At 65.4% G+C, this 52,586-nt stretch carries 42 protein-coding genes; 23 read left to right on the forward strand and 19 right to left on the reverse strand.

Going from position 1 to position 52,586, the window contains the following annotated elements; translation table 11 throughout:
• The first annotated feature begins 92 nt into the window (after positions 1-92).
• Positions 93-1,319: an MFS transporter gene (locus BMW54_RS16090; RefSeq protein ID WP_090058070.1), complete on the forward strand. Its 1,227-nt coding sequence runs from the start codon at positions 93-95 to the stop codon at positions 1,317-1,319.
• A gap of 329 nt (positions 1,320-1,648) precedes the next feature.
• Here BMW54_RS16090 and mnmE read toward each other — a convergent pair whose 3' ends face one another.
• The 4 genes from mnmE to rpmH form a co-directional block, all read right to left on the reverse strand.
• The gene (gene mnmE / locus BMW54_RS16095) at positions 1,649-2,989 is read right to left on the reverse strand and encodes a tRNA uridine-5-carboxymethylaminomethyl(34) synthesis GTPase MnmE (protein WP_090058072.1); all 1,341 of its coding nucleotides are present in this window, start codon (positions 2,987-2,989) and stop codon (positions 1,649-1,651) included.
• 51 nt (positions 2,990-3,040) lie between these two features.
• Positions 3,041-4,735: a membrane protein insertase YidC gene (gene yidC, locus BMW54_RS16100; protein ID WP_090058073.1), complete on the reverse strand. Its 1,695-nt coding sequence runs from the start codon at positions 4,733-4,735 to the stop codon at positions 3,041-3,043.
• Between the two features lie 64 nt (positions 4,736-4,799).
• The gene (rnpA, locus tag BMW54_RS16105; RefSeq protein ID WP_254779407.1) at positions 4,800-5,180 is read right to left on the reverse strand and encodes a ribonuclease P protein component; all 381 of its coding nucleotides are present in this window, start codon (positions 5,178-5,180) and stop codon (positions 4,800-4,802) included.
• Positions 5,181-5,194: 14 nt separating this feature from the next.
• Positions 5,195-5,329, reverse strand: a complete 135-nt coding sequence (gene rpmH / locus BMW54_RS16110) for a 50S ribosomal protein L34 (protein WP_045828244.1) — start codon at positions 5,327-5,329, stop codon at positions 5,195-5,197.
• Between the two features lie 192 nt (positions 5,330-5,521).
• Here rpmH and dnaA point away from each other — a divergent pair, with 192 nt between their 5' ends.
• From dnaA to BMW54_RS16155, 9 genes are all read left to right on the forward strand, one after another.
• The gene (gene dnaA / locus BMW54_RS16115) at positions 5,522-6,877 is read left to right on the forward strand and encodes a chromosomal replication initiator protein DnaA (RefSeq protein WP_090058076.1); all 1,356 of its coding nucleotides are present in this window, start codon (positions 5,522-5,524) and stop codon (positions 6,875-6,877) included.
• A 213-nt stretch (positions 6,878-7,090) separates the two neighbouring features.
• Positions 7,091-8,191 (forward strand): DNA polymerase III subunit beta, encoded by a 1,101-nt coding sequence (gene dnaN, locus BMW54_RS16120; protein ID WP_090058078.1) that lies wholly within the window; start codon positions 7,091-7,093, stop codon positions 8,189-8,191.
• Between the two features lie 87 nt (positions 8,192-8,278).
• A complete protein-coding gene (gene recF, locus BMW54_RS16125; RefSeq protein WP_090058079.1) occupies positions 8,279-9,361 on the forward strand; it encodes a DNA replication/repair protein RecF in 1,083 nt (360 codons plus the stop codon).
• 69 nt (positions 9,362-9,430) lie between these two features.
• On the forward strand, positions 9,431-11,872 hold the full coding sequence (gyrB, locus tag BMW54_RS16130; RefSeq protein ID WP_090058081.1) for a DNA topoisomerase (ATP-hydrolyzing) subunit B: 2,442 nt from the start codon (positions 9,431-9,433) through the stop codon (positions 11,870-11,872).
• Between the two features lie 282 nt (positions 11,873-12,154).
• Positions 12,155-13,462, forward strand: coding sequence for a tetratricopeptide repeat protein (locus BMW54_RS16135; protein ID WP_090058082.1), 1,308 nt, complete (start codon positions 12,155-12,157; stop codon positions 13,460-13,462).
• A gap of 198 nt (positions 13,463-13,660) precedes the next feature.
• Positions 13,661-14,323: an energy transducer TonB gene (locus BMW54_RS16140; RefSeq protein ID WP_029213930.1), complete on the forward strand. Its 663-nt coding sequence runs from the start codon at positions 13,661-13,663 to the stop codon at positions 14,321-14,323.
• Positions 14,324-14,373: 50 nt separating this feature from the next.
• Complete coding sequence (locus BMW54_RS16145) at positions 14,374-15,144, forward strand: MotA/TolQ/ExbB proton channel family protein (protein WP_049808741.1); 771 nt, start codon at positions 14,374-14,376, stop codon at positions 15,142-15,144.
• A 13-nt stretch (positions 15,145-15,157) separates the two neighbouring features.
• Positions 15,158-15,571, forward strand: a complete 414-nt coding sequence (locus BMW54_RS16150; RefSeq protein ID WP_090058085.1) for an ExbD/TolR family protein — start codon at positions 15,158-15,160, stop codon at positions 15,569-15,571.
• A 6-nt stretch (positions 15,572-15,577) separates the two neighbouring features.
• The gene (locus BMW54_RS16155) at positions 15,578-15,982 is read left to right on the forward strand and encodes an ExbD/TolR family protein (RefSeq protein ID WP_090058087.1); all 405 of its coding nucleotides are present in this window, start codon (positions 15,578-15,580) and stop codon (positions 15,980-15,982) included.
• A gap of 232 nt (positions 15,983-16,214) precedes the next feature.
• On the opposite strand, the gene BMW54_RS16160 is transcribed toward BMW54_RS16155, so the two are convergent.
• Positions 16,215-16,958 carry a pyridoxine 5'-phosphate synthase gene (locus BMW54_RS16160; RefSeq protein WP_090058089.1) on the reverse strand — a complete coding sequence of 248 codons (744 nt, stop codon included), beginning with the start codon at positions 16,956-16,958 and terminating at the stop codon, positions 16,215-16,217.
• A 144-nt stretch (positions 16,959-17,102) separates the two neighbouring features.
• Positions 17,103-17,822 carry a 4'-phosphopantetheinyl transferase family protein gene (locus BMW54_RS16165; protein WP_139206127.1) on the reverse strand — a complete coding sequence of 240 codons (720 nt, stop codon included), beginning with the start codon at positions 17,820-17,822 and terminating at the stop codon, positions 17,103-17,105.
• Between the two features lie 65 nt (positions 17,823-17,887).
• Here BMW54_RS16165 and BMW54_RS16170 point away from each other — a divergent pair, with 65 nt between their 5' ends.
• Positions 17,888-21,370: a hybrid sensor histidine kinase/response regulator gene (locus BMW54_RS16170; protein ID WP_175472895.1), complete on the forward strand. Its 3,483-nt coding sequence runs from the start codon at positions 17,888-17,890 to the stop codon at positions 21,368-21,370.
• Between the two features lie 12 nt (positions 21,371-21,382).
• Here the strand turns inward: BMW54_RS16170 and BMW54_RS16175 are convergent, their stop codons facing one another.
• Positions 21,383-22,051: a response regulator transcription factor gene (locus tag BMW54_RS16175; protein ID WP_090058092.1), complete on the reverse strand. Its 669-nt coding sequence runs from the start codon at positions 22,049-22,051 to the stop codon at positions 21,383-21,385.
• 3 nt (positions 22,052-22,054) lie between these two features.
• The gene (acs, locus tag BMW54_RS16180; protein ID WP_090058095.1) at positions 22,055-23,995 is read right to left on the reverse strand and encodes an acetate--CoA ligase; all 1,941 of its coding nucleotides are present in this window, start codon (positions 23,993-23,995) and stop codon (positions 22,055-22,057) included.
• 187 nt (positions 23,996-24,182) lie between these two features.
• Here acs and BMW54_RS16185 point away from each other — a divergent pair, with 187 nt between their 5' ends.
• Together BMW54_RS16185 and BMW54_RS16190 are read left to right on the forward strand one after the other, a co-directional pair.
• Positions 24,183-25,661: a hypothetical protein gene (locus tag BMW54_RS16185; RefSeq protein ID WP_343124121.1), complete on the forward strand. Its 1,479-nt coding sequence runs from the start codon at positions 24,183-24,185 to the stop codon at positions 25,659-25,661.
• A gap of 13 nt (positions 25,662-25,674) precedes the next feature.
• Positions 25,675-27,339 carry an MFS transporter gene (locus BMW54_RS16190; protein WP_090058098.1) on the forward strand — a complete coding sequence of 555 codons (1,665 nt, stop codon included), beginning with the start codon at positions 25,675-25,677 and terminating at the stop codon, positions 27,337-27,339.
• An 85-nt stretch (positions 27,340-27,424) separates the two neighbouring features.
• Here BMW54_RS16190 and BMW54_RS16195 read toward each other — a convergent pair whose 3' ends face one another.
• Entirely contained in the window at positions 27,425-28,189 is a 765-nt protein-coding gene (locus BMW54_RS16195; protein ID WP_090058100.1) for an alpha/beta fold hydrolase, read from the reverse strand.
• Between the two features lie 145 nt (positions 28,190-28,334).
• Between BMW54_RS16195 and BMW54_RS16200 the strand changes: the two genes are divergently transcribed.
• The 3 genes from BMW54_RS16200 (at position 28,335) to BMW54_RS18635 (ending at position 31,003) form a co-directional block, all read left to right on the forward strand.
• A complete protein-coding gene (locus tag BMW54_RS16200) occupies positions 28,335-29,417 on the forward strand; it encodes a PA0069 family radical SAM protein (RefSeq protein ID WP_254779409.1) in 1,083 nt (360 codons plus the stop codon).
• A 180-nt stretch (positions 29,418-29,597) separates the two neighbouring features.
• The gene (locus tag BMW54_RS16205) at positions 29,598-29,981 is read left to right on the forward strand and encodes a hypothetical protein (protein WP_090058106.1); all 384 of its coding nucleotides are present in this window, start codon (positions 29,598-29,600) and stop codon (positions 29,979-29,981) included.
• Between the two features lie 104 nt (positions 29,982-30,085).
• Entirely contained in the window at positions 30,086-31,003 is a 918-nt protein-coding gene (locus BMW54_RS18635; RefSeq protein WP_139206128.1) for a hypothetical protein, read from the forward strand.
• Between the two features lie 841 nt (positions 31,004-31,844).
• Here the strand turns inward: BMW54_RS18635 and BMW54_RS16210 are convergent.
• Positions 31,845-33,077 carry a serine hydrolase domain-containing protein gene (locus tag BMW54_RS16210; protein ID WP_090058108.1) on the reverse strand — a complete coding sequence of 411 codons (1,233 nt, stop codon included), beginning with the start codon at positions 33,075-33,077 and terminating at the stop codon, positions 31,845-31,847.
• Between the two features lie 134 nt (positions 33,078-33,211).
• Positions 33,212-34,111 carry a LysR family transcriptional regulator gene (locus tag BMW54_RS16215; RefSeq protein WP_090058111.1) on the reverse strand — a complete coding sequence of 300 codons (900 nt, stop codon included), beginning with the start codon at positions 34,109-34,111 and terminating at the stop codon, positions 33,212-33,214.
• Positions 34,112-34,254: 143 nt separating this feature from the next.
• On the opposite strand from BMW54_RS16215, the gene BMW54_RS16220 reads away from it, so the two are divergent.
• The gene (locus BMW54_RS16220) at positions 34,255-34,905 is read left to right on the forward strand and encodes a hydrolase (protein WP_090058113.1); all 651 of its coding nucleotides are present in this window, start codon (positions 34,255-34,257) and stop codon (positions 34,903-34,905) included.
• Positions 34,906-34,966: 61 nt separating this feature from the next.
• Here the strand turns inward: BMW54_RS16220 and BMW54_RS16225 are convergent, their stop codons facing one another.
• The 3 genes from BMW54_RS16225 to BMW54_RS16235 all read right to left on the reverse strand — a co-directional run bounded on the left by BMW54_RS16225 (position 34,967) and on the right by BMW54_RS16235 (position 38,082).
• The gene (locus tag BMW54_RS16225; protein ID WP_090058115.1) at positions 34,967-35,947 is read right to left on the reverse strand and encodes an NAD(P)H-quinone oxidoreductase; all 981 of its coding nucleotides are present in this window, start codon (positions 35,945-35,947) and stop codon (positions 34,967-34,969) included.
• Between the two features lie 158 nt (positions 35,948-36,105).
• Complete coding sequence (locus BMW54_RS16230; RefSeq protein WP_254779411.1) at positions 36,106-37,092, reverse strand: alpha/beta hydrolase; 987 nt, start codon at positions 37,090-37,092, stop codon at positions 36,106-36,108.
• Positions 37,093-37,188: 96 nt separating this feature from the next.
• The gene (locus BMW54_RS16235; protein ID WP_090058118.1) at positions 37,189-38,082 is read right to left on the reverse strand and encodes a LysR family transcriptional regulator; all 894 of its coding nucleotides are present in this window, start codon (positions 38,080-38,082) and stop codon (positions 37,189-37,191) included.
• A 158-nt stretch (positions 38,083-38,240) separates the two neighbouring features.
• On the opposite strand from BMW54_RS16235, the gene BMW54_RS16240 reads away from it, so the two are divergent.
• From BMW54_RS16240 to BMW54_RS16250, 3 genes are read left to right on the forward strand one after another with little or no spacing between them, the layout of a single operon-like run.
• Positions 38,241-38,453: a tautomerase family protein gene (locus tag BMW54_RS16240; protein WP_090058120.1), complete on the forward strand. Its 213-nt coding sequence runs from the start codon at positions 38,241-38,243 to the stop codon at positions 38,451-38,453.
• 33 nt (positions 38,454-38,486) lie between these two features.
• Positions 38,487-39,227, forward strand: a complete 741-nt coding sequence (locus tag BMW54_RS16245; RefSeq protein WP_090058123.1) for an SDR family oxidoreductase — start codon at positions 38,487-38,489, stop codon at positions 39,225-39,227.
• Positions 39,228-39,239: 12 nt separating this feature from the next.
• Positions 39,240-40,139 (forward strand): SDR family oxidoreductase, encoded by a 900-nt coding sequence (locus BMW54_RS16250; RefSeq protein ID WP_090058125.1) that lies wholly within the window; start codon positions 39,240-39,242, stop codon positions 40,137-40,139.
• Positions 40,140-40,149: 10 nt separating this feature from the next.
• Here BMW54_RS16250 and BMW54_RS16255 read toward each other — a convergent pair whose 3' ends face one another.
• Positions 40,150-41,049 carry a LysR family transcriptional regulator gene (locus BMW54_RS16255; protein WP_090058128.1) on the reverse strand — a complete coding sequence of 300 codons (900 nt, stop codon included), beginning with the start codon at positions 41,047-41,049 and terminating at the stop codon, positions 40,150-40,152.
• 129 nt (positions 41,050-41,178) lie between these two features.
• Here BMW54_RS16255 and BMW54_RS16260 point away from each other — a divergent pair, with 129 nt between their 5' ends.
• Entirely contained in the window at positions 41,179-42,039 is an 861-nt protein-coding gene (locus tag BMW54_RS16260) for an NmrA family NAD(P)-binding protein (RefSeq protein WP_090058130.1), read from the forward strand.
• Positions 42,040-42,121: 82 nt separating this feature from the next.
• Positions 42,122-42,613, forward strand: a complete 492-nt coding sequence (locus BMW54_RS16265) for a hypothetical protein (RefSeq protein ID WP_090058133.1) — start codon at positions 42,122-42,124, stop codon at positions 42,611-42,613.
• Positions 42,614-42,654: 41 nt separating this feature from the next.
• Here the strand turns inward: BMW54_RS16265 and BMW54_RS16270 are convergent, their stop codons facing one another.
• From BMW54_RS16270 to BMW54_RS16285, 4 genes are all read right to left on the reverse strand, one after another.
• Entirely contained in the window at positions 42,655-43,515 is an 861-nt protein-coding gene (locus BMW54_RS16270) for an aldo/keto reductase (protein ID WP_090058135.1), read from the reverse strand.
• A 209-nt stretch (positions 43,516-43,724) separates the two neighbouring features.
• On the reverse strand, positions 43,725-45,581 hold the full coding sequence (locus BMW54_RS16275; RefSeq protein ID WP_217642667.1) for a glycoside hydrolase family 2 protein: 1,857 nt from the start codon (positions 45,579-45,581) through the stop codon (positions 43,725-43,727).
• Positions 45,582-45,583: 2 nt separating this feature from the next.
• Positions 45,584-47,965: a GH92 family glycosyl hydrolase gene (locus BMW54_RS16280; protein WP_090058138.1), complete on the reverse strand. Its 2,382-nt coding sequence runs from the start codon at positions 47,963-47,965 to the stop codon at positions 45,584-45,586.
• A gap of 62 nt (positions 47,966-48,027) precedes the next feature.
• The gene (locus BMW54_RS16285; protein WP_090058139.1) at positions 48,028-51,213 is read right to left on the reverse strand and encodes a TonB-dependent receptor; all 3,186 of its coding nucleotides are present in this window, start codon (positions 51,211-51,213) and stop codon (positions 48,028-48,030) included.
• Positions 51,214-51,884: 671 nt separating this feature from the next.
• Between BMW54_RS16285 and BMW54_RS16290 the strand changes: the two genes are divergently transcribed.
• Positions 51,885-52,337: a cupin domain-containing protein gene (locus tag BMW54_RS16290; protein WP_090058142.1), complete on the forward strand. Its 453-nt coding sequence runs from the start codon at positions 51,885-51,887 to the stop codon at positions 52,335-52,337.
• The last annotated feature ends 249 nt before the right edge of the window (positions 52,338-52,586 follow it).

Consider the following 52,586-nt stretch of genomic DNA (forward strand, 5'->3'; position numbering starts at 1 on the left):
TCCAACAGACGTGGCACGTAAGCCGTGACGGGCGTATCCTGATTCCATGCTGCGCCGCACCACGGCCGCGCCCCACCTTCCCGAGTCCCGCCATGTCAGCACACGCCCCCGCGCCCGCCACGGGTCTGCCGCCTGTTCGCGCCCCCCATGTCGGCCTGGTCATCCTGGCCCTGGCCATCGGCGGCTTCGCCATCGGCACGACCGAATTCGCCTCCATGAGCATGCTGCCCCTGTTCGCGCAGGGCCTCGGCATCGACGCGCCGACCGCGGGTCACGCGATCAGCGCCTATGCACTCGGCGTCGTGGTCGGCGCGCCGATCATGACGGTGCTCGGCGCGCGCGTGCCGCGGCGCCGCCTGCTCATCGTCCTCATGGCGATGTTCACCGTCTTCAACGGTCTGACCGGCCTGTCGCCGAACTACCACTGGATGCTGGTGTTCCGCTTCCTCGCCGGCCTGCCGCACGGCGCGTACTTCGGCGTCGCGGCGCTCGTCGCGTCGTCGCTGGTGCCGCCGAACCGGCGCACGCGCGCGGTCGGCCAGATGTTCCTGGGACTCACGTTCGCCACCGTCGTCGGCGTGCCGCTGGCGAGCTGGCTGGGCCAGGCCGTCGGCTGGCGCTGGGCGTTCGCGCTCGTGGCCGTGCTCGGTGTCGCCACGATGACCGCGGTGGCGATCTACGCGCCGGAAGTGCCGGCGGACAAGGACGCCAGCCCGCTGCGCGAACTCGGCGCGCTGAAGCGTTCGCAGGTCTGGCTCACGCTGGCCATCGGCGCGATCGGCTTCGGCGGGATGTTCGCGGTGTACACGTACCTCGCGGACATCCTGATCGCCGTGACGCACATGCCGCTACACACCGTGCCCTGGGTCATCGGCATCTTCGGTGTCGGCCTCACCGCGGGCAACATGGTCGTGCCGGCGTTCGCCGATCGCGCGCTCATGCCGACCGCCGGCGGACTGCTCCTCTGGAGCATGGTGATGCTCGCGCTGTTTCCCTTCGCCGCGGGCAACGTCTGGACGCTCGGCCTCGATGTCTTCTTCATCGGCATCGGCGGCGCGCTCGGCACGGTGTTGCAGACGCGCCTGATGGACGTGGCCGGCGATGCGCAGGGCCTGGCCGCGTCGCTCAACCATTCCGCGTTCAACACGGCGAACGCACTCGGACCCTTCCTGGGCGGCCTCGCGATCGCGCACGGTTACGGCTGGACGTCGCCCGGCTGGGTCGGCGCGCTGCTCGCCATCGGCGGTCTCGTCATCTGGGCCGCGTCGATGGCGGCCGAGCGGCGCCGTCCGGCGCTGGTCGCTGAAACCTGCGTCTGACGCGGTCCGGCAGAACGCCGCATACGTAGGAGCGCGCCCTGCGCGCGACAGCCTTTCGCGCGGAGCGCCAGGGCCTGTTGCGCATGGTCCCAAAACATGTCGCGCGCAGGGCGCGCTCCTACCGGACTCGAGTCCGTTATTTCCCAATACAGAACGAACTGAAGATCGCGCCGAGCAGGTCGTCCGACGAAGAGGCACCGGTCGGGCACACGGCATACGTAGGAGCGCGCCCTGCGCGCGACAGCCTTTCGCGCGGAGCGCCAGGGCCTGTTGCGCATGGCCCCAAAACATGTCGCGCGCAGGGCGCGCTCCTACCGGATTCGCGTCCGTTATTTACCGATACAGAACGAACTGAAGATCGCGCCGAGCAGGTCGTCCGAAGAATAGGCGCCGGTCACCTCGCCGAGCGCCTGCTGCGCGTGACGCAGCTCTTCGGCGGCGAGTTCGCCGGCATGACTGCCATGCAGCGCGTCCGCCGTGCGTTTCAGATGATCGCGCACCTGTTCGAGCGCCACGACGTGGCGCCGCCGTGCGCTGAAGGCACCATCGCCCGCACCCGCCGTGGCGAGATCGCGCAGGATCGCGCGCAAGGCATCGAGACCGTCGCCCGTTCGCGCCGAAAGCCATAACGTGTCGTGGCCGTCGCGCTGCGCGCGATGCGCCGTGGCCTGCGCGAGATCGATCTTGTTGATCACGACGATGCGGTTCGCCTGCGCGGGCGTGCCTTCGAAGAAGGCGAGATCGTCGCGTGCATGCGCTTCGTCGGTGACGAGCAGCGCGACGTCGCAGCGTTCGAGTTGCGCACGCGCACGACGGATACCTTCCCGTTCGACCACATCATCGGAATCGCGCAGTCCCGCGGTATCCGCGAGTTCGAGCGTCGCGCCGTCGATGGTTACCGTTTCGCGCAGCACGTCGCGCGTGGTGCCGGCGATGTCGGTGACGATCGCGCGCTCCTGACCCGCGAGTGCGTTGAGCAGGCTCGATTTGCCGGCGTTCGGGCGGCCTACGATGGCGACGGCGATGCCGTCGTTCAAGCGAACGCCACGCCGGGTCTCCACGAGCAGCGCGTCGAGGTTCGCGCGCAGCGTGGCGAGGTTCGCACCGATGACGGGGTCGGCGAGGAAGTCGATTTCCTCCTCGGGGAAATCGATGGCGGCTTCGATATGCACGCGCAGGGCGATGAGCTCGGCGAGCAGCTCGTCCACGCGCGCGGAGAACACGCCTTCCATCGAACGCAACGCGGCGCGCGCGCCGGCCTCCGAGGTCGCCGCGACGACATCGGCCACGGCCTCGGCTTGGGCGAGATCGAGCTTGCCGTTGAGGAACGCCCGCTCGGTGAATTCGCCGGGACGCGCGAGGCGCGCGCCGAGGACGATCGCGCGACGGAGCAGGGCGTCGAGTAGCACCGCGCTGCCGTGCCCCTGCAGTTCGAGCACGTGCTCGCCCGTGTACGAATGCGGACCGGGAAAATAGAGAAGGATGCCGCGGTCGATCAGTTCGCCGTCGCCATCGCGGAACGCCGCGAAGTGCGCATGTCGCGGGCTCGGGTCGCGACCGAGGAGCGCCCGCGCGATGTCGCCCGCTTTCGGGCCCGAGATGCGCACGGCCCCGACACCGGCCGCGCCGGCGCCGGTGGCGATGGCCGCGATGGTGTCGTCGTGTGTCATGGGCGAGGTTCCAAAGCGAAGCGGCGCGTCTTTCGACGCGCCGCCCGGTGTTTAAGCCGTCTTGGCCTTGATGTCGGCCCGATCGACGCTGCGGTTGATCCACCACTGCTGGAGCAGGCTGGTGGCACCGTTGACCGTCCAGTAGAGCACCAGGCCCGACGGGAAGAAGGCGAAGAAGACACCGAAGATCAGCGGCATCACCTTCATCATCTTGGCCTGCGTCGGATCCATGCCGGCGGTCGGCATCATGCGCTGCGTGAGCAGCGTGACCAGGAAGTAGAGCACCGGCAGCACGTAGAACGGATCCGGTGCCGAGAGATCGTGGATCCAGCCGAAGAACGGCGCCTGGCGCAGCTCGATCGATTCCGACAGCACGCGGAGCAGGCCGATGAAGATCGGGAAGGTGATCAGGATGGGCAGGCAGCCCGCCATCGGATTGACCTTCTCCTTCTTGTACAGCTCCATCATGGCCTGCTGCATCTTCATGCGATCGTCGCCATAGCGCTCCTTGAGCGCCTGGACGCGAGGCTGAAGCTTGCGCATGCGCGCGCCCGAACGGAACTGGGCGTCGGTGAGCTTGAACAGCGCGGCCTTGATCAGAAGCACGAGCAGGATGATCGCCACGCCCCAGTTGCCGCTGATCGCATGCAGCTGCGAGAGCAACCAGTGCAGCGGCTGCGCGATGATCGTGAGCCAGCCGTAGTTGGCCGTGAGCTCGAGGCCGGGCGCGATGACATCGAGCGTGCCCTGGAGCTTAGGACCGACATAGAGGCGCGCGACGCTGTCGGCGGCCTGGCCGGGCGCGACCGAGATCGACGGACCGAACGCGCGCACGAGGTAGCGCGGCGTCGTGGAATTCGGATCGATGATCGTGCTGCTGTACGTGACGCTCTGGTCCGCCGGCGGAATCCACGCGACGAAGAAGTAATGCTGCTGCATGCTCACCCAGCCGCCGGTGATCTGGCGGTTGACCGGCTTCTTCGCGAAGTCCGTGAACGGGAGCGATTCGAACTTGTTCTCCGGGCTGTACCACGCGGCGCCGAAGAAGCTGTGCTGCGCCGGATCGGTATAGGCCTTGAACCAGTTCACCTTCTCGGCCGGCACGCGCTGCAGCTGCTGGTACGCGTTGCCCGTCCAGGCGACGCTCGAACCGTTCTCGACGCGCTGGTCGAGATCGACGACGTAGTCGGTCCGCTTGAGCGTGTAACGCTTCGTCACCTTCACGCCCGAGGGATCGGTCCAGACCATGTCGAGGCTGACCGACTTCTCGCCATCGGCGAGCACCGCCTCGGTCTTCTCGGCGCGGAAGAGGGCGCGATGGTCGGGCGCGGCGCCCGTATTGCTGACGAGGCCATCCTGCGCGGCGAAGTAGTGCTGCGCGCTGTCGTCGAGCAGCCGCGCCGGCGGCGGCGTCGGGTTTTTCTTGGTCGCCGGTTCGGCCGGGTAGGCGAGGAGCTCCGAGCGGACGATGCTGCCGCCGCGCGTGTCGATCGTCAGGCGAAGGACGTCGTTCGACAGCGTGACCAGCTCGGCCTTGCCTTCGACCGGCGCCGTGCCTTCGTTCGGCACGCTCGCCGGAGCGGCGGCGCCCGGCACGCTGGTATCGGCGTTCGGCTTGGCGGCATCGGTCTGCGCGGCGGGCGTCGGGGCGGCCGGCTGGGGGCCGTAATCCTTCTCCCATTCGGTCCACAGCAGGTACGCCACGAACATGAGCGCGAAGAAGAGAAGCGTGCGCGTTTGATTCATTGCTTAGGCCAGATCCGAATGGCGCCCCGGCGCGGGACCGGGAAAGGCGGGAAGGTCGATGAGGTCAACGCGCGATTGTGCCGTCGGCACCGTCGCGCTTCAACGGCCGGATGCGGCGCAGGAGGGCGTCGAGCTCGGCCAGTAGCGCCGCGCCGGTCTCGTTCACCGCGCTGTCGCGGGCCATGACCAGGATGTCGACCGGCGGCAGGGCGGGGCGGGCACGACGAAATGCCTCACGCGCGAGTCGCTTGATCCGGTTCCGGTCGACGGCACGCTTGGAGCAACGCTTGGAGATCGCCAGGCCGAGCCGGGCGGTATCGCCGTCGTTGTTTCCGAAGCGCAAAAGAAAACAGCGGCCGCCGAGGCGACCGCTGACTGTTCGCAGGGCTGCGAAGTCGGCGGCGCGGCGTATCCGCGCATCGCGCGGCATGGCTGCGGCACGCACGACCGGCGAACCGCTTACGGGATCAGACGCTTGCGGCCCTTGGCGCGGCGGGCGTTGAGGATCTTGCGACCGTCGGCGGTGGCCATGCGGGCACGGAAGCCGTGCGTGCGGGCACGCTTGAGCTTGCTGGGCTGGTAAGTACGCTTCATGGCGCTTACATCCGGGTGAAGATGGAAAAAGGCCCAGAAGTATGCGTGACAATCCCGAGAACTGTCAACCGCTTGGCCAGAGAGGGAAGCGCCGCCCGCGGCGGCGGCGAATCGAAGGGCGGAAGACGGAACGCTGGTAGACTTCGTCGTCCACCCCGCGCGCACGCGCCCCTTCTGTGGCAAGAATACCCGATGAGTGATCTCTGGAGGCGCTGTCTCGAGCGTCTTGAAGGCGAACTGACGTCCGAAGACGTCCATACCTGGCTCATGCCGTTGCAGGCCAGGGAGGATGCGACCGGACTGTTCCTGTACGCGCCGAACCCCTATTCGCTGGACACCGTACGCGAGCAATACCTGGGCAAGATCCAGTCGATCGTCGAGCATCTGACGGGCCGCGCCCTGCCCGTCCGTCTCGAGGTCGGCTCGTCCGGACCGCGTCCCGCCCCCGCGCGCCCGGCGTCGGCCACCGCGCCGAGCCCGGCGCAGGCCGCGCCGCGCGTGGTCGAAGCCGCGCCCGAACCGCCGCATGTGCACAACCTCGATCCGCACTACACGTTCGAGACCTTCGTGGAAGGCAAGTCGAACCAGCTCGGCAAGGCCGCGGCGATGCAGGTCGCGATGAACCCTGGCCGCGCCTACAACCCGCTGTTGCTCTACGGCGGCACGGGCCTCGGCAAGACCCATCTCATGCACGCCGCGGGCAACATGCTGATGCAGAACAATCCGGGCGCCAAGGTGCTGTACCTGCGCTCGGAGCAGTTCGTCAGCGGCATGGTGAAGGCGCTGCAGCAGAAGAACATGGACGACTTCAAGCGGCGCTTCCGCTCGGTCGACGCGCTGCTGATCGACGACATCCAGTTCTTCGCCGGCAAGGACACCACGCAGGAAGAGTTCTTCCACACGTTCAATGCGCTGTTCGAAGCGAAGCAGCAGATCATCCTGACCTGCGACCGTTACCCGAAGGAACTCGACAAGCTCGAGCCGCGACTGAAGTCGCGCCTTGGCTGGGGTCTTTCCGTGGCCATCGAGCCGCCGGACTTCGAGACACGCGCGGCGATCCTTCTGTCGAAGGCGGCGGAGAAGGACATGGAAGTGTCCGAGGACGTGGCGATGCTGCTGGCCAAGCGCATCCGTTCCAACGTGCGCGACCTCGAGGGCGCGCTCAACACGCTCGCGGCCCGGGCCAACTTCTACCGCAAGCCGATCACGACGGATTTCGCCGAAGAGACGCTGCGCGACCTGCTCAACACGCATGCGCAGGCCGTCACGGTGCCCAACATCCAGAAGACGGTGGCCGACTACTACCAGGTGCGCCTGTCCGACCTGCTCTCCAAGCGCCGTGTGCGCTCGCTGGCGCGTCCCCGTCAGGTGGCCATGGCCCTGTCCAAGGAACTCACCGAGCACAGCCTGCCGGAGATCGGAGAGGCCTTCGGGGGCAGGGACCACACGACCGTGCTTCACGCGTGCCGGACGATCCGCGGCTTCTGTGAGAAAGACGTGCGGATGCGCCAGGACTGGGAGCAGCTCATCCGCATATTGACGGGCTGAGAAGCTGTGGATAATAGGTGGATGACCGGAGGATGGTTTCGAGGTCGAAAGTTATCCACAAGGCACCCACACGAAACCGCCTGTTCAAGCCAGTAGATATCAATTCGTAAATCACTGAAATTCAAAGTGAAATACGAGTTTTCAAGATATCCACCGGCCTAACAACAACCACTAAATAAATCTTAAAAACATAAAAGCAGGAGTAGGGGACGCATGCAATTCAGCATCCAGAGGGAAGTACTGCTCAAACCTCTGCAGCAAGTGGTGGGCGTCGTCGAACGCCGCCAGACGCTGCCCGTGTTGGCCAACCTGCTGGTTCGCGCCTCCGGTAGCGAGGTCTCGTTCACCGGTACCGACCTCGAAGTCGAGATGATCGCCACCACCGCCGCCGACGGCGTGCAGGAAGGCGAGATCACGATTCCGGCGCGAAAGCTGTTCGACATCGTCCGCGCGCTGCCGGACGGCGCGAAGATCGACATCAAGTTGAATGGCGAACGCATCGCCCTCAACGCCGGCCGCAGCCGTTTCACGCTGGCGACCCTGCCGTCGAGCGAGTTCCCGACGATCGACGAGATCGAACTCGTGGAGCGCGTGACGCTGCCGGAAGAAGTCCTGCGCGACCTGATGGACCGCACGGCTTTCGCCATGGCCAATCAGGACGTCCGCTACTACCTCAACGGCATGCTGCTCGATCTCCAGGAGCACACGCTGCGCTGCGTCGCCACCGATGGTCATCGCCTGGCGCTGAAGGAAACCAAGCTCGAAAGCTCGGTTTCCGCACGCCGCCAAATCATCATTCCGCGCAAGGGCGTGAACGAGCTGATCGGTCTGTTCGAATCGGGCGAGGGCTCGGTGGAACTGGAGTTCGGCCGGAATCACCTGCGCGTTCGCCGCGGAGGCGTGGTGTTCACGTCCAAGCTGATCGACGGTCGGTTCCCGGACTACGAGGCGGTGATTCCGCTCGGCGCCGACAAGTCGGCCACCATCGAGCGAGATGTCCTGCGCAGCGCCCTGCAGCGCGCCGCGATTCTCTCGAACGAGAAGTATCGCGGCGTGAAGCTGGAACTGAGCCCGGGTCGCATCAAGATCGTCGCCCACAATCCGGAACAGGAAGAAGCCCAGGAAGAAGTCGAAGCCGAGACCGTGGTCGACGATCTCGCCGTCGGTTTCAACGTCGGCTACCTGCTGGACGCCCTCGGTGCGCTGCGCGGCGACAAGGTGCGTATCAATCTCCGCGATGCCCAGTCGAGCTGCCTCCTGCAGGAAGAGGGCAACGACGAGGCCCGTCACGTGGTGATGCCGCTTCGCCTCTGACGCATGGCACGTTAAAGTTCGGCCACGACGCCGGGGATGTCTTCGACACCCCGGCGTCTTTCGTTTGGGAACGGGAAAAACGGCGGGATGAAGTTCGAATCGTTGCGGATAAGCGGATTACGTTGCCTGGACGGCGTGTCGTTGACGCCGGCGCCGGGGATCAATGTGTTCGTCGGGCCCAACGGCGCCGGTAAGACCAGCGTGCTCGAGGCTGCCTACCTGCTTTCCCATGGCCGCTCGTTCCGCGCGGGATCGCGGGACGTACTCCTGAAGCGGGGCGCGACGACGCTTTCCGTGTTCGCCGAGGTCCGTACCGCTGATGAACGGGTTCGTCGGCTCGGCCTGGGGCGCGAGGGCGGGCGATGGCAGGCGCGTGTGGACGGCGATTCCGCGGCGTCGCTCGGAGCCTTGGTGCAGGAATGCGCGGTGGTCTGTTTCGAGCCGGGATCCCACGACCTTATCGCCGGCCCTTCGGACGAGCGCCGCCGGTACCTCGATTGGGGTTTGTTCCACGTGGAACATGCCTTCGTGAACCAGTGGCGCCGGTATCAACGGGCGCTGAAACAGCGTAACGCCGCCCTACGGCAAGGTGGGAACGTCGACCCGGCGGTCCTGGCGCCCTGGGAAGCGGAACTGGCTCAGGCGGGCGAGGGGATCACCGTGTTTCGTCGCGGGTACCTCGAGCGTCTCATGCCCCATGTCCAGGGCTTCATGCGGAACGTCCTTCCGGAGCTCGGCGAGTTTTCGATCCGCTACAAGGCCGGGTGGGACGAGGCCAACGATCTAGCCACCACGCTTGCCGACCGGCGGCTGCGCGATATTGGACGAGGGCACACCACGGTCGGCCCGCACCGGGCGGACTTCTCCGTGGCTTTCGAACAGGCGCCGCTGAGGGAGCACCTCTCCCGCGGACAGGAAAAGCTATGCGCGCTCGCCTGCCTGCTCGGGCAGGCGTCGCTGCATGCCGAAATCCGCGGGGAATGGCCCGTGGTCTGCCTGGACGACCTTGCATCCGAGCTCGATCGGACCCATCAAGAGTGGGTAGTCGCGCAACTTCTTGGCCGCGACGTCCAGGTCTTCGTGACGGGCACGGAGATCCCTTCCGCCCTTGTCGACCAGCCAGTGACTGTGTTCCACGTGGAACAAGGTCAGGTCAGGGGTTTGCTATAATCGACCGACTGTCCCGAAGCCATCCGCGCCGCATCGGGGCCGCATTCTGGCGCCATCACCAGGCATCGCATGAACGAACCTCTCGATCCGACCAACTCGAACGCCTACGACTCCGGCAGCATCAAGGTCCTCAAGGGCCTGGAAGCCGTTCGCAAGCGCCCCGGCATGTACATCGGCGACACCGACGACGGTACGGGCCTGCACCACATGGTGTTCGAGGTGGTCGATAACGCCATCGACGAAGCCCTGGCCGGTTATTGCGACTACGTCACCGTGACCATCCATCAGGACGGTTCGGCCAGCGTCGCCGACAATGGCCGCGGCATTCCCGTCGATACGCACCCGGAAGAGGGCAGGTCCACGGCGGAAGTCGTGATGACCGTGCTCCACGCGGGCGGCAAGTTCGATGCGAACTCCTACAAGGTTTCCGGCGGTCTGCACGGCGTCGGCGTGTCGGTGGTAAACGCCCTCAGCGAGAAGCTCTGGCTGACCATCTGGCGCGACGGCAAGGAATACCGTCAGGAATACGCCCACGGTGAGCCGGTGGCCCCGATCGCCGTCGCCGCCGACACGAACCGTCGCGGCACCATGGTGCGTTTCTCGCCCAGCCCGGCCACGTTCACCAACAACATCGAGTTCCACTACGACATCCTGGCGAAGCGCCTTCGCGAGCTGGCGTTCCTCAACTCCGGCGTCACCATCGAGCTGGTCGACGAGCGCAACGATCGCAAGGACATCTTCGCGTACGAAGGCGGCATCAAGTCGTTCGTGCAGCACCTTGCCCAGCTAAAGACCGCGCTGCACCCGACCGTCATCAGCTTCAGCTCGCAGACCGACGGCATCACCGTCGAGCTGGCGATGCAGTGGACGGACGCCTATCAGGAAACGATGTTCTGCTTCACGAACAACATTCCGCAGCGCGATGGCGGCACGCATCTCACGGGCTTCCGCGCCGCGCTGACGCGCACGCTGCAGAGCTACATCGAGAAGGAAGGCCTGGCGAAGAACGCCAAGGTGGGCCTGTCCGGCGACGACATGCGCGAAGGCATGATCGCCGTGCTCTCGGTGAAGGTGCCCGACCCGAAGTTCTCGTCGCAGACCAAGGACAAGCTCGTTTCCAGCGAGGTGAAGACGGCTGTCGAGCAGGTCGTCAACGACCGGCTGGCCGACTTCCTCCTGGAGCATCCGGCCGAAGCCAAGGCCATCGCCTCGAAGGCGGTCGACGCCGCGCGCGCCCGCGAGGCCGCCCGCAAGGCCCGCGAGATGACCCGCCGCAAGGGCGCCCTGGACATCGCGGGCCTGCCCGGCAAGCTCGCCGACTGCCAGGAGAAGGATCCCGCGCTTTCCGAACTGTTCCTGGTCGAGGGTGATTCCGCAGGCGGCTCCGCGAAGCAGGGGCGCAACCGTCGCACGCAGGCCGTGCTCCCGTTGAAGGGCAAGATCCTCAACGTGGAAAAGGCCCGCTTCGACAAGATGATCTCTTCCGCCGAAGTCGGCACGCTGATCACCGCGCTCGGCACGGGCATCGGCAAGGAGGAGTACAACCCCGACAAGCTGCGTTACCACCGCATCATCATCATGACCGACGCGGACGTGGACGGCTCGCACATCCGCACGCTGCTGCTCACGTTCTTCTACCGTCAGATGCCGGAGCTGATCGAGCGCGGTCACGTCTACATCGGCCTGCCGCCGCTGTACAAGGTGAAGCAGGGCAAGCAGGAGATGTACATCAAGGACGACGCCGTCCTGAACGAGTACCTGATCTCCAGCGCGGTCGACAATGCGACGCTCGCGCCGGAGGAGGGTGCGCCTTCCATCGACGGCGTCGCGCTCGAGAAGCTGCTTCGCGACTACCAGGGTGCTCTGGACCAGATCGCCCGCCTGAGCCATCGCTTCGATGTCGCGGCCCTCACGGCCATGATCGAGCACGCGCCGCTGGCGGATGCCCTGTGGACCGACGCGACGGGCATGCAGGCCTGGCTCGACGGCATCGCCACGCGTCTGAGTGCCAGCGGTCTCGGCAAGCCGACGTACGCGCTTCGCTTCCGCCCGGCGCAGAACGAGCAGGGCGCGGCGATCGAGGTCGAGCGCATGCAGCATGGCCTCAGCCACACGTGGATCATGCCGCAGGCGTTCTTCACGGGCCTGGAGTTCCGCGCCATCCTGTCGATCTCGCAGCAGCTCGGCGAGCTCGGCCTGCAGCCGGGTGCCGTGGTTCGCCGCGGCAACGCCTCGCGCGGCGTGCTGAGCTTCGCCGACGTGCGCAACTGGCTGCTCGACGAAGCCAAGAAGGGCCGCACGATCCAGCGCTTCAAGGGCCTCGGCGAAATGAACCCGGAGCAGCTGTGGGAAACCACGGTCAATCCGGAGACGCGCCGCATGCTCCAGGTGGGCGTCGAAGACGCGGTCGCCGCGGACCAGATGTTCTCGATGCTGATGGGCGAGGCGGTCGAGCCCCGTCGCGATTTCATCGAGTCGAACGCCCTCAAGGTGGCGAATCTCGACATCTGATCGATACGCCTGCGTATGGTGGTTGCACACGATGCCCGGTCGGCGACGACCGGGCATTTTTTGTAGGGGATTACCCACACAGCGCACGTGGACGAAAACGGCGTTTTCAAGCCAACCTTCGGCCCATAAAACCGTCAGTGCCAACATTCTTCTAACAAGTCATTGTTTTGACGGTACTTTTTTCTTGCGCTGCGACTTGTTCTTAGGAATCGAATCGGGTTAACCTCTGTAGTCCCCCGGAGAGCCACTGTGTGTGCCGACTCCTACAACCGAGGTCTGTCAATGAAACAGCGTTCCTTCTCGAAGTTCGCGCTCGCTACCGCCATCGCGCTTTCCCTCGTCAGTGGCGTTGCGTCCGCACGCGATACGAAGTCCGCCGATAAGGACAAGAAGGAAGCGCTGTACCCGAACGCCACGCGTTCCGAGCCGAAGCTCGACCTCAAGAGCGAGAAGGACCAGAAGGCCATCCAGGAAGGCCTGGATGCCGCGAACAACGGTGAGAAGGACAAGGCCGTGCAGCTGCTCACGCCGCTCGCCGACGGCTCGGGCACGAGCAGCAAGTACGCTCAGGCCCTCGCGCTCCAGGGTCTCGCCAACCTCAAGTACAACGACGGCGACGTGAAGGGCGCCATCGTCGAACTGAAGAAGGCGCTCGACATCGGCGTGATGCCGAACGACACCTACTTCCAGCTGAAGTACATGTACACGCAGTTCCTCGTCGCCGACGAGCAGTACGCCGCCGCGCTGCAGTCGCTGCAGGAATGGCGCGCCGAAGGCAAGAAGGAAACGGCCGACTCGTACGGCCTCGAAGGCAACATCGATTACCGCCTCGAGAAGTACCCGGAAGCGATCGCCGCGATCGAGAAGGCGAAGTCGATGCCGGACGCGAAGCCGCAGGGTTCGTGGGATCAGATCCTCGCCGCCAGCTACTCGGAGACGGGACAGGGCGACAAGGCCGCGGTGCTCGCCACCGAGGCGCTCGCCAAGAACCCGAACGACGCGACCACGCTGAACAACGCAGCCTCGTCGCTGATCCAGGCGCAGAAGTATCCGGAAGCGATCGCGCTGCTCGAGAAGGCGCGCAGCGCCGGTGCGTTCAAGGACGAGAAGCAGTACGTCAACCTCGCCAAGGTCTACCTGATCGACGGCCAGGAGCACACCGATCGCCAGGCTGCGAACGCGGGCAAGGCCGCCGCGGTGCTCAAGGAAGGCTTCGACAAGGGCGTCGTGCAGAAGTCGGCCGAGAACTACAACCTGCTGGGCGACTCGTACGTCACCGGCGACAACATGTCCAGCGCGCTCACCGCCTACCAGCAGGCCGCCGCGGTCGCCACGAACGGCGAGCCGGCGCTGAAGGTCGCGCGTGTGCAGCTACAGGAAAATCAGTACTCCGCGGCCAAGAAGTCCGCGACGGATGCCATCAGCAAGGGTGTGCAACATAAGGGTCAAGCCTACATGGTGCTCGCGGAAGCCGAGCGTGGTCTGAAGAACAAGCCGGGTGCCATCGACGCCATGAAGAAGGCGGCGCAGGATCCGGAAACGTCTGCCAAGGCCAACGCCTGGTTGAAAACCGCAGGTACCGGCAAGTAAGCGCTTGTAAAGCCCCGAAAGTTAGGTTTGTGCGACGCCATAAATCTTCCCTTCAGGTGCTATACAAACGCTATATGCTGGTGTAACTTGCTTATCTTTCCGCTTGCAGAAACCTGCGTTTTCGGCATTGTCAACCCGCCGAGCGCCGGAAGAGCAGTGCGGGCTCACTTCCGCTTGATTAGCTCTTGATAGTGACTGATGGCCTCAAGTAACGAATCAACCGGCCAAGCGCCGTTCAGTTGGGGGCGCACAAGTGCGTTGGCAGTAGCCATCGCGCTGCACTCGTTCGCCTTCCTGCTGCTGGTCGCGCCCATGGCGCCGCCCAAGACGCAGGAAAAGCAGAAAGAGAAGGTGGTGCAGGTCGACTTCATCGAACCGCCGCCGCCGCCCCCGCCTCCTCCGCCGCCGCCGCCGGAACCCCCGAAGCAGCCGCCGCCGAAAATCATTCAGCAGGTGAAGCCGCCGCCGACACCGCCGCCGCCGGCTCCGCCGCCGCCGGCTGTCGAAGAGGCGAGCACGAATGCCGTTCCGGCACCGCCGCCGGCGCCTCCCGCGCCGCCAGCACCGCCGGCCGACATCGCGCCCAGCGAGAATCTGTCGTACCGTCAGCGTAATCCGCCAAAGTATCCGCCGCAGGCGGTTCGCCAGCGGCATGAAGGTACGGTGGTACTTCTGGTCCTCGTGGGTGTCGACGGTTCGCCGAAGGACATCCAGGTCGACCAGTCGAGCGGTTTCCGCGAACTGGACAAGGCAGCGCAGGATGCGGCCAGGAACTGGCGATTCAACCCGGGCAAGCGAGGCGGTCAGGCCGTCGAAGGCTATGCACGTGTCCCCGTTACGTTCAACCTAAACCAGCTGTAAGTCCTCTCACTTACATCTCTGTTCACGCTTGACTTCCCAAGGGTAGCGTTATGTTGCAAGACACCTCCGCTCAGCCTGCTAATCCAGGTCAGAACTCGAATGCCGACGCCCTGAAGCAGATGGGCTTCGACCACCTCATCCACAACTTCGACTTCCTCGGTTGGATTGTGTTCGTGGTGCTGGTCGCGATGTCCGTGCTCTCGTGGTACTTCATCGTCGCCAACTTCATCCGTAACAGCCTCGTGCGTTCGCGCGCCGACAAGGTCATCCAGGGCTTCTGGAACACCTCGTCGACGCAGGAAGCCATTCGCATGCTCGAAGAGCAGCCGAAGGGCGAACCGTTCTCGAAGATCGCTCTCGATGCCGCTTCGGCCGTCGCTCACCACCAGCAGGCTGCTGGCGGTCGCCTCGCCGAGACGCTGTCGCGTTCGGAATTCATCGACCGCGCCCTGCGCCAGGCCGTCGCTCGCGAGAGCCTGCGTCTGGAAGGCGGCCTGACCCTGCTCGCCACGGTCGGTTCGTCGGCTCCGTTCATCGGTCTTCTCGGTACGGTGTGGGGTATCTACCACGCACTTATCGGTATCGCCGCTTCGGGTTCCGCGTCGATGGACAAGGTTGCCGGTCCCGTCGGTGAAGCTCTGATCATGACCGCGTTCGGTCTGTTCACCGCTATCCCGGCCGTGCTCGCGTACAACTTCTTCATGCGCTCGAACCGCCTGACCTACGCCCAGTTCGACGAATTCGCGCACGACCTGCACGACTTCTTCGCCACCGGCGCCCGCGTCGAAGGCACCGCTCCGGTCGCCGTCGTCAAGAAGTAAGAGGAACTGACCCATGGCTATGAGCAGCGGGGGCAACTCCGGTGGTCCGATGTCGGAAATCAACGTCACGCCGCTCGTCGACGTGATGCTGGTTCTGCTGATCATCTTCATGATCACGGCGCCGCTGATGTCCCACAAGGTCCAGATCGATCTGCCGAAGGCTAATCCGAACGTTAAGGATGACACCCCGGTCGAACCGATGGATCTCGCGGTCAAGCCGGACGGTACGTACTTCCTCAATGACGGTGAAGTCAGCGAGGCTGAACTGAAGGCTCAGTTCGCGGTTGCGGCGGCGAAGTCGCCGCAGCCGGAACTCCAGATCCGTGCCGATCGCACCACCGAATACCGCGTGGTGAAGAAGATCCTTGGCGATGCCAAGGACGCCGGTATGGTCCACGTCGGCTTCATGTCGACCGGCAAGGAGTAAAGAACCATGGCATTCAGCTCAGGCAATTCCGGTGGCCCGATGTCGGACATCAACGTCACGCCGCTCGTCGACGTGATGCTGGTGCTCCTGATCATCTTCATGATCACGGCTCCGATGCTGTCGCATAAGATCAAGATCGATCTGCCGCAGCCGAACCCGAACATCGTCAACCCGGAAAATCCGCCGGATCCCGTCCGCCTGCAGATTCGCCAGGATGGCTCGCTGTACTGGAACGACACACCGGTCGACGAACTGGGCCTCAAGGCTCAGATCGCGGTGATCGCCCAGCAGTCGAACCAGCCGGAACTGCAGATCGACGCGGATGACGCGGTTCAGTACGAGGCAGTGGCTCGCGTGCTTTCCGACGCGAAGGGCCAGGGCCTGACCAAGATCGGTTTCGTCAACAACTGATCGCCCGGTCGTCCGGTAAAACCAAAAGCCCCGCCTCACGGCGGGGTTTTTTTATGGGCGTTTACGAATGACAGGGTCTGGTGGGAGCCGATCGTATCGGCGATCCCGCGTCAGCGGGCCAAATGCCGCCGACGCGGAACGCAACACCGGAAGCCACCGGACTTTCCGCGCCTCGCTCCGCAGGGATCGCCGATACGATCGGCTCCCACGCGTCGGTAGCTGCCCAGGTTCGCTACTTCAGGATGTCGAGGTAGGCGCGTACCGTGTTTGCGAGGCCCTGATAGAGCGCCTCGCCGATCAACGCGTGCCCGATCGACACTTCCGCAAGGCCTGGGATCGCCGCCTTGAACGTTCCGAGGTTCGCCTGGCTCAGGTCGTGCCCCGCGTTCACGGCGAGCCCCGCCTGCTGCGCACGCTGCGCGGTCTCCGCGAACGACGCCAGTTCCTTGCGCGCATCCCCGCCGTGGAACGCTTCGGCATACGGCCCGGTGTAGAGCTCGATGCGCTGCACGCCGATCGCCTTCGCTTGCTCGAAGCCTTCGCCGCCGGCATCGACGAACACGCTGACGCGGCAACCGATCTCGCGGAAGGCTTCGACGACGGGCTTCAGCGTCTCGATGTCTTTCGTGAGGTCGAAGCCGTGATCGGAAGTGATCTGTCCGTCGCCGTCGGGAACCAGCGTGACCTGCGACGGACGTACTTCGCGGCAGAGCTCGAGCAGGCCGGGATACGCCCCGCGCGCGGGCGCGAACGGGTTGCCTTCGATGTTGTACTCGACGCGCCCGCGCAGCAGGCCGGCGAGCGTCCGGACGTCCGTCGGCGTGACGTGCCGCATGTCGGGTCGCGGGTGCACGGTGAGGCCGCCGCAACCGGCGTCGATGCAGGTGTTCGCGGCTGTCGCGATATCCGGTTCGTTACCGCCGCGCGAGTTGCGCAGCACTGCGATCTTGTTGAGGTTGACGCTGAGTAGGGTCATCGACTGTCCATAAAAAAACGCACGCCACCATCGCGACGTGCGTAATGACTGTCGTCCCAGCATAACGCGCCACGTCCCTGTGGCGCAGCACTCCACGGCTCACTCCACACACGTCAACTTCGACCCGTCGCGCGGCGAAAAGGTTCAAACCGGAAATGTGAAGACGCGGACGCGACGTGGCTCACCACGCCATGCGACGGCGGACACCAGGTCGTCACCGAGGTGGAGTGGCTGGACCTGCCACGCGGATGCCGGCGCGATGTCGCCGTCGAACGCGGCCGGTGCGACCTCCGACCCCTCGACGCTGAACGAAACGCGATGCAGACCGTAGGAAAGCCCGCCGCCGTGCGCCTTCAACACAGCCTCCTTGGCCGTCCACAAGGTGAGGAACCTCGCGAGGCGGGCGGAATCCGGCAACGCCTCGAGCTCGGCCGTCTCAGCGCTGGCGAAGAATCGGCGTGCGAGTTCCACGGCGCGGGGTCGCGGCCGGACCGTCTCGACGTCGACGCCCACCTCGAAACCGGCGGGCCCTCGCCCGACGGCCAGCAGCGCGACGTCGCCGCTGTGGGACCAGTTGAAACCGAGCGTGTCGAACGGAGCCGGAAAACGCGGCTTGCCGTGCTCCCCACGCTCGATGACAGGCGCGCCGTCGCCGGCGTACGCGGCCAGAAGCCGAGCGAACGCCGCCTCGCCCGCGCCGCCGGACCAGGTGGTGCGCCAGACGTGGATGTCGTTCTCGGTGAGGGGCGGGAGCGTCGGGAGCGGATGTGCCATCCGGTCGATGCTGAGGCCAAACCGGGGGCCGTGCAATCGTCTTCTCCGTGGAAAACCGGGCTCACCATCGCCGATGCGATCGGCTCCCACCCTTCGGTAGGCCGGGTGTCCGTACGCCAGTAGAATGGACCCGAGGCCGAGGGGGGAACCGATTCGTGATCGCAGGCTGGCTCTTGCTGCTGGTGTCGCTGCTCTACGTGGGCATGCTGTTCGCGATCGCGTATTTCGGCGACCGCCGCCCGCTCTACCCTCGCCAGCCCAGGCTCCGACCCGTGGTCTACAGCCTCGCGCTCGCCGTCTACTGTTCCTCGTGGACCTTCTACGGCGCCGTCGGTACCGCCGCGGTGTCCGGCCTGTCGTACCTGCCGATCTACCTCGGCCCACTGCTGCTTTTCGTGCTCGGCTTCGGCCTCATCGAGCGACTGGTACTCGTCGCGCGCGAACGCAACATCACGTCGATCGCCGACTTCATCGCCGCGCGTTTCGGCAAGTCGCACGGACTCGCCGCGCTCGTCGCGCTGATCGCCGTGATCGCGATCATTCCGTACATTGCGTTGCAGTTCAAAGCCGTCGCGATGTCGTTCAACGTGCTGGGCGCGGGGAACACGGCCTGGTGGTTCGGCGACACCGCGCTGTGGTGCGCCGGCCTGCTCGCCGTCTTCGCCATCCTCTTCGGCACGCGCACGATCGATGCCACCGAGCACCACCACGGCATGATGCTCGCGGTCGCCGTCGAATCGCTGGTGAAGCTGCTCGCCTTCGTCGCCATCGGCGTCTACGCCTACCTGCACGGACCGGGCATCGCGGAGACGATACGCGCGCCGATGCTGCAGGTGGAGAAAGGCAGCATGCCGCCCGGCTTCGTCGCGCAGACGTTGCTGGCGTTCTGCGCGATGTTCTGCCTGCCGCGCCAGTTCCAGATCGGCGTCGTCGAATGCGAGGATCCGCGCGATCTTCGTCGCGCGCGCTGGTTCTTTCCCGTCTACATGATGCTGATCTCGCTTGCGGTCCTGCCCATCGTCAGCGCGGGGATGGGCATTCCCGCCGTCGCGCGCGGGCACGTCGACGCGTGGGTGCTCAATCTTCCCGTCGCGCTCGGCGACAACGGCATCGCCCTGCTCGCCTTCGTCGGCGGCTTCTCGGCGGCCACCGGCATGGTGATCGTGGCGGCCGTGGCGCTGGCGACGATGATCAGCAACGACCTCGTGATGCCGATGTTGCTTCGCCTGAAAGGTCTCGACCTGGAGCGTCGCGGCGACCTGTCGAACATCGTGCTGCTCGTGCGTCGCATCGCCATCGTCGTGCTCGCCGGTCTCGCGTACATCTACTACCGGATCATCGCCGACGCCGAGAACCTCGCCGCCACCGGCCTGCTCTCCTTCGCGGCCGTCGCGCAGTTCGCGCCCGCCATCGTGTCCGCGCTCTACTGGCGCGGTGCGAGTCGCGTCGGCGTCTACGTGGGCCTGCTCGCCGGCTTCCTGGTCTGGGGCTACACGTTGCTGCTTCCGGCGATGACGCGCGCCGGATGGCTGCATACGCGCTGGATCGACGAAGGTCCGTTCGGACTGGGCTGGCTCAAACCCACGGAGTTGTTCCACCTCACCGGCTGGGAGCCCGTGACGCACGGAACCTTCTGGTCGCTGCTGGCCAACGTCGGTTGCCTCGTGTTCCTCTCCCTGCGTTTCCGCCCGAGCGTCGCGGAGCGCCTGCATGCCGCACTGTTCGTCGACCCGTTCATGCGCAGCGCCACCGGCGCCGGCGACTGGCGCGGGCGCGTCACGGTCCGTGATCTGGGAACGATCGCAGGTCGCATCGTCGGCGATCGCGTGACGATGCGCGCGTTCAACGAATACGGACAGCGCCACGGCGTGACGCTCTCCCCCACCGACGCTGCGGACCGCCCGCTGATCCAGTTCACCGAACGCCTGCTCGCCAGTGCCGTGGGCGCGGCGAGCGCGCGACGCATCCTCATGGGCGCGCTATCGGGCACGGGGCTCGACATCGCCGAGGCGATGGCGCTGATGGACGAAGCCTCGCAGGAGCTTCGCTTCAACCGCGAGCTGCTGTCGACGACGCTCGAAAACGTCTCGCAGGGCATCAGCGTCGTGGACGGCGACATGCGCCTCGTCGCGTGGAACCGGCGTTACCTCGAACTCTTCGATTACCCCGAAGGCATGGTGTACGTCGGGCTGCCGGTGGCCGATCTCATCCGCTGGAACGCCGAGCATGGCGAATGCGGACCTGGCGAAGTCGACGACCACGTCGCCAAGCGCATCCGCTACATGCGCGCCGGATCGCCGCACGTGTTCCAGCGCGTGCGTCCCGACGGCACCGTGATCGAGATGCGCGGCCGCGCACTTCCTGGTGGCGGCTTCGTCACCACGTTCACCGACGTCACCGCGTACAAGTCGGTGGAGCAGGCGTTGATCGACGCGAACGAAACGCTCGAGCAGCGCGTCGAGGATCGCACCGCCGAACTGTCGGAGGCGCTCGATGCCACGGCGACGGCGCGTCGCGAAGCCGAGGCGGCGAACGCGTCGAAGACGCGTTTCCTCGCCGCCGCGAGCCACGATCTCCTGCAACCGCTCAACGCGGCACGCCTGTTCACGTCGGCGCTACGCCAGCATCCCGGACTGGACAGCGAAGCGGCGCAGCTGGCCGAGCGCATCGACGCCTCGTTCCGGGCCGCGGAAGACTTGCTCGACGCCCTGCTCGACGTTTCCCGTCTCGATGCCGGCAGCTACCGTCCGGAGATCGCACCGTTCGCACTCGCCGATCTGTTCGATTCGCTGCGTCAGCAGTTCGCCGTCGTCGCCGAGCAACGCGGCCTTACGCTGCACGTCGTGCCGTCGTCGCTGTCCGTGCGATCGGATGCGCAGCTGCTCCGGCGCATCGTCGCGAACTTCCTCTCCAACGCGTTGCGCTATACGCGTTCCGGTGGCGTGGTGCTCGGCGTGCGTCGCCACGGCGCGCAGGTGCGTATCGAAGTGTGGGACAGCGGCCCCGGCATCGCGGACGAGCAGCAGGCTCGCATCTTCGGCGAGTTCCAGCGGCTGGAACGTCCGTCGCCGTGGGGTGAGAAAGGCCTGGGCCTCGGGCTGTCGATCTGCGACCGCCTCGCCGGCATCCTGGGCCATCCGCTCGCGCTACGCTCGCGCGTCGGTCGCGGCAGCGGCTTCAGTATCACGGTGCCACGTGCCGAGGCCGTGTCGCGCAAGCGTGCACCTGCAGTCGTCCGCCCGGGCGGCGAACAGCTGCCGCTGACTGTGCTCTGCCTCGACAACGACGAGACGATCCTCGAGGGCATGCGCGCGCTGCTCGGACGCTGGGGCGTCGACTGCCGCGTGGCGATCGACGTCGAGGCGGCACTGGTGATCCTCTCCTCGACGCACGTCGACATGATCCTGGCCGACTATCACCTGGGCGACAGCATCGACGGTCTCGAGGCACTGCAGTACCTGGCGGACAAGGTTCCCGCGATGCCGCCGGCGGCGATGGTCACGGCCGACGGCAGCACGGAACTGAAGCAACGCGCGCGCGCGTTGGGTTATCCGTTGCTGCACAAGCCCGTGCGTCCCGCCGCCCTGCGCGCGCTGCTGGTGGCGCTCGCCAAGCGCAGCGGCACGCACGCCGCCTGAGCGGCACCACCCTCAACCCTCCTGCGACATCCCGGGAAACGCTTCCTTCTCCACATCGAGATGGCTCGCCGCGAGCGCGACCTGCGTGCGGTTCGACACGCCCAGCTTGCGCATGATGGCCGTCATGTGCGCCTTCACCGTGGCTTCGGACACGCCGAGGTCGTAGGCGATCTGCTTGTTGAGCAGACCTTCGGCGATCATGTTCAGCACGCGGAACTGTTGCGGCGTGAGCGACGCGACACGCGCCGCGACCTGCGCTTCGTCTTCCTTCAGCTCCACGCTTCCGCCGACCAGCTGGTGCGGCAGCCACACGTCGCCATCGAGCACCGTGCGCACGGCCTCGACGATCTGCTCCACCGCGGCGGACTTCGGGATGTACGCCGATGCGCCATGCGCGAGGGCGCGCCGCGCGACGTGTCCTTCCTCGTGACCCGAGACGACGATGGTCGGCAACCCGGGATACTGGCCACGAATGTGCGCGAGCGCCGAGTAGCCCCGCGCGCCCGGCATGTGCAGGTCCATGAGCAGCAGATCGGCGTCGGGCAGAGACTCGATCAGGGCGAACAGCGCGGGCACGCTGTCCGCCGTATGCACGGTGGCACCCGGCACCGCCGCCAGCACCGCGCGCTGGAGCGCGTCGCGGAACAGCGGATGGTCATCGGCGATCAGGACGTCGGACATGGCTTATTTGATCAACCGCTCTTCCACGAGGTTCTTCACCACGCCCGGATCCGCCAGCGTCGACACGTCGCCGAGCTGGTCCGGCTGGTTCTCCGCGATCTTGCGCAGGATGCGGCGCATGATCTTTCCCGAACGCGTCTTCGGCAGGCCCGGCGCCCACTGCAGGTGATCCGGCGCCGCGATCGGGCCGATCTCCTTGCGCACGCCGGCGACGAGTTCCTTGCGCAGCTCGTCGCTGCCGGTCTCCCCCGCGTTCAGCGTCACGAACGCGTAGATACCCTGGCCCTTGATGTCGTGCGCGCAGCCGACCACCGCCGCCTCGGCGACCTTCGGATGCGCGACCAGCGCGCTCTCCACCTCGGCCGTGCCGATGCGGTGGCCCGACACGTTGATGACGTCGTCGACGCGGCCGGTGATCCAGTAGTAGCCATCCTCGTCGCGGCGCGCGCCGTCACCCGTGAAGTAGTTGCCCGGGTAGGTCTTGAAGTACGTGTCGATGAAGCGCTGGTGATCGCCGTAGACCGTGCGCATCTGGCCCGGCCACGAATCGGTGATGACGAGGTTGCCGCTCGCCGCGCCTTCCTGCGCCTTGCCGTTGGCGTCCACGATCGCGGGCACGATGCCGAAGAACGGCAGCGTCGCGGAACCGGGCTTGAGGTCCGTGGCGCCGGGCAACGGCGTGATGAGGAAGCCGCCGGTCTCCGTCTGCCACCACGTGTCGACGATCGGGCAACGCTCCTCGCCCACGACGCGGTAATACCAGTTCCAGGCCTCCGGATTGATGGGCTCGCCGACCGTGCCCAGCACACGGAGGGACTGGCGCGAGGTCTTCTTCACCGGCGCGTCGCCCTCGCGCATCAGCGCGCGGATGGCCGTGGGCGCCGTGTAGAACAGCGTGACCTTGTGCTTGTCGACCACCTGCCAGAAGCGGCTGAAATCCGGATAGTTCGGCACGCCGTCGAACATGACGACCGTCGCGCCGTTCGCCAGCGGGCCGTACACGACGTAGCTGTGGCCGGTGATCCAGCCCACATCGGCCGTGCACCAGTAAATGTCGTCCTCGCGCAGGTCGAAGGTGAGCTCGTGCGTCAGGCTCGTATAGACGAGGTAACCGCCGCTGGTATGCAGCACGCCCTTCGGCTGGCCGGTGGAGCCCGAGGTGTAGAGCGTGAACAGCGGATCCTCCGCGTTCATCGGCTCGGCGGCGCACGCCTCCGATTGCCCCTCCATCAGCGTGTGGTACCAGCGGTCGCGCGGCGACTGGAAGTGGATGGCGCCGCCGGTGCGGCGCACGACGATCACCGTCTCCACGCTGTTCGTGCCGGGGCGCGAGAGCGACTCGTCGACATTGGCCTTGAGCGGGATCTTCTTGCCGCCACGGCAGCCCTCGTCGGCGGTGACGATGAGCTTGGCTTTCGAGTCGCCGATGCGGCTGGCGAGCGAATCCGGCGAGAACCCGCCGAACACGACGGAATGGATGGCGCCGATGCGCGCGCAGGCGAGCATCGCGACGGCGGCCTCGGGGATCATGGGCAGGTAGATCACCACGCGGTCGCCCTTCGTCACGCCGAGGTTCTTCAGCGTGTTGGCGAATTTGCAGACCTCCGTGTGCAGCTGGCGATACGTCAGCGTGCGCGATTCGCCCGGATCGTCGCCCTCGAAGATGATCGCGGTCTTGTCGCCCCGCTTCTCCAGGTGACGGTCGAGGCAGTTGGCGGCCACGTTGAGCTTGCCGTCCTCGTACCAGCGGATGTGCAGGTTCTCCGGGTCGAACGAGACGTCCTTGATCCGCGTCGGCGGCTCGATCCAGTCCACCCGTTCGCTCATCTCTTTCCAGAACCCCTCCGGGTCCTTGATCGAGCGGGCGTACATCGTCTGGTAGTCGTCCTTGCCGATGCGCGCCCTGGCGGCGAAGGCGGGATCGACCGGGTGTAGATCGGACATGCTGGCTCCTGCGTTGCGTGTGTTTCGGCGTGGCCGAAAGAATGCGTCTGGCTATGGCTGGAGTTTAGCGTCGCGACGCAACATAAGGCTGTGCCGGTGGTACGACTTTGGTCGAGGTTAGACCTTTGGCGAATGGCAGCCCCAACGCCCCTGTCACATGCTCGGCTTGCCAATGGTTGGGGAGACCATGATGAAGACGATCCGTTCCGGTGGCCGCAAGGCCATCGCCCTGAGTGTCGCCTGTGCCCTGATGCTGCCGATGGCGGCGTTGCCGGACCTTGCCCACGCGCAATCGAAGTCGAAGAAATCCTCGAGCCGCGAGGCCGAGCTCGAATCCCGGGTCAACCAGCTCGAGCAGCAGCTCGCCGAGCTGAAGGCGATGATCCAGGAGCAGAAGGCCGCCACCACGCAGGCCACCGAGACCGCGCAGGCCGCGCAGACGCAGGTGCAGCAGACCGACGAGAAGGTCGCCCGGGTCGAGAAGACCGTGGCCGCCGTGCCGGCGAAGCCGACCTTCACCTCGGCGCCGGGCGTGTCCGTCGCGCTGCACGGCTTCATCAACGCGAACGCCTTCACGCAGAGCAAGGGTTACACGTACGGCAACGGCGCCAATGCGGAATACCCGATTCCCGGCCAGGGCGGACGCGTCAACGATTCGCTCAGCGGCGTTGACGTGCGCAACACGCGCTTCTGGCTCGACTTCACCGGCGCGAAGTTCACCGAGGCCTGGGCCGGAAGCGGCCGCATCGAGATGGACTTCTTCGGCGGCTTCAACGGCACGGGTCCGTACAGCCAGCAGCAGCCCACGCCCCGCCTCCGCCAGGCGTACATGGACCTGACCAACGCCGCGACCGGCACCACGTTCCGCGTCGGCCAGATGTGGGACCTCATCTTCCCGCTCGAATACCTGCCGCAATCGCTCTCGCACATCGCTTTCCCGCTCGGCTACGGCACCGGCGTCATCGGCTGGCGCTATCCCGGCGTGATCTGGATGCAGGATCTCAACCACGGTTCCGACGGCCCCGTGAAGTGGCGCTTCGACCTCGGCGCGTTCGAGGGCAGCTGGAACGGACCTGGCCTGACGACCAACTACCTCACGGCCGGCAACGCCGGATTCAAGCCACAGGTGGAAGCGCGCCTCACGGCCAAGGGCAAGACCTGGCAGGCGTTCGCCGTCGCGCACTACAGCAAGGTGGACCTGCACGGTGTGGACGGCGCGACCATCACGCCGATCAAGAGCAACATCAAGAGCACGGCGTACGAAGTGGGCGGCATGTGGATGCAGGGCAACTTCATCTTCAAGAGCGCGGTCTACACGGGCAACGCCATCGGCCAGCTGTTCGGCGACCTCTCGCAGTTCGGCGACATCAAGGACAAGGGCGGCTACCTGCAGGTGGGCTACAAGTTCACGCCGAACTGGAGCGCCTACGGCACTTTCGCCGCGAGCAATCCCGACGATCGCGACGTCCTTCGCTGGCGTGCGCCGAACACGGCGGGCCTGCTGAAGAACCGTCAGCAGGCGCTGAGCCTGCAGTACACCGCCGGTGCGTACGACTTCAGCGTGGAGTGGATCCACTCGAACCTCAACTCCTCCACGACCAACGGTCTGGGCAGGGAGAAGACGTCTGCCAACGAGTTCACGCTCAACGGCAACTATCGTTTCTGATCGGAGAGCTTTCATGGCAACGACCGTAGACGGCCTCCGCGCCGACGGTAATATCGGCACCAGCCACAAGCGCGTGATCTTCGCGTCTAGCCTGGGCACGGTGTTCGAGTGGTACGACTTCTATCTGTACGGCTCGCTCGCCGCGATCATCGGCAAGCAGTTCTTCACCGGCCTCAACGAGACCAGCCAGTTCATCTTCGCGCTCCTCGCGTTCGCCGCCGGCTTCGCCGTGCGACCGTTCGGCGCGATCGTGTTCGGGCGCGTCGGCGATCTGATCGGGCGCAAGTACACGTTCCTCGTCACCATCGTGATCATGGGTACCTCGACGTTCCTCGTCGGTGTGCTACCCGGTTATTCGACGATGGGCGTGGCGGCGCCAGTACTGTTGATCCTGTTGCGCCTGTTGCAGGGTCTCGCGCTGGGCGGTGAATACGGTGGCGCCGCGACCTACGTCGCGGAGCATGCGCCGCAGGGCAAGCGCGGCCTCTACACCAGCTTCATCCAGATCACCGCCACCTTCGGCCTGTTCCTGTCGTTGCTCGTCATCCTCGGCACGCGCCTGGGCCTCGGCACCGAGAGCTTCGAAGCGTGGGGCTGGCGCATTCCGTTCCTCATCTCCGCCGTGCTCGTCGGCGTGTCGGTCTACATCCGCATGCAGCTGCAGGAGTCGCCGGTCTTCAAGCAGATGAAGGCCGAAGGCAAGCAGTCGAAGGCGCCGCTGACCGAGGCGTTCGGCCAGTGGAAGAACCTCAAGCTCGTGATCCTGGCGCTGCTGGGCGCCACGGCGGGTCAGGCGGTCGTCTGGTACACGGGCCAGTTCTACTCGCTGTACTTCCTGACGCAGAGCCTGAAGATCGACGGCACTACCGCCAACCTGCTGATCGCCGCCGCGCTGCTCATCGGTACGCCGTTCTTCGTGTTCTTCGGCTGGCTGTCCGACCGCATCGGCCGCAAAACGGTGGTGCTCTCGGGCTGCCTGATCGCCGCGCTGACGATGTTCCCGATCTTCAAGGGCCTCACCCACTTCGGCAATCCGGCGGTCGAAGCCGCCGCGGCGTCGGCACCGGTCGTCGTCACGGCCGATCCGGATGCGTGTTCCTTCCAGTTCGATCCGGTCGGCAAGAAGACCTTCACCAGCTCGTGTGATGTCGCCAAGAGCGTGCTGGCGAAGAAGGGCATCCCGTACACCAACGCCGCGGCTCCCGCCGGCGCGCTGGCGACGGTGAAGGTGGGCGACGAGGTGATCGAGTCGTTCGAAGGCGGCAAGCTGGACAAGGCGGCATTCACCGCGGCGAACAAGGACTTCACGGCGAAGGTCGCCGCGCAGGTGAAGGCGGCGGGTTATCCCGAAAAAGCCGATCCGGCGCAGTCCAACTACCCGATGCTCGTCGTGCTGCTCGCGATCCTCGTGCTCTACGTCACGATGGTCTACGGCCCGATCGCCGCCTGGCTCGTGGAGATGTTCCCGACGCGCATTCGCTACACGTCGATGAGCCTCCCCTACCACATCGGCAACGGCTGGTTCGGCGGCTTCGTCCCGACGATCGGCTTCATGCTCGTGGCATGGAAGGGCGACATCTACTACGGCCTCTGGTACCCGGTCATCGTCGCGCTGATGACCTTCATCGTCGGCCTGTTCTTCGTCCGCGAAACCAAGGACATTCCGATCCAGGACTGATCGTACGTCACCGTCACCCCGGCAAACGCCGGGGTGACGGCCCCGGTCGTCGAAGCCCTCGGGGCTTCGGCGACCAAGTGCGGAATTACTTCGCCGCGTCTTCGATGATCTTCGCGACCTTGTCCGGATGCGAGATCATCACGACGTGCGAGGCGCCCTCGACCACCACGGTCTCCTTCGACTTCGCACGCTCGGCCATGAACTTCATCGACGCCGGCGGAATGTTCTTGTCCTTCGAACCATAGATGTGCCACGACGGAATGTGCTTCCACGCCGCCGCCGTCTCGGCCTCGTTCAACGCTTCCTCGGTGATCGGACGCTGTTCCGCGGCCATGATCGTCGCCTGCTTCTTCGGCACGTCGGCAGCGAACTGCTCCGGGAACTTGTCCTGGATCACGTAGAGATCCTTGCCACCACCCGTCAGCGGCACCGGCGTCAGCACCGAACCCAGCGTGCTGCCCGGGAACTTGCCGGAGAGTCCGGCGGCCGACTCGCCGACATCGGGCGAGAACGCGGCGACATAGACCAGCGACTTCACATTCGACTGGCCTTCGGCCGCCTCGGTGATGACCGAGCCGCCGTACGAATGACCGACGAGCACGACCGGACCCTTGACGCTCTTGACCACGTCGGCGATCGACGCGGCGTCGGTCTTCACGCTACGCAGCGGGTTCGCCGCGGCGATCACGGTGTACCCGTCCTTGTGGAGCTGTTCGATCACGCCGCTCCAGCTCGAGGCATCCGCGAGCGCGCCGTGCACGAGCACGACGGTCGGCTTATCGGCGGCGAAAGCGGCCGGGCTGACGGCAAGGGCGGCCACCATGGCGGCGCGCAGCAGGGAACGGGTCATCGTCTGTCTCCTTGTGGGGGGGTAGCGGATTGGACCATCCGGTCCATATCCCTGCCTTGTCCGTTTTGGCGGTTGGCTTGCGGAATCCACCGCGGCCGTGACGCATATCGCGCAAATTGAGACGGCGATAACGTACATTTGTACGATGTCCCAGCCCATCCCTATGACCCGTCTGCACAAGGGCCGAGGCGCCGCCTCCAACCCGGAGGGCCGCTTCGAATTCACGCGCCATCAGGCCGAGGACGACGGCTGGCACCGCGAAGACGACGATCGCCGACCCGCGACGGAGGTGCGCGAGGAACTGGCCCGGAGCGTCATCACCCGGAACGATTCGCCCGACGTCGGCTTCGACCACGCGACGAACCCATACCGCGGCTGCGAGCACGGCTGCATCTACTGCTACGCCCGCCCTTCGCACGCTTACCTCAACCTCTCGCCCGGCCTCGACTTCGAAACGAAGCTGTTCGCGAAGACCAACCTGGAGTCGATCCTTCGCGACGAACTCTCGAAGCGCAGCTACGTCTGCAAGCCGATCAACATCGGCAGCAACACCGACCCGTACCAGCCGATCGAAAAGACCTGGCGGCTCACGCGCGCCGCGCTGGCGCTGCTCAACGAGTGCAACCATCCGTGCACCATCGTTACCAAGAACGCGCTGGTCGAACGCGACCTCGACATCCTGGTGCCGATGGCCGAGCGCAACCTCGTGCAGGTGTTCGTCTCGATCAATTCGCTGGACAACCGGCTCGCCTCGAAACTCGAACCGCGCGCGAGCGCGCCCCACCGTCGCATGAAAGCCGTCGAGACGCTCGCCCAAGCCGGCGTGCCCGTCGGTGTGCTCGTCGCACCCATCATCCCGGCGCTGAACGAGAAGGACCTCGAAGCGATCATCGAGCAAGCCGGAGCCAACGGCGCCAGATCGATCGGCTACACCTGCATCCGCCTGCCGCACGAACTCAAGCAGCTGTTCCGCGAATGGCTCGACCTCCACTATCCCGACCGCGCCACGCACATCATGAGCCTCATCCAGCAGATGAACGGCGGAAAGGACTACGACAGCAACTTCGCCACGCGCATGCGCGGACAGGGCGTCTTCGCGGACATCATCCGCAAGCGCGTGCAGGTCGCGGCCCGCAAGGCCGGGCTGCATCGAGCGTGGGATACGGTGCTGGATACGTCGAAATTTGTGGCGCCGCGGGTGGTTTCGCCGCAGGGTGAGTTGTTCTAGCTCAGGCATGACGTCCCGGCAGTGAAGCTGCACGTTGGAAGATTGAAGCGTTCGGATGGGGGGCGCCTCCGCGTCTCAGCCACTTTCGTTACGCTTAGCGGAAGCCGTGATGTGTGGTCTCGCGCTTACCGTTTTAGCGTTACTCGCTTTCGGTAGCTAACCAAGTCATACGAACTCCGAGTGACCGTCATCGGCCGTACCGTTCACGCAGCGAAAATTACGAAACGTGACGGAGGCCACTTCGTGGACGCGCGCATGTTCATCGAGAGTCTGCAGACGTCCGTCGAGATAGCACATATCGACGCAGCATTAGAGTCGGCACTTCTCGCGCTTATGGAACAAGCGGGCCTTACATATGGGTGCCTAGACCTGGTCGTCGACAGGTTCGGAGTGATCCATTTCCTTGAGGTGAATTCTTCGGGCCAGTTTCTATATATCGAGCAGCTGGTTCCGGAACTCCGTACACTCGCATCCTTCGCTAGCTTGCTTGCAAATGGGCAGGAAAAGATCATCGCAAGATTACTCGGACGATATATCAACGAAGGCCTTCGAGGCATCGTCTGACTTCCAGTCGATGAACGAAGCAATCGCGAAGGGTCACGCGTCATTCTCTGCCCACAATCCCTTCTACACCGAGCTTGCTTGAACTGCTACTTTGGAGGACGACGATGATCCGCGCGATACGCAACGCCGCAATGACTCTGAGTCTCAGCGCCTCGCTCGTTTCACCAGTGTGTGCGACGAGTTTGGCTGAAGTGAGCGGGAGCTGGGCCCTACATATCGAGGGCAAGGCGATGATTGTGCTCCACCTGGGCGGCGATCCAGCTACGCCGGCGGGGGAGCTGATACAGCCTAAAGGCATGAGCGTGACAAACGGTCTCTTTTCAGTGGCCAGCAGTATTCCGGAAGTCCACCCGCTGTCCCGATTTGAGGACAAAGGAGAGTATGCGTTAGTAACCTTTCGCGATGCCGCTGGGAAAACGACCGAGCTAGAACTGAGGAAGAAATCGGCGGCAATGGAAGTGGCGATTGCTGGGGTTCCGCCTGAGGTCGGTCTCGGTCCGTGGCTATTCGATCGCTCAAGCGCAAAAGAAGAGGTAGCAGGTGACTGGCAACCCGGCCGTTCCTACGTGGTAGGAGACACGGATAAGTCGAATGCAGAGATAGAGCGGCTATATCGTCAAGACCAAGAAATTCGACAGAAGCCTCCGGCCGACTGGTCCGAAGTATCGCGAAGCGATGAAGCACGACGGAAGCGGACACGTGAACTGATCGCGAGTGGCTCACTCCACACCGGAGAAGACTTCAAGGAAGCCGCTTTCATTATGCAGCATGGCACGACGTCAGACGACTACTTACTAGCACATTCGTTGGCATTGGCAGCGATGGCCAAAGGCGAGTCATCTGCCGCCTGGATCGCGGCCGCGACGCTAGATCGCTTTCTGTGGTCGAAGAACCTCCCTCAAATCTATGGCACTCAGTCAAAAGATGACGGGAAGGGTGGTGAGACCTCGCAACCGTACAACGATAATTTAGTCAACGACTACCTGAAGCGGCAGCTAGGTGCAAATGGTGTGCGTAAATAGCGAAGTCAAGGCGGAGCGCAGCGGAATCAATGTTTGAATGCAAACGGTTCTTCAGTCCGAGCCTGCGGAATGCGGTTTGGCCTGAATCGCAATGATGTCATCGGGCTTTGGGCACGACTTGACGTGCACGCGATGCGAAGGCGCTTTCCGTCATCACTCAAGGGAGTGAAGCTCGGTGTGCTCATGGACGTCGCCCACCGCCTTGGAATGCGTGCGCGCGCGATACGGGCTGAGCTCACTGAACTGCGGAAGGTCTATCGGCGGCGCCGGCGGCATGTCGATACGTCACGTGATAGGGGCGGTGATGCAAGAAGATCAACTACTCGCGGGGACTATTGCCCAGAACATCGGCTTCTTCGACCCTGAATTTGATATGGCTCGTGTAGAAACGCTGCTAAAGTAGCGGCCATCCCCGACGAGATTGTGGTCATGCCCATGGGATATGAGAGCCCCATCGGCGTATCGCTGACGTCGAAGTTCCTTTCAAATGTCGTACTGAGACGCGAACGCCTGCACCTGCACGAGGTTCATTAGGTAGACGCAGTTAACCGCGATTCGTTCGGTCACGATGAGATTTACGCCAGGTTCCACGCGAGCACCGGAGGTATCGTGGCCTCACAGTTCGATCAAGGATTCGTGGAAGCTATCGACGCCCTGCGTGCCCTGTTCCTGGAATCGAACGATGGGCGGATGTTTCTCCAGCGGCTCCATTTGTCGAAGCGAGCCTAATACTCTGGCAGCGGAGAGTAGCATTAGGGCTTGGCTGATCCGTCGGAGAATCCGAAAGCTTCAGACGAACAAAGACAACGCGATCATTCGCTCGCTGTGGTAACGCCTGCCCTCAGAGCGATGGAATGGGTGGCAACCGTCCCTCGGCTTGGGCAATCGCCACCACTCTCTCTACAAAATCCTCGTAGGCCTCCCCAGCCGATTCCCGGTCTACGTCCGAATCGATCTGGCGCACCGCGACAATGCCTGCCGCTGGCACGACAACGACGAACTGCCCACCATCGCCATTTGCGTTGAAGGCTACATAGGGCCCCGAGGTTGCGTGAAACAGCCGATAAGGGCCGATGCCGCGGCTGATCAGCTGCTGGTCGAGAATGGCCTGCGCCTTCGGGCCGAGTACCGCCTGCAAGCCTGCGAACATGGCCTGCACCGAACCGAACCGCTTGTCGCGCAGGCCACGTTCGAGCGTGTCGGCCGTTTCCTCCGGCACACCGTGTTGCCTCAGGTAGGCGAACGCCGCCGGATCGGGTTCAAAATGCTGCCATTGAGCCAGCCTCCACCAGAGCAGGCCGACCGGGCTGTCGTCACGTTTGTCGGTACCCAGCATCGTATCGACGTACGCTGCCGGCACTAGCTGGCGCCCTTGCCAGCGTCCGCGGTTCATCACCAGCGTGCCCAGCTTTCCGAGGTCGGCCGCCGTGAGCGGCAGGCCGGACATGGCATAGGGCCGCCCGCCACTGTCTGCCTCCCAGGTGCCGAAACGAATGTCCATGTCATGGAAAAGTCCGTCCCGGAAAAAGCGGTCCATGCGTTCGCCGGAAGCCTTTTCTATGACACCGCTGAGCAAGTTGACCGCCTTGTTGTTGTACTCGAGCACCTGGCCCGGCGGGGTCGTAAGCTCGGCGGCCAGGGCGAGCTGGACAGCGTCGGGTGCCGGGTAGATCTCCTCATCCGCCCGCCGGACGTTCTGCAAGCCAGACGTGTGGTTCATCAGCATGCGCAAGGTGATGTCCTTCTTGCGACCCTGGCGCCACTCGGGATAGAAGTCCGCGACGGGCTGATCGACGGACTTCAGCTTACCGCTTGCGATGAGCTGCCCTATGCCCAGCGCGACGACCGACTTAGTCACCGACATCAACTCAATCGGGCCAGGTGCACGGCCATTCTTGTAGTAATGGCCAACTTCCAGCCCGTCCTGCCAAACCACCACGGCATCGCTATGCGTGGCGCGAGCGCGGTCGAGCAGGGTTGCCAGCGCCTTGTCACCGGCGACAGACATCGCGAACGTTCCGGCAGGTAGCGCTGCACAAAAAATCAGCAGGAAAAGAGGCGTCAGTGGACGCATGCCATTACTCCGTCAACGGCGCGCGCCGGAGAGCCCGGATGCGCATGAGCCTGTAGTCTGGCACACCCATGGTGCCGTGTTTCAGAACACTTATCTCGCCGTGGACGTACACGCGCTAAGGACGCCGCTCCTACTTAAGCCGGTGGCGGCGAGTCGTCGCTCGCATCATGCGCATCGAAACACTCGATGAGCATGTCCGTCAGCGCGCGTACCGTGCGAGGTGCCTGAGGTCCGGGCGGGCGAACGACGAACACGCCGGCGACGGGTAGCGGGAATCGCGTCATGATCGGTACGAGGTCGCCCGACGCCACGTGCGCGTTGGTGATGCCATCGGGCAGATAGGCGATGCCGAGGCCGGCCAGCGCCGCGGCGACGAGTGCAGTGCCGTTGTCGCTCTTGAACTTGCCTCGCGGCCTCACGGTGATCGCGCGATCGCCGTCCATGAAGGTCCAGCTTTCCGTTCCCTGCATCAACGCCTCGTGCTCGACGATGTCGTCGGGCGTTTCCGGCGCGCCGTGCGCGCGGATATAGGCCGGACTCGCCACCAGCTTTCCGAAGATGGGTCCGACCCTTCGCGCGACGAGATTCGAGTCGGGCATGTAACCGAATCGGATGGCGCAGTCGAAGCCTTCGGAGAGAAGATCGACGAATCTGTCGCTGTAGGACGTATGGATGTGCAGCCGTGGATGGCGTGTCGCCATGCTCGCCAGCACGGGTGCCAGATGCGTCGGCCCGAACGTCAGTGGCGCGGCGATGCGAAGTCGGCCTCGCAACTCGCCTTCGGGTGCGATGCTCTCCAGCGCCGTGTCGATCTCGCGGCAGATCCTGGCCGCGTATTCGCGGAAGATCGCTCCGGCTGCGGTAACAACCGCGCCGCGCGTGCTACGTGAGAGCAGCTGCACACCCAGCTCGGTTTCGAGCCGGACGATCTGTCGGCTGACGACGGACTTGGTGACGCCGAGCCGCCTCGCCGCCGCCGACACGCCTCCCGCTTCCGTCACCTCAACGAACGTTCTCAGATCATCGGTTTCCATAGGTGTTCCCCATTAGGCGACGTCACGTCGCGTTCTGCGGTGCTACCTCGCCTGGGATGGCGATGGCACTGTCTACGAGGGGTTCGCCACGGCGATGGCCAACCTTCGCAGAGCATCTCATCTAACGACACCAGAGGACTACCATGGCATTCCGCAACGGACTCGATTCGCTTCTCCGACCGGAGGACTCGGTTCTCGTGCTCATCGACCACCAGGCCTACCAGCTCGCAGGTGTCGGTAGCCACGACCCGCAAGCCATCGTCAACAACGTCACGGCGTTGGCCAAGCTGGCGAAGGCCTTCAGGGTGCCGACGATCCTGACGAGTGTGCTTGCCGCCCGCGGTGGTTATCTCTTCAAGAGCATCACGGACGTGTTCCCCGATCAGGAAGTGATCGACCGCACGTGGGTGAACACGTGGGAAGACAAGAACGTCGTCGACGCGGTCAAGGCCACGGGCCGCAAACAGTTGATCATCGCCGGGCTGTGGACGGAGGTGTGCGTCGCGATGCCCGTCATTCATGCGCTGGGCGACGGTTGGGATGTCTCCGTCATCACCGACGCCTCGGGCGGCATCTCGAAGGAATCGCACGAAGTGGCCATCCAGCGAATGATCGCCGCTGGCGCCAACGTCATGACCTGGATGGCGCTGGCCGGCGACTGGCAGCGCGACTGGGCCCGTACGGAACACGTGCAGGAACTCACCGAGATCTTCATCGCCCATCTCGGCGGAAGCGGCATCGCATACCAGTGGGAGCAGCAACTGCTGAACACGCCTCCCGGCTCCGCAGGCTGAGCGAAGCTAAGACCGGCTCGGTGGAAACGGACCGTCGGCCTCTCCACCGAGCACGCAACCGTCACATGCGCAGGATGATCTTTCCGATGCTCTCGTTCGTCTCCATGCGGCGGTGCGCTGCCGCGGCCTCGGCGAGCGGGTACACCCGATCGATCAGCGGCGACAGCGTGCCGTCCGCGAAGCGTGCGAGCCACGCTTCGCGAAAGCGCGCCACCATCGCCTGTTTGACCGCCTGCGGCCGCGTCTTCATCACCGTGCCGAGGATCTGCAGGTGGCGGTAGAGCAGGCGCTCCATGTCGAGCGTCGCGCCCGCGCCGCCACCCAACAGGCCCACCTGCACGAGGCGGCCGCCGTGACGCAGCGAGCGAAGGTTCCGATCGAGGTACGGCGCGCCGATGAAGTCGATGACCACGTCGACACCGTCACCACCGGTTTCCCTTTCCACCGCCGCGACGAAGTCGTCCGATTTGTAGTCGATGACGATGTCGGCACCCAGTGCCAGCACTCGGTCGCGCTTCGCCGCCTGCGTGGTGGCGAACACGCGTGCTCCGGCGGCATGGGCGAGTTGCACGGCGGCGGATCCGACGCCACCCGCCGCGGCGTGCACGAGCACCGCCTCGGAAGGCTGCAGCTTCCCCAGATGGAACAGCGCTTCGTGCGCCGTCACGAACACCTCGGGAATCGCCGCCGCGTGCACGTCGTCGATGCCGTCCGGCACGGGCATGGCCATGCGATAGTCCAGGCGGGCGAGTTCGGCATAGGCACCGCCGCCGGTGATACCCATCACGCGATCACCCACCTCGTAGCCCACGACGTCGGGTCCCTTGGCGACGACCTCGCCGGCAATCTCCAGGCCGATCAGGTGCGAATCGCCGAAGTCGGGCCGGCCGTAATGTCCCGTTCGCAGGAGTAGGTCCGCACGGTTCACGCCGGCCGCGCGAACGCGCACCAACAGGTCGCTGGCGCGAAGCACCGGCTCCGGAACGTCCACCAGCCTGAGGACCTCGGGCTCCCCGAAATCCGCGAAGTCGATGGCTTTCATGCACCGGCTCTCGTGGTTCGCGTCGTTCCGTCGTGGTCTTCGCGTAGTTTCATCAGTCGTCCATCTTTCAATCGGAAGGCCCCGCTAACCTGCACCTGCGAGCGCTGATCGGGCGTGAAGAAAGGCTGGGTAGTCGGCTCGACCCTGGTGCAAGTTCGTCAGCGTGAGACTGCAGGCAGAACGCCGATGGTCCGCATCCAGACCTCGGCCAGTTCCGGCCAGCGCGTCACGGGATCCTCCGTGCGCCGCAACCCGAACGCATGCCCGCCCTTCGCGTAGAGGTGCATCTCCACCGGGATCTTTGCTTTCTGCAACGCGAGGTAGTACGTCAGCGATTCGCGGATGTCGTCGGTCGGATCGTCTTCCGCCTGCACGATGAACGTCGGTGGTGCGTGCGGGTCGATCGTCACGTCGGGATCCAGCGTGAGGCCCGGCTCGGTCCACAGGTGACCGGGATACAGGGCGATGGCGAAATCGGGACGCACGCTCACCTTATCGGCCTCATCCACGGCGCGGTAGCTGCGCATGGCGTGATGGCTGACGTCGGCGACCATCCTTCCCCCGGCGGAAAAGCCGAGCACGCCGATGCGGTGCGGATCGATGTCGAGCGAGGTGGCACGCGTTCGCAGCAGGCTGATAGCGCGTTGCGCGTCCTGCAGGGCCATCGGCTCGTGCGGATCGCGGCGGCAGTTGCACTCGTCGTTCCAGTACGGGCCTGAGCCCGGCACGCGGTATTTCAGGACGACGCACGTGATCCCTTTGGTGGTGAGCCAGTCGCACACCTCCGTGCCTTCCAGATCGATGGCGAGCACGCGATAGCCTCCGCCCGGAAACACGACGACCGCCGCGCCCGTGTTGAATCCCTTTGGCCGGAAGATGCTCATCGTCGGCGTCGACACGTGCTGGACGAACGTCACCGGTTCTCCGGCGATGTCCTTCGGGCCCAGCCCGTATACCTCGTCGCCCGGCGTCGCCGGCGGAGCGATCGCATGGCCCTTCGGCCAAAGCGTGACGGACTCAGCGGGTGCCGGCGGTTGCCACGGGCGCTGCTGGCGATCGCGTAGCGGCTCGGATCCTGTGGTCGCCGAAGCCGCGGACGACATCAAAGCGATGACGAGCACGGCGAGTGCGCGTAGCCAGTTCATTCCAACCCCCTGCAGGTATGACGCGATGGTCGAAGCCCAAGCGTGCAGGGCAGGCAGGGCGAAACGATGGCAGGGCGGGGGTGATTCCGCGAGGCCTTACGGGTTGGCGGCCTCGAAGACTCCCGCGAGCCAGTCGATGAACACCCGCACGCGCGGCGAGAGGTGCCTGTTCTGCGGATACAGCACCGACACGGGCATCCGCTCCGGCGGGAAGGCCTCGAGGATCGGCACGAGTGTCCCCGTCGCGATCTGTTCCGCCACGCGATACCGCGGTACCTGGATCAGCCCCAGACCCGCCACGCCCGCCGCCGTGTAGATTTCCGCGCCACGCACGACGACGTCGAAGGGCAGGGGAATCTCGCGCAGCTGCCCGTTCACCGTGAAGTCCATCGGATAAGGCTTGCCGGTGGCGGACGTGCTGTACGCGACCATGCGATGGCCGTCGAGGTCGTCCGGTGTCGCGGGCGTGCCGTACCGCGCGAGATAGGCGGGGCTCGCCAGCGTCACCTGCTCGAAGACGGTGACGCGCCGCCCCATGAGCGACGAATCGGGCAGGTCGCCCGCACGCACGACGCAGTCGAAGCCTTCGGTGATGAGATCGACCATGCGGTCGGACTCGCTCAGGTTGAGCGCGATCCCCGGATAGCGCGCCATGAATCCCGGCAAAGCGGGAAGGATGAAGAAACGCGCGATCGTGCCCTGCATGTCGACGCGCAAGGGTCCTCTGGGCTCCGGATTGCGGAACACGCTTTCCATCTCGTCGAGGTCGGCCAGCAGGCGGACGCAGCGCTCGTGGTAGAGCGCGCCGTCGAGTGTCGGCCGGACGCTGCGCGTGGTGCGCTCCAGGAGGCGGACGCCGAGGTCGGCTTCGAGGTGCTGGATGGCGTGCGTAGCGGTGGGGCGAGGTATCACGAGATCCCGGGCCGCCTGCGCGAAGCTCCCGCGCTCCACGATCCTCACGAACAGCCGCATGACCTCGATCCGATCCACGATCCGTGCCCCGATTGTTAGGCTTGGTGAAACAGTGATGTTTGGATCGGCATTCTAGCGCCATTTTCGATAACGCCTAACTTAGTGGGTGCCGGGCATCTCCCAGAAGGATGAGGCCCGCCACATCCCTCTGACACAGCGAATCCGGAGACACGACCATGCCTTTTGCCAACTTCAAGCTCCCCGAGGCCGCCCTCACCCGCGCCCAGAAGGAAGAGCTCGTCCATCGCACCACCGCGATGCTCGTGGACTATTTCTCGGAGGCCGCCCGGCCGCACACGATGGTCCTGATCGAAGAGATCAAAGACGGCGGCTACGCCCGTGCCGACGAGGTCTTCACCATCCCCGACGCCTATCGCGTGAAGGACTGATCCGCCCTTTCCATCCTTACAGGAGCCATCGACATGACTACTTCGAACGACAAGGTCGCGATCGTCACCGGCGCATCGCGTGGCATCGGCGCCGCCATCGCCGCGCGTCTCGCGCGCGACGGCTTCACCGTCGTCGTGAACTATGCGAACAACGCGAAGCCGGCCGCCGAGCTGGTCGAGACGATCGAGAAGGCGGGCGGCCGCGCGATTTCCTGCCAGGCGGACGTCGGCGATCCGCAAGCCATCAAGCGCATGTTCGACGCGGCGGAGACGCGCTACGGCGGTGTCGACGTCCTGGTGAACAACGCCGGCATCATGAAGCTGGCGCCTGTCGCCCAGACCGATGACGCGACGTTCGACGAGACCATCGCGATCAACCTCAAGGGCACGTTCAACGGCGTGCGCGAAGCCGCCCGGCGCCTTCGCGAAGGCGGCCGGATCGTCAACTTCTCGACCAGCGTGGTCGGACTCTACCAGCCGACGTATGGCGTCTATGCCGCGACCAAGGCGGCGGTGGAAGCGCTGACGCACATCGTGGCGAAGGAACTCGGCGCGCGGAAGATCACCGTGAACGCCGTCGCCCCAGGCCCCGTCGCCACCGACCTGTTCCTGGAAGGCAAGGATCAGGCTACGCTCGATCGCATCCGCCAGATGATCCCGCTCGGCCGACTCGGCGAGGTCGACGACATCGCGCGCGTCGTGTCCATGCTCGTCGGCCCCGACGGCGGCTGGATCAACGGCCAGGTGCTCCGCGTCAACGGCGGCGTCGTCTGAGGAGGTGTGCGCATGAAGCAGACCATTCTCGTCACGGGTGCATCGAGCGGCTTCGGCCGCCTGATGGCCAACGCCCTCGCCGCATCGGGGCACACGGTGTACGCCTCGATGCGCGATCTCGCCGGCAAGAACGCGAGCCAGATCGCGGACGTGGCCGCCTACGCGAAAGCGCATGACGTCGATCTACGAACCATCGAGCTCGACGTCCAGTCCGAGGCCTCGGCGCAGTCGGCGATCGACGCCATCGTCGCCGAACACGGCAGGCTCGACGTGTTGATCCACAACGCCGGGCATATGGTGTGGGGTCCGAGCGAAGCGTTCTCGCCCGACGACCTCGCCCACCTCTACGACGTCAACGTCCTCGGCGCGCAACGTGTCAACCGCGCGGCGCTGCCGTCGATGCGAAGAGAGGGCAAGGGCCTCGTCGTATGGATCGGCAGCAGCAGCGCCGCGGGCGGCGTCCCACCGATGCTCGGGCCCTACTTCGCCGCGAAGGCCGGCATGGATGCCCTGGCCGTCTGCTATGCGCGCGAGCTCGCGCCATGGGGTATCGAGACGTCCATCGTCGTGCCGGGCGCATTCACCAAGGGCACGAATCACTTCGCCCACGCGGGCTCGCCATCGGACAAGGCGCGCGCGGCGGAGTACGACGCCGCGCTTCCTGCCGGCTTCGCCGACGACATGCTCGCGGCGCTGGCGAAGACGGTGCCCGACGACGCCGATCCGGCGTCGGTCGCCGATGCCGTCGTAAACGTCGTGAACGCGCCCTTCGGCAAGCGCCCGTTCCGCGTGGTGGTCGACCCCGCCAGCGACGGCGCCGCCGTGTCGTACGCGGTGATCGATCGGGTGCGTTCGGAGTTCCTGCATCGCATCGGGTTCGCGGGACTGAAGCATCCGCGGGTGTCGAGCTGACGTCGTCGCTTCAGCCGGCCAGCTCCACGCAGAAGTCGACGAACGCGCGCACCTTTGGCGGCGCGTTCCGGCGCGAGGGATAGAACGCGTAGAGCGGAAACGTCTCGTCGGGCCAGTCGGGAAACAATTCGACCAGACGTCCATCCGCGACGGCATCGCGCACGCTGACGGCGAGCAGTTGCGCGATGCCGACTCCGGCGAGGCATACCGCGGTCATCGTGCCGGAATCGTTGACGAGCAACGGCCCATCGGTCTCCACCGTCACCACCTTGCCGCGTCGGTGGAACTCCCACTCGAAGGGCCGGCGCGTCACCGGGTCGCGAAACTGCAGGCAGCGATGGCGGGCGAGGTCTGTCGGCGTTTTCGGCGTGCCGTGCGCCACGAGATAGGCGGGTGTGGCGACGGTGATCACGCGGGTGTCGAGCAGCTTGCGCGCCACCAGCGACGACGTTGGCGGCTCGCCGAAGCGCACGGAGACGTCGATGCCCTCGCTGATGAGATCGCCGAGCTCGTCGCGGGCGACGATCTCGATCTCCAGTTCCGGGTACCGACGCAGGAAGTCGTCCAGACGTGGCGCGACGACCTGCCACGAAAACATCGGATCGAGACTCACGCGAAGGCGCCCCCGCACGGCGTGCGCGTCGCCAGCCGCCGACAACGCGGCATCCTCCAGACCGGACAACAGCGGGCCGACCTTCGCATACAGCCGCTCGCCCTCGTCCGTCAGCGTCACCGATCGCGTCGTCCGATGCAGGAGGCGCACGCCGAGCCGCGTCTCGAGCCTCGACACGGCGCGACTCACGCCGGACGGCGACAGACCGAGCGCCTCGGCCGCACGCGCGAAGTTGCCGGTCTCCACCACGGATACCAGCACGGAAAGATTCCCCAGCAAGCGGCCATCGGTGGGCATGCGGTACTCCTGGCTCCGGGTGCTTCAATTAGTGATCGCAAGTCACCAAAGAACTGATGAATCGGCTATTCAGTCACGGCTGGCGCCATCCTATCTTCTTCCTCGTCCCCACGAAAACGAGGAAACCCCATGTACGCCATCACAGGTATCACCGGTCAGGTCGGCGGCGCGCTTGCCGACGCGCTCTTTGCAGCCGGCAAGCCCGTCCGGGCCGTCGTGCGCGACAGCGGCCGCGCGCAGGCCCTCGCCGCGCGAGGCGCCGAGGTTGCCACGGCGGCCATCGACGACGCGGCGTCGCTCGCCCGCGCCTTCGCTGGCGCCGAAGCCGTGTTCATCCTCCTGCCGCCCGAATTCGATCCGGCGCCGGACTTCCTGACCGCGCCCGACCCCGTCATCGCGTCGATCCACGAGGCCCTTCTCGCCGCGCGCCCCGATCGGGTGGTGGCGCTGTCGACCATCGGCGCGGACGCGGCCGAGGCGAACCTGCTCTCCCGGCTGGGGCGGATGGAGCGGGTGCTCGCCACGCTTCCGATGCCGGTCACCTTCCTGCGCGCCGGCTGGTTCATCGAAAACGTACAGTGGGACCTCGCGTCCGCCCGCGGGCGCGGCAGCATCGACAGCTACCTCGCGCCTCTCGACCGGAAGATCGCGATGGTCGCGACGAAGGACATCGGCGGTCTCGCCGCGAAGCTGCTGATGGAGCCGGGCAAGGGCGTGCGTGTCGTCGAACTGGAAGGCCCGGAGCGCGTCAGCCCGAACGACCTCGCGGATGCCCTGTCCCGATCGCTGGGCAAACCGGTGAAGGCGAGCGTGGTGCCGCGGGATACCTGGCAGGCGCGGTTCGTCGCGGAAGGCATGACGAATCCCGAACCGCGCATGCGCATGATCGACGGCTTCAACGAAGGATGGATCGACTTCGGCGCGACGGCGCTGAAGGGCACGACCCGGATCGACGAGGTGATCGCCGGGTTGGTAGAGCGGTCCGCCTGACCGGCGAGGGGAGGTGCGGACGCGGACCGGGCCGTCCATACTCGATGACGCTGCGCCTCCCCCTCCCCGGAAAGGATCGGACATGAAGCCTCTTTGCACAGCCTTTGTCGTGGCATGCCTCGCCGTGCCGGCGCCCTACGCCCTGAGCGCGGACACGCATCCGCCATCCGCGCCGCTCATCGGCACCTGGTCGCTCGATACGTCGCAACTACCCATGCCGCCCGATCAGCGCCCCAAGAGCGTGACGTTCCGATTCGCCGAGGCGGGCCTCGACAGACTCACGACGCAGGTCGACATCGTCTACGCACCGGGGCAGGAGGTCCACTCCACCTCGACCACGCCGCTCGACGGCACGTACGTCGTGATCGAGAACAGTCCCGAGGCCGATCACGTGGCGCTGCGGAAGCCCACGCCGAACGTCCTCGTCATGGCGCTGCAGAAGGACGGCGTGCTTGTGTCCACGCGCACCTACGCGGTCACGCCGGATGGCAGGAACCTCGTCGAGACCGTGGTCTATCCCGGTAACGAGAGGGATCGCGCGATGCGGGCGAATTACTTCACCCGGGTTCGCTGATACCGCGCCCCGCCCCGCGATGCGCGGGGCGGGGCGCTTCTTCAACGAACCGCGTGCTCGAGCGCTTCGTAGTCTTCCTTCGACAGATGCAGGCTCGCGCCCTTCACGTTCTCGCGGAGATGCTCGGCATCGCCGGTACCCGGAATGGGCAGCATCACCTTCGAGCGCTGCAGCAGCCACGCGAGTGCGACCTGGCCGTTGCTGGCGCCGTGCTGCTTCGCGATCGTGGAAAGCACCGATCCCTCCCTGGCGAGCTCGCCCGCGGCGAGCGGGAACCAGGGGATGAAGCCGATATCGTGTGCCTCGCAGTAATCCAGGACCGACTCGCTCTGGCGATTGCCGAGGTTGTAGAGGTTCTGGACGGTGACGACCTTGAAGTACTTCTGCGCGGCTTCGATCTGCTCGACCGAAACCTCGGACAGGCCGGCGTGGCGGATGAGGCCTTCCTTCTGCATCTGCTTGATGACGTCGAACTGTTCGTCGGCCGGAACCTTCTCGTCGACGCGGTGGAGCTGCCACAGGTCGATGCGCTCGACGCCGAGGCGGCGCAGGCTCATCAGCACGCACTGGCGCAGGTACTCGGGACGGCCCACGGGTGCCCACTTGTCCGGTCCGTGGCGGGTCAGGCCGCCCTTGGTGGCGATGACCAGGCCCTTGTACGGATGCAGCACTTCGCGAATCAGGTCTTCGCTGACGTACGGACCGTAGCTGTCCGCGGTGTCGATGAAGTTGATGCCGGTCTCCGGCAGGGCCTTGAGCACCGCCTTCGCTTTCGCGGGATCTTCCGGGTTGCCCCAGATGCCCTTGCCGGTGATGCGCATGGCGCCGAAGCCGAGGCGGTTGACCTCGAGATCGCCGCCGATCCGGAACGTGCCACTCGCAGAGGCGTTTGCCTGTGTCATGTCGTGTCTCCAGCCGTGTTTGGGTAAGAACGCTCGTTATCGTACGTTCGATCCCGGCTGGCGCGCGTGACGAAAAGACGTGTATTTGCGTCGTTTTGCTCTGTTGGAGCGGACCTGGCCGCGACAGCTTTTCGCGAGGAGCATCAGGTCCTGCTGCCCTGGCGCGAAGAGCTGTCGCGGCCAGGGCCGCTCCTACAAACGCGGTGCGGTTACCTCGCGAACGCCTTGATCGTGGCTTCGTTGATCGCCTTCACGCGCTTCTCGTCCACCTTCTCGACCTTTCGGTCGTACGTGTAGAGGCCGTTGTGCTCGCCTTCCACGTCGGTGATCTGCGTGTACACCGAGCCGGACATGCCGACGCCGGGACCCTTGTCGCGGAGCACCGCGGTGTTGGCGACGTAGCCGTCGTTGAGGGCCGCGACGTCCTTCACCGCGCCGTAGGGATTGATGGCGGTGTTCGGCCACAGATGGCCGTCGACGTTGAGCGTGAGACCGCCGTGCTCGCCGTCCATGGAAGCGCGGGTGGCATCCGGCTCCGGCAGGCCCGGGCCCTGGTAGTCGTGGACGTCGATGATGTCGCCGGCGTGCACGTCGCCCTTCGTGTCGCAGCAGTTGTAGCCGCTGCGCGCGTTGACGATGCGGGTGGGATCCAGCTTCTTGATCTGCGCCGCCAGTTCGCCCGCGGCGCCGATGCTCCACTGACCCCAGCCTTCGTTGAACGGGATCCAGCCGATGATCGACGTCTCGCCCTTGAGCTGCTCGACGATGCTGGTCACGTCCTTGCGGAAGCCGGCCTTGGCGGCCTCGGAGAGCTTCTCGTTGTGGCCGTTCGGCAGCGAGGGCATGTCCTGCCACACCATCAGGCCGATGCGATCGGTCCAGTAGTACCAGCGTGCCGGTTCCACCTTGATGTGCTTGCGGATCGTGTTGAAGCCGAAGTCCTTCGTCTTCTGCACGTCGAATTTCAGCGCCGCGTCTGTCGGGGCGGTGTGCAGGCCGTCCGGCCAGTAGCCCTGGTCGAGCGTGGCGAGCAGGAACGTGGGCTTGCCGTTGAGGACGATGCGGTTACGCCCGTCCACCTTTTCGACGGCGATGGTGCGCAGGCCGGCGTAGCTGGTGACTTCGTCGCGCTGCTCGCCCTGGCCGAGCGTGGCCTTGAACGTGTAGAGGAACGGATCGTCCGGGCTCCACGTGCGCGGGTTCGCGATCGCGATGCGCAGCGGCTTGCCAGCGGGGCCGGTCGCCTCGCCCACGGCCTTGCCGTCGGAATACGCGGTGACGTGCAACGGCGCATCCTTGCCGACGCCCTGCACGGTCGCATCGACCGTGAACGCATCGAGCGTCTTCGCCGGGGTGAAGCGCAGCTTCGCGAGGCTGACGGCCGGCACCGGCTCGATCCACACCGATTGCCAGATGCCCGAGGCGGCCGTGTAGAAGATGCCTTCCGGCTTCAGGCGCTGCTTGCCGACCATGACGTCCGCGCCGTCGACCGGCGCATGCACCGCGACCACGATTTCCTGCTGACCGCCGGGACGCAGCGCGCTCGTGATGTCCGCGCCGAACGAGGTGTAGCCGCCGGTGTGGCGCACGACCTCCTTGCCGTTGACGTACACCGTGGCGTCCTGCGCGACGGCGCCGAAGTTCAGGCGCACGTGCTGGCCCTTCGCGGTGAAATCCGCGGGCACGTCGACGAGGCGGCGGTAGACCATGTCGTCGGAATGCTTCTGCACACCCGACAGCACCGACTCGATCGGGTAGGGCACGAGCACCTTGTCCTTGAGCGACTGGCCGAAGGCCGGCTTCGCCGCGCCGGTCGTGGCCGCGAACTCCCACAGGCCGTTCAGGCTCATCCAGCGCGGTGACTCGAGCGACGGACGCGCGAGCTGCGGGCGCGGGTACTCGGGCAGGGCGTTGGTGGGAGAAACCTCCGCCGTCCACGGCGTCGCCAGGGGCGGCGTCTTGCCGCTCCACGACGTCGCCGCCTGGTCCGCCATGGCCATGGGTGCGAAGCCCAGAGCGAGCGCGATGCACGCGCCGAGGCCACTTGCCTTGATCTTGCTCGTCATCCTCAGTCCTTCTTCACGTTGCCGGCGGCCGACAGGGAGGGCGGCGCGTCGTTCGGGTCGGTGCCCCAGGTCTTGCCTGGCGTGGGGCCCATCGTCAGTTCCAGCGTCGCGCCGTTCACGATGTCGGCGTGGCTGAACCACGGTTTCGTCCACGGCTTGCCGTTGAGCGTCGCGGACTGGACGTACATGTTCTTCGCGGAGTTGTTGCGCGCGACGATCTCGAACACCTTGCCGTTGCCGAGGCGCAGGCGCACGTGATCGAAGATCGGGCTGCCGATGATGTAGTCGGGCGTGGCGGGATCCACCGGGTAGAAGCCCATCGCGGAGAGCACGTACCACGACGAGGTGGAACCCTGGTCGTCCATGCCCGGATAGCCGTAGCCGGTCGCGTCGCTGCCATACATGTCCTCGAGCACGCGGCGCGTCAGTGCCGCGGTCTTCCACGGCTGGCCGCTCCACGCGTAGAGGTACGGCGCCTGCTGGTCCGGCTGGTTGCCCTGCACGAACTGGCCGATCAGACCGGTGCAATCGCGGCAGATGCCCTTGGCGGTGTACGGCGTGGTGAAGAACCGATCGAGCTTCGCATTGAAGGCGTCGCGCCCGCCGAGCGCTTTCATGAGGCCCTGCACGTCGTGAGGCACCAGCCAGAGCGTGGACCAGCCCGAGGCCTCCTTCATCATGAAGTTGTAGTACGGCTCGCCCGGATCGAACGGCGAGATCCATTTGCCGTCTTCCGTGCGGCCGCGAACGAAGCCGACCGACGGATCGAACACGTTGCGCCAGTTCCCCGCGCGGCGCTCGAACATCGCGGCGTCGTCGTTCTTGCCGAGGCGTCGGGCGAAGTCGGCGAGGGCGTGATCGTCCCACGCGTATTCGAGCGTGGTGGCCGCGCCCGCCTTGCCGCCCGCGTACGGCGGGCTCGGATTGTTCGGCGGCACGATATCGGAGATCCAGCCGTTCTTGTCGTACTCGGCGAGGTAGCCACGCGGGCCCTTGGGATCGGTGGCGTTCTTGCGCAGGTACTCGTAGGCCGCGGCGTAGTCGAAATCGATGCCGCGAGTCCACGCGCCGTTGTAGAGGAACACCGCATGGTCGCCGTGGAACGAGGTGTTCATGTAGCCACGCTCGCGCGCGCGGTCGAGCTCGGAGCGCATGATGTCCTGCACCACCGTGGGCTGCAGCAGCATGAGCAGGGCGATCTGGTTGCGCCCCGTATCCCAGAACGGCACGGGGCCGTAATGGTCGTAGTCGGCGATGCGGTCCTTCCCGTCGGCGTCGATGTAGCCCTCGCCCTTGCGCGCGATCATGCGCGGGCTGGCGAACGAGTGATAGAGCGTGGAATAGAAGAGCATGCGTTGCTTCGGCGTGCCGCCGGTCACCTGCACGCGATCGAACAGCTCGGCCCAGCGTGCACGTGCCTTCGCATGCACGCGGTCGAAGTCGGCATCGCTGTCCTGCGCGCGCAGCCGCTGTTCGGCTTCCGCCGCGCTATGCCCGTGCGCGATGCGCACGACCACCTGGTCGCCAGCCTTCGTATCGAAGGTCACATAGGCGCCGGCATAGCCGCCGGACGCCGCGCGGCGATCGGTCTGCACGTCGGTGCGGCCGAGGCCTTCGCCCTTGTTGGTCACGTCGGCGGTGAACGTGCCGAACTGCCGGAAGGGACGCGAGAACTCGGCCACGAAGTACGGACCGTCCGAATCGCGGTCGCGGCGGCCTGCCGTCGCCGTGCCACGGATGATGCGATCGCCGACGACCTCGACGTCACCGCCCGAGCGACGCAGGTTGAGCACGACGTGCGAGCGATGGCTCTCGGGAAAGGTGAACCGCATCAGGCTGGTCCACTGCGTCGCGGTCAGCTCCACCTTCGTGTGGAACGTCGCGAGATCGACGGCGTAATAACCCGGCGACGCCTTCTCGGTCGCCTTGTCGTACGTCGACGTCATGTAATCGGGTGGCACCGTCCAGTCGCCGACCACGGGCATGACCATGGGCGCGCCGCGCGCACCGTAGGTCGAACCGCCGCCGGTGAAACCGATCATGGCGGGTCGACGGTAATCGTAGGCGACCGGCACGCCGGTCGCGAAGCCGAGATCGGCGTTGATGTTGACGGGCGCGGCTTCGGTCGCGCTCTCCGGCAGGCTGGCGCCCGGTGTCGTCATACCGGTGTAGAGCGGCTCGCCCTCGGGTGGCGCGTTGCCGATGAGGTCCTGGCGGTCCAGCGGCGCGGTGCCGACGAGCGGGTTGGCGAGGTCGACGTTGGCGGTGGAGGCCGGGGCGGCCTTGCTGGCGGCCGCGTGCCCGGTATCGATGGTGCCCAGCGCAATGATCGCCAGTGCCAAGGCGAGCGGCGCGCGGTGGGGAAGACGCGCGAATGGTGTCATCGGGTTTCCTTCGCTCAAAAAGGAAGCGGGGCCGGGCTCATCGCCCGGCCCCGCTCGTTTTGTCACTTGTCGCTTTCACCGCCGAACTTGTAGGTCACACCCACGTAGTACTGGCGTCCCGGATACAGCAGGTTCACCAGACGGGCGCGGGTATCGCCACCCAGGTAGGTGTGCGGCGTGCCCTTGTTGAAGTTGATGATCGACGCCGTGACCATGAAGTGCTTGTTGAATTCATAGTCGCCGTTGAGGTCGATCTGGTGGTACGGCTGCGAGTAGATCGGCAGACCGGCCGCGAGGCCGTTCATGCGGCGGCCCGTCCAGTTGTCGCTGGCACGGAGCAGCAGGCCGTTCTTTTCGTAGAACAGCGACACGTTCGCGGCGTACTTCGCGCTACCGATCAGCTCCGCCTTGCCCACCTGCGTGTCGCCGAGTGCGACCGCGGTTTCGTTGGTGTGGTTGAGCGTGTAGTTGGCGATGTAGCCGAAGCCGTTGTCCCAGGTGTGCTGCGCGTACACCTCGATGCCCTTCGACGTGCCGGAGCGGCCGTTGGCGTTCGTGCTGTACTGGCGGAAGTTCGTCGGGGTACCGCCGACATCGACATCGATGTTGTTGACGGTGACCGGGACGACGAAGTTCTTCACCTTCTTCTGGAACAGATCGATACCGACCACGCCGTGCGTCGCGTAGTACCACTCACCGGCCAGGTCGAACTGCGTGGCCGTGAACGGCTTCAGGTCGGCGTTGGCACCCGAGCCGTACCAGCCCGGCAGCGGAGCGCCGAACTGCTTGCGGTCGTTGTAGTACTCCTGCGTGTTGTTGGTCAGCTGACCCAGCTGCGCGAGATCGGTGTAGTTCGCGCGGGCGAGGGCCTGCGAACCGGCCGCACGCAACACGAAGTCGTCGGCGATGGTCCAGGCGATGTTGAAGCTCGGCAGGAACTTGTTGTAGCGCTTGTTCGTCGTCGAGTTGGTGAAGCCTTCCACCACCGCGATTTCGCGCGGCAGGTACTGGAAGTCGCCCGGAGCGCAAGGGCCGCCACCCGCGTTCACGCCCGAAGCCGGGCAGATCAGGATGTTGCCGCCGGCGTCGTGGTAGTACGTCGCGTTGTTGGTGGTGACCTGGTTGGCGACCGTGAGGTCCTGCTTCGTGGTGACGAAGCGCACGCCGACGTTACCGCGGATGGTGCCGGTGTCGAAGTTGGCCTGCACGTAAGCCGCGGCCACCTTCTCGCCGATCGACGACTTGTTCTGCGGCTTGTTGTAGATGACGCGGTCGTAGGTCGAGTTGAGGTGGTTGTAGTAGGCCGGGAAGTTGATCGCCGGGAAGATGTCGTCCCCGTACGCGTGGTTCACGCCGTCGAGGTAGTTCGGCAGCAGGAAGCCCGGGGGCAGCTGGCCGGCGTTTGGATCGCAGGTCTGGAACTGCAGCGTGGTGCCCTTGCAGTACCAGCGCACTTCGTTGCTCTGCTGCTCGGCGTTGGCGTCGGTGTACTTGCCGCCGAACTGGATCGACTGCAGCCAGCTGGAGTCGAGCGACCAGGTGAAGTCGGCCTGCGCGAAGTTCTGCGAGTTCGTGGTGTTCACCATGTTCGAACCGGTCGAACCGAGGTCGACCTGGCCCGCGCCGGCGAGCATGTTCTGCAGCACGTCCGGTGCGGCGCTGATGCCCGGCTTGCCGCTGAGGTCCCACGAGGCGCCGTTGCTGCCGTTCACCCACGCGCCGTTGACGAAGTTACGCGGCTTGGCGGCCATGCCCAGCTCGACCGACGGACCACCGCTGGCCCAGGTGCGGCCGACGTTGAAGCTGCCGCTCAGGGCGCCGCCGGTGTCCCATTCGCCTTCGATGTTGACGGTCTGCGACTTGGCCTTCTCGATCGAGTAGTTGCCGTTGAGCCAAGGAATTTCCGTGTTGCAGACGTCGACGGCCTGGCGGGTGGCACCCGTGACCGGGTTCACCGTCGAATTACAGCCGACGCCGGCCGGCGGCAGCACGTAGTTCGCGCCGGTGACGATGGTGCCGGACTTGTCGAACGTCAGGCCGTTCGGAGCGAGCAGGCGGCCGTTCTGGTCGGCGAAGTTCGTGTTGTTCGGCAGGCCCCACTCGGGAATCTCGAGCGTGTTGGTGATCTGCTTCTGGGTGCGCTCGAAGCGGAAGTAGTTACCGGTCAACAGCAGGTGGTCGCTCGGCTTGAACTGCATCGTCGCCTGAGCACCCTTGGTCTTGAGGTTCAGGTCGTTGCGGCTGGTGGCGAACTGCTGCGGCATCCAGAAACCGTTGGAGATGTTGCCGGCCTGGTCGACGACGCCGTTGCCCCAGAGGTCGATGTTGTTGTCGACCGCGGCGCCATACGGCTTGCCGTGCACGTTCACCGGCGGCTGAGTACAGGTCGTGTGGTCACGGCAATCGTCGGACCACCAGTGCCAGCTGGTCGCGTCCGCGGAGTACGTGGTGGCCTGGCGCTTCTGGTACGCGCCGGCGACGAGGACGCCGAACGTCTCGTCCTTGTTCTTCCACGACCACAGCGCGGAGCCCTGCGGTTCCGTCTTGGCGCTGGTATCGGAGCTCGCGGCCGTGCCGGTCACGAAGCCTTCGTTGACGCCCATCTCGAGCGGACGACGCGTGCGCAGGTCGACGTTGCCGCCGATGCCGCCCTCGTCCAGACGCGCCTCGAGGCTCTTGTAGAGCTTGATGTCCGAGAACATGTTGGCGGGGAACAGCGTGTAGTTGAACGAACGCGTCAGGCCGGCCGAGGTGTCGGCCGAGGCGACGTAGTTGCCGTTCAACTGGGTGTACGTGAGTTCCGGCGCGAGGCCGCGGATGCTGACGGTCTTGCCTTCGCCGGATTCGCGGCTGATGACCACGCCCGGGACGTGCGCCAGCGCGTCCGCGATGTTCTTCGCCGGGAACTGCGCGATGTTCTGCGCGTTGATCACTTCGACGATGGAGTTCGCGTCACGCTTCTCGATGACGCTCTGTTCGACCGACTGGCGATAGCTGGTGACCACGACGGTGTCGAGGTTCGTCGGACCGACCTTCTTCTTGTCGGCCTCCTTGTCCTTCTCGTCCTGCGGCGTGGCGGCACCGGCGGGCGCCTGGGCCTGCGCGGGTGCGACGGCGGCGGCCGTGGCGGGCGCGGCGGTCTGCGCGAACGCGGACGCGGGCACTCCCATGTAACCGACAAGCGACAGGGTAGCCGCGGCGAGCGCGGCAGACAGCGGCTTGCGCTTGAGCATGTGTTGGTACGTCATTTCTTTTTATTTCCCTCGAAGAAGCGCCCTGGTGTTTCCGGCGCGTTGGTCCCCCGCTACATCACAGCTGCAGATGCCCGTTCTATGGCTCCACAAACCCTCCTGACCTCAATTGGATCGATCCAAAATGACGGGTGCCGACGGACCCCGTTTCCATCGGCACGGTGCTTTCAACGGAATGTCGGGTGGTCGCGCTCCTCGCGCGGGAGGGCATCGTCGAGGTGGCGGGCAACGGCCTTCGTCGGCGCCGGCATCGCTCGGGCACCCGTGGCTCGTTTCATGAAATGGTCGGCACGATGTGTCTGCATGTCCCGCTTCCCATACCCCTCGCGAATCCGGCGGAAAGCAGGCAGCCTTCGGCCGACGCTCCACGCGCCTGCCCTGACGGCTCTGGCTCACCCCGATTTAAATCTCGCAGATCCGCCGCTTCCGCGACGTGACCTGATTCACTTTGACTTGGATCGATCTAAGTCCCCGGTGCGAATTAAGACCTCGAAGTCGCAGGCTGTCACGCTGCGCTGCAAAAACTTTCTGGGCCGATCGATCGGCGGCGTGGAACTTTGCGCGATGGCCGTCACAAAACGCGCATCGATCAGGGCTTTCGATCAAGAGGTCGAGGCGGCGGCGGGGTAGGTTCCGTCGTCCTCGCGCGCGAAAAACGAAGGTTGCTCATGAAGTCGGTCACGATGATCCTCGCCGCCATGCTCGCCACATGGCTTCCGTCCCTGGCGGTGGCGGCCGACGCGAAGCCGAAAGCGGAGACGGTGCTGAAGAGCGATAGCAGCTGGACCGGTGCGCCGTACACCGCGTATCCGAAGGGCCGGCCCGAGCTGACCGTGCTGCGGATCGTCATCCCGGCTCACTCCGCGTTGCCCTGGCACACGCATGTGGTGCCGAACGCGGCCTATGTGATCTCGGGCCACCTGACCGTGGAGGAGAAGGCCACGGGCAGGAAGAAGGTGATCCGGGCGGGAGAGGCCTTGCCCGAATCGGTAGGCGTCGTGCACCGAGGCGTGAGCGACGACGAGGAGGTCGTGCTCGTCGTCATGTACGCGGGCACGAAGGACACACCGCTCTCGGTGCCGCTCGCCGAGGACAAACCCGAGTTCGCCACACCGCCGTAGGAGCGGCCCTGGCCGCGGCAGCGCTTCGCGTCAGTGGTGAAGCTGGCGCGCCAGGTTGGGGACCGGGTCGAGAAGCTGTCGCGGCCGGGTCCGCTCCCACAGCGCGTTGTAGGAGCGGCCCTGGCTGCGGCAGCTGTCCGCGTCAGTGGTGAAGCTGGCGCGCCAGGTCGGGGACCGGGTCGAGAAGCCGTCGCGGCCGGGTCCGCTCCCACAGCGCGTCGTAGGAGCGGCCCTGGCCGCGACAGCTGT

It is taken from the genome of Luteibacter sp. 329MFSha (assembly GCF_900111665.1).
Taxonomy (GTDB): domain Bacteria; phylum Pseudomonadota; class Gammaproteobacteria; order Xanthomonadales; family Rhodanobacteraceae; genus Luteibacter.

What these genes read in the sequence shown, in the direction of transcription:
- mnmE (WP_090058072.1), bottom strand. Translation starts at nt 2,989, where the DNA reads ATGACACACGACGACACCATCGCGGCCATCGCCACCGGCGCCGGCGCG.
- BMW54_RS16245 (WP_090058123.1), top strand. Translation starts at nt 38,487, where the DNA reads ATGACTACTTCGAACGACAAGGTCGCGATCGTCACCGGCGCATCGCGT.
- BMW54_RS16140 (WP_029213930.1), top strand. Translation starts at nt 13,661, where the DNA reads ATGGCCTCAAGTAACGAATCAACCGGCCAAGCGCCGTTCAGTTGGGGG.
- BMW54_RS16220 (WP_090058113.1), top strand. Translation starts at nt 34,255, where the DNA reads ATGGCATTCCGCAACGGACTCGATTCGCTTCTCCGACCGGAGGACTCG.
- BMW54_RS16240 (WP_090058120.1), top strand. Translation starts at nt 38,241, where the DNA reads ATGCCTTTTGCCAACTTCAAGCTCCCCGAGGCCGCCCTCACCCGCGCC.
- BMW54_RS16255 (WP_090058128.1), bottom strand. Translation starts at nt 41,049, where the DNA reads ATGCCCACCGATGGCCGCTTGCTGGGGAATCTTTCCGTGCTGGTATCC.
- BMW54_RS16250 (WP_090058125.1), top strand. Translation starts at nt 39,240, where the DNA reads ATGAAGCAGACCATTCTCGTCACGGGTGCATCGAGCGGCTTCGGCCGC.
- BMW54_RS16215 (WP_090058111.1), bottom strand. Translation starts at nt 34,111, where the DNA reads ATGGAAACCGATGATCTGAGAACGTTCGTTGAGGTGACGGAAGCGGGA.
- BMW54_RS16195 (WP_090058100.1), bottom strand. Translation starts at nt 28,189, where the DNA reads ATGACCCGTTCCCTGCTGCGCGCCGCCATGGTGGCCGCCCTTGCCGTC.
- BMW54_RS16090 (WP_090058070.1), top strand. Translation starts at nt 93, where the DNA reads ATGTCAGCACACGCCCCCGCGCCCGCCACGGGTCTGCCGCCTGTTCGC.
- BMW54_RS16290 (WP_090058142.1), top strand. Translation starts at nt 51,885, where the DNA reads ATGAAGTCGGTCACGATGATCCTCGCCGCCATGCTCGCCACATGGCTT.
- BMW54_RS16190 (WP_090058098.1), top strand. Translation starts at nt 25,675, where the DNA reads ATGGCAACGACCGTAGACGGCCTCCGCGCCGACGGTAATATCGGCACC.
- rpmH (WP_045828244.1), bottom strand. Translation starts at nt 5,329, where the DNA reads ATGAAGCGTACTTACCAGCCCAGCAAGCTCAAGCGTGCCCGCACGCAC.
- recF (WP_090058079.1), top strand. Translation starts at nt 8,279, where the DNA reads ATGAAGTTCGAATCGTTGCGGATAAGCGGATTACGTTGCCTGGACGGC.
- dnaA (WP_090058076.1), top strand. Translation starts at nt 5,522, where the DNA reads ATGAGTGATCTCTGGAGGCGCTGTCTCGAGCGTCTTGAAGGCGAACTG.
- BMW54_RS16145 (WP_049808741.1), top strand. Translation starts at nt 14,374, where the DNA reads ATGTTGCAAGACACCTCCGCTCAGCCTGCTAATCCAGGTCAGAACTCG.
- BMW54_RS16175 (WP_090058092.1), bottom strand. Translation starts at nt 22,051, where the DNA reads ATGTCCGACGTCCTGATCGCCGATGACCATCCGCTGTTCCGCGACGCG.
- BMW54_RS16275 (WP_217642667.1), bottom strand. Translation starts at nt 45,581, where the DNA reads ATGACGAGCAAGATCAAGGCAAGTGGCCTCGGCGCGTGCATCGCGCTC.
- BMW54_RS16210 (WP_090058108.1), bottom strand. Translation starts at nt 33,077, where the DNA reads ATGCGTCCACTGACGCCTCTTTTCCTGCTGATTTTTTGTGCAGCGCTA.
- BMW54_RS16285 (WP_090058139.1), bottom strand. Translation starts at nt 51,213, where the DNA reads ATGACGTACCAACACATGCTCAAGCGCAAGCCGCTGTCTGCCGCGCTC.
- yidC (WP_090058073.1), bottom strand. Translation starts at nt 4,735, where the DNA reads ATGAATCAAACGCGCACGCTTCTCTTCTTCGCGCTCATGTTCGTGGCG.
- BMW54_RS16265 (WP_090058133.1), top strand. Translation starts at nt 42,122, where the DNA reads ATGAAGCCTCTTTGCACAGCCTTTGTCGTGGCATGCCTCGCCGTGCCG.
- BMW54_RS16200 (WP_254779409.1), top strand. Translation starts at nt 28,335, where the DNA reads ATGTCCCAGCCCATCCCTATGACCCGTCTGCACAAGGGCCGAGGCGCC.
- acs (WP_090058095.1), bottom strand. Translation starts at nt 23,995, where the DNA reads ATGTCCGATCTACACCCGGTCGATCCCGCCTTCGCCGCCAGGGCGCGC.
- BMW54_RS16225 (WP_090058115.1), bottom strand. Translation starts at nt 35,947, where the DNA reads ATGAAAGCCATCGACTTCGCGGATTTCGGGGAGCCCGAGGTCCTCAGG.
- BMW54_RS16280 (WP_090058138.1), bottom strand. Translation starts at nt 47,965, where the DNA reads ATGACACCATTCGCGCGTCTTCCCCACCGCGCGCCGCTCGCCTTGGCA.
- BMW54_RS16155 (WP_090058087.1), top strand. Translation starts at nt 15,578, where the DNA reads ATGGCATTCAGCTCAGGCAATTCCGGTGGCCCGATGTCGGACATCAAC.
- BMW54_RS16260 (WP_090058130.1), top strand. Translation starts at nt 41,179, where the DNA reads ATGTACGCCATCACAGGTATCACCGGTCAGGTCGGCGGCGCGCTTGCC.
- BMW54_RS16270 (WP_090058135.1), bottom strand. Translation starts at nt 43,515, where the DNA reads ATGACACAGGCAAACGCCTCTGCGAGTGGCACGTTCCGGATCGGCGGC.
- BMW54_RS18635 (WP_139206128.1), top strand. Translation starts at nt 30,086, where the DNA reads ATGATCCGCGCGATACGCAACGCCGCAATGACTCTGAGTCTCAGCGCC.
- dnaN (WP_090058078.1), top strand. Translation starts at nt 7,091, where the DNA reads ATGCAATTCAGCATCCAGAGGGAAGTACTGCTCAAACCTCTGCAGCAA.
- BMW54_RS16230 (WP_254779411.1), bottom strand. Translation starts at nt 37,092, where the DNA reads ATGAACTGGCTACGCGCACTCGCCGTGCTCGTCATCGCTTTGATGTCG.
- BMW54_RS16135 (WP_090058082.1), top strand. Translation starts at nt 12,155, where the DNA reads ATGAAACAGCGTTCCTTCTCGAAGTTCGCGCTCGCTACCGCCATCGCG.
- BMW54_RS16150 (WP_090058085.1), top strand. Translation starts at nt 15,158, where the DNA reads ATGGCTATGAGCAGCGGGGGCAACTCCGGTGGTCCGATGTCGGAAATC.
- BMW54_RS16185 (WP_343124121.1), top strand. Translation starts at nt 24,183, where the DNA reads ATGATGAAGACGATCCGTTCCGGTGGCCGCAAGGCCATCGCCCTGAGT.
- BMW54_RS16160 (WP_090058089.1), bottom strand. Translation starts at nt 16,958, where the DNA reads ATGACCCTACTCAGCGTCAACCTCAACAAGATCGCAGTGCTGCGCAAC.
- gyrB (WP_090058081.1), top strand. Translation starts at nt 9,431, where the DNA reads ATGAACGAACCTCTCGATCCGACCAACTCGAACGCCTACGACTCCGGC.